The following is a 57,671-nucleotide window of genomic DNA, read 5'->3' on the forward strand; positions in this document are numbered from 1 at the left end:
AGTGATAATAAGGTTGGCATAGTATTTCCTCCCGACATAGCATTCCCATCATAACTCCATCCGCTTTGATTAAGTCCTGTACTTACAAATGCGGCAATCATCTTTTTATCATTACTTAAATACCCTTTATGTATATCAATTGGATAATGAAAAGGAGCTGTTACAGTAACTCCCCAATTAAAATCAGTTCTATTGCTCATATCTTCTTTTTTATTACAACAAATAAAAAAGAATAGAACATACAAACTTATAACACTGTACCTTAACATTATACTTTATTCTTCCACATTCTCACAGTTACTTTTTCCAACGAAATTTCTTCGCCCTCACATTTAACTGTAAATGTTACTGTTTTGTACATAAAAGCCACTCTTGCTTCAATCTCTATACTTTTATCAGGATGATTCTTGCTTATTTTTTTAAAAGCGGCCAATATTTCTTCTCCATCAAACTCAGCTTCTGCATTATACTGACTAAAATAAAATCTAGCATACTCAGGTAAAGCTCTGCTTTTATCTAATGCTATTTCTTCTACTTTTTCTTTTTCTTCTTCACCATTTACATACTTAGTATATCTTTCCAAGCATTCTTTATCAGCTTTATAAAAATGTAAGTTAAAATGATACTTGTATTTTATTCTATATTCCTCCCATAAATTTACAGGAACTCCTTTCTCTTTTATGTAAGCTTGGGTTTCTTTTGGAATGTATGCATTATAAAAATAATCGTAAAATTCTTGCTGCGTATCTTCATCAGGGTTTCTATAAAATTCATCTACACTTACAAAAGTTTCTTTAGCTTGATAATGAGCCACTTCTACCCTTCTATTTTTACCTGTAACCCATAATACTACTGTACCACCAGGAGCCAGACCAACAGTAATATTTTTATAAGTTATATGAGACCATATCCCTGCTCTATCCTTGTCCATATAACCTTCCTTAAACAATGTCAGTATTTTGTGTTGAGTAGCTTGATCTATTGAAGTTTCTATTTTCCAGAACTTTTTTTCAGCATAACTTATCCAGACTAGTGATAATAAGGTTGGCATAGTATTTCCTCCCGACATAGCATTCCCATCATAACTCCATCCGCTTTGATTAACTCCTGTACTTACAAATGCGGCAATCATCTTTTTATCATTACTTAAATACCCTTTATGTATATCAATTGGATAATGAAAAGGAGCTGTTACAGTAACAGCCCAACTAAAATCTTTTTTATCTTCCATTTTTTCTTTGTTTGATTTATTACAGGATAGTATTAATACTATTCCTAAATATAATAGTTGATGCGTTATTTTCATATTTTTTACTTTCCTTTTATGTCTCTTTTACGTGTCTTACCTTCAAAATTGGGCTTATTCGCTTGTGCTAATGTATTGGTAAGTCCTTCTCCATAATAAGCATTCCAATGCAAATAGTCATGACGTAATTTCTTTATATCAACATTAAGATTATCTTCCTCTATTTTTCTTCTTTCCTCTTCTTTCTGTACTGCCGTATGATCATCGGAGCTATACACAATTGTTCTCGTTGGTACAGTTTCATAATCAAATAGTTTTCCATCTTGAAAAGCATACTCCTGTAAGCGAGTTTTTATTTTTTGTAAAAAAGCTGCATCAGAAAATTTGGTATTTTTAAAATTATATCCTTTTTTAATCCCATCTATATTAATCCCAACTTCTTTATCTACGCAAAATTGAGTCATTAAATGTAATGGGATATAACTGTACTGGTTGCTGATTGCTTTTCTCTTGGACGATAACACTTTAGCAAAACCATTTATAAGTGTTCTTGTTGCATTGTCCCAATGAATATCTAATTCACCTTCTTTCTTGAACCAACCCTGCGTTATCAGTCGTTCTTTTTCTTTTTCTAGATCTAAACTTGAAAATAAGGGGCTTACCATTATTCTTCCATTTGTTTCGCTTCTGCCTTCTACATAACTTCCACCAACATCACAGTGTACTCCTGGTAAATACAGTTCGATACCTCTATCTGTTTTTCCGCCACCTGTTTTTCCTGTAATACAGGAAATATCTACCAAATCAAAATTGGCACGATGCTCGTCTGCAGCTACCATATGTACCGTATATTTGGCTTTACTTATCGAATTTAGACCTAAATCTTTAACATCATTCTTTTCAACAAACCCGTGATGTGGTACTGTATCATAGATGCCAGCAAAACGGATAATTAGTCTATCAAAAGTAATTTTGTTTTTCTCAGTAAGAATATACCCCAACATTCCGTTAGTAGGGAGTCTTTTATTATTATATTCATCACTTACCTCATAACCATTTGCATCTTCGTAAACAATTCCTCCCCACTTAGAAACAGCTGTAGCTTTATACGATTGTCTGGTTATTTCATGTACAAAACAACGTGCAGCTGCTGCCCCACGGCTAAAACCAAAAACATCTACCGTAATTGTACCAACTTCATCTGTATCACTTACATTAATTTTTTCTGCCATCAACTCGATTGCCCTTTTTACCCTGTCGAGGATTCCTGCACTACCTTGCCCAAAAGCAGGTCCTTCCATAAGATCATCTGAATCATAATTTTCTAAAGGTAAAGTTTCTGCCTTTTTTTCAATACTACCTTTATCTGCTAAAGTATTTGTTCCAATCCCTTCCGAATAAATTTTAAATACTGGATGCATTTTATCTTCATTATTTTCCAAATAATTTTTAAACAAAATAGCAGGATTACTTAAATCATTTTCATAACTATTATCCTCTTTATACTTATAGCTACTTTCATCTACATCACCTATTTGGTCTTGACTTGATGCAGCCACTTTTAATCGTTCTTGCGGGTTTTCTAAGTTAGCTAGCTGTTGCGCTTCTGAATGTTTAGGATGTTTTTTCTTAATCTGATCATCTTCCCAACTTTGTCTGGCAATAGTATTGTACATATTATTTAATGTCCCATCGATAAATACCCCAAAAGTAAAATCAATTTTCTTTTGTTCTTCGGGTGCACCTTCGCCTTTTTCGGCTTCGCCCTGCATTAATGGGTTATTCCCCGATAATTCCCCTTTTTTGAGCACTCCATTTTTAGAAACTTTTAGGATACAATCGTCTAAATCTATTTTTTTATCTTTTATTTTTGAATGATATACAATAGGGTTTATACTTAATTTTTCTCCACTATCAAAAGTTCCTGCTCCCTGTATTTGCCAAGCTTGCTCTACAAACACAGGAAACACACATTTTTGTACATTGGCGCTAGATACTTGCTCCTCTCCTTTGTCGGTAATCAAGGCATCGGTAATTGTTCCCGAAGGTGGTTTTGTAGTTGTATCATATTTATGTGCGCTTACAACACGAGTAAATCGTGTTAATGGTTTTGCTTCAAGTTTTTGTATAGGATCTCCGTCTTTATCACTTGGTGTTGGAGTTAAATCGGCATTTATAAATTTTGTATCTCTTAATTGTATCTCTATCTTCTCCTCATACAAAGCTTGGGTATAAATATGGAGGTATACTGTAGAGCCAAATGCAATTTCCTCGGTTATTAGTTTACCTGTATAGTCACGCCATTCGGCTGCAATAACCTCAGGTGTGCCTACAGCTCGTATGTACATACCATGCGGTGGTACACCTATTGCAGGATTTTTTGAGCTAAATATTTCGAGCCAAGTCAAGCCTACTCCCTCTAATAGTTTAGGAAAATTAATTCTTTTTTCGTTTGTACTAGAAACTCCTAAACTGAGCGTATTATTATGTGTGATTCTATCTGCCTGAATTCCTTTGCCTACTACCTGCCAAGCCCATTGTATATGTGCTCGTTCGGCAGCTATATTTTTCTCATAATCAGCTAAGGCTTTGTTATACTCCTTGAATTTATTTTCATAATTACGCTTACTATCCCGTGTCATATTATTATAAACTTCTTCTTTTACAGCTGCAAAAGGTTTGGGCTTAGCGTACATTGCATCTACATATTTATCTATCTCGGCAGTAACCGTAAATACTCCTGCCTTAGAAAGTGTTAAGCAATTTATTCCCGCATCCCATTTTTGACCTATTTCTAGAGGTTTTTTTGGGGTAATATGTAAATCCTTACTCATCTTGTGTATTATTAATCAGTAGAACATTATCTTCTAAATCGCTAAAATTTACTCCTGGTAGTATTTCATAGAGTATCTCTGGTGGGCAACTTTCAGTGTTTTTCTTAGATAAATCGGCTGTTTGTCCATGGTCTTTAATCGTTATACAATCGGGAGCTCCCATTGGGCAGGTGGCTTTGCTGTCTTCAAGCAATGGGTTTCCTTTGTTGGAATATGTTACTTTTTCGTAAAAACCACTCCACTTAGTAATCTGGGTTTGACAAGGCAGATAATCAGAACCTGAAGGTTGCTTTTTACACTTCCCAAAGGTGTTTTTCTTCATCGTTTGTCCAATATCTTTACTGGTAGCAATTAATTTTTCCTTCCCTTCACTGTCATTAGCATAATGTTTAGTCTGGGTCTTTACTTGCAATATATCTGTTTCGGGGGCAACACTAAACTTACATTGGCAAGTTGCTCCCTGTACTACAAAATGTTTTTCGGCCATAGGTACTTTATTACTAAGTTGACTTATTTATTTTTATTGAAAATAGATTTTATTTTACCTAGAAAACCAATTTCTTCTTTTGCTACTGGCTCTTCATGTATATAAAGTTGTATTTTCTCACGTGGTTCTCCCAATATTCTTTCAGGTTCTGGTTTTAGTGCCTGTTTTTCTCTTATCACTGCCATGACATCAATAATATCATTGTCTTCCTTTTGATAAGATTCAAATATTCTTTGATTTTCTTTACTGACTGCATCACTCCAAGGTCTGAAAGAACTGGTTTCAGGGAAATGATATAACTCAACTTGAATTTTTTGTTGTGTCTTTTCGTTTATTTTGGTTTCAAAAGTTCCTGTTGCCGAGAAAATACTTCGATCTTCAACATATAGTTTATAATCTACATTCATAGAAGATACTACTGCTTCTTGTTCTTCTCCTGATAACTTGCTTTTTGGAAATTTATAACCTGTTCTTATTTCATCAATCGTTCTTTCGTCTATAGCAATCCCATCAGCATTTATACTTATTTTATTATCTAATGAATAATGTTCTTTAATGGTATGTACTACGCCATATTTTATCGATTGGTCGCCAAATACTGGAGAATCCCAAATGAATTTGCATCTTAATTTTTCGGTATAATCTACATATAAAGGCTTAAAATACAACTGAAAAAACCAATTTTGACTAATAGATTGCTTTAGCAAATTTTCATTTAATAAAACTATTTCTATTTTATCTATGATTTTAAGAATGATCTCTTCCTTATAATATTTTAAAAGTCCTTCCTTTACTAAAAGCCAACGTTTTTTTATTGTTTCACAGCTAAGAATTTCTTCAATCTCTCCGTTTTTTTTCACTTTTATACAAAGAGGAAATATAGTTTGTGCAGCTTTATCTGCAATCTGTTCTATTTTGAAGTTTGGAATTTGATTGTTTATGAAAATTTGCTTTCTATTAATTTCGAGAATGTAGTTGTTACTATAATTATCATTCTTAAAATCAATTTCTATTTCATAATGCATTTGATTTTTTAGAATATTATTTTCGAAATTTTCATATGTAAACCCATAAACTCTTTTCTCCTCCGAGGCTCCAAAATCTAAGCTAAAACCTTTGTCAAATTCCACTTTTCTTAAATCCATACTAATCATTTAAATTATTCATGTTTTCTTGAATTTTTCAATAACGTTTAGATTATAGTTATTTAAGTATCAAAAACATAAAATTATTCTTCCAAAACTCAAATATAAATCATTCTCTTACAAATACATGAATAAAAAGACAAAAGATTTCCTAAAAAACACATTGTTTTTATGACTATTTAGCGTATAAAAAGACTTGGATAATAAGTGTTTGCAAAAATTAAAGACGCAGATGGAAATAGTTTTTTATACTGATTTAAAAAAAATCCGTTTGAGACTTTACAAGGAATTAGGGAAAATTTAAAAGTTTTTTATTTTTTAGCCCTGATGGGAACGGCATCCTTTTATGGCGGGGTTTGCCATAAAAGATAGAGTGTACAGCAGGAGAATGCTCCTTACTATAATTTAATTATTAATTTAAAAAAATAGAGATTGGGTGAGAAGAGATTTACAACTAAAATAGTGTATTTTATATACCTAAATTAAGTACAAAACTCAATTTAACGGCGATATTATCTTCAAATCTAGGTAACTGATTTGGTCCGTAGCGATAGAATCCACTTAATCCCAAACCATTAAATATCTGATTAATTTCTATACCCGATTCAAAAAATCCTTTATTTAACGTCTTGTAGTCAATCCCAACATGTTGTTCTGGATTTTTCATATTTCCCCACGCCATACGCGAGACTAACACTAATGACGGTCTTACTTTCTTGATAATTTTAAATCGGTTAAAACCATGCTTTACCTGAAAAATAGCATATTCGCTGGAGAAAAATTCATTAAAAAACATCGTTTCAAAACTGTTTCTACCTGCAAACGTTATTCTCTGAATCATTGTTTCTTTGGTAATATTATTCGGAGAGGTATTGTATAAGTGTGTAATTGGTACATCGCCCATTGCATATCCTGCTTGCAAGAGCAAACTTGTTTTTTGCCCATTCAGATATTTTTTCTCGTATTCGGTTTTAAAATCTATTTTAGAGAAATTAAAATCGTTTTCCATCACTTTAGGCAATGATTGAGTGTATTGTATGGTAAACTTCGGAAATCTTTTTTCAGTTTCAATTCGCCCGTTTGGGGTTTGCATATAATCACTAAACGGATTCCAAGCCAATGATAACATTGCCGTTGTCATAACATAGTTAGTATACAATCTTCCGTTTAAATTGTAAGCATAGTCAAACTTGGGTTCGATAAAAGAACGCGAAAGCTCAAAAATACTTTCTGTCTTCGGTACAATTCGAGTACCCACATAACTAGCCCAACTAACATAATTATAAAAAGTACTAATGTTTATGGGTCTTGGATCATAGAGTTTAAATACTCTTTTATCTACTGCAAAAACGGTACTTGCAATCTCTCTTACATCATTAGTATATGATGCTCCTACCCATGTATTCGAAAATCTTTCGACTCTTGTAGATAAATCCAGGTTGTATTTAAAGTTACCGTCTTTTGTCCCGTAACCAGTATATCCACCAATCTTATATTTTTTTGAAAACTGCTCATTGGTAACTCCTCCTAAACCAAATCGGAATCCTTCGTAATTATTATAACTAAATAGTTTTCTTAAGTCTAAATCGACAACACTTAACGGCAAGTAGCCATTAATAATTTTTCGCCCAAACCTAATTTTGCTTTCAACTCTTTTCTTTAACGAAATACTATCTAATAGCATGTACGTTTTCTGGGAACGAATATCTAAACTATCTTTTCGATATTTATTCCAAAAACTCTCTGGCTTTTTTATAGCATCGTCTGTAATCTCAATATAGATAGATGGATTTTTTATTTCTATTGGTCTATTATAATGAACATCAAAATTGTTGCTTTCGGACATTAGATATGTATAATCCGAAGCTCCTTTTTTTCTGTGTATATCTTCTTGTTCGGCATCTCCATCAAACTGAATTGTTCCGCCAAGAATCTTAATATCGTCGTCATTCTTTCCTTTTACGATTTTGAAAGTTGTATTCTTCGGAAACCATATTTTCTCCTCCGGAATATAATCAAACTCATGAATTCCGCTAATGTCAAGTACGCCTTTTATACGCATTACAGCTTTTGCAATAGCATAACTATCCTGATCAACATAAAGAACTCCTTCTAGACCTAATTCGGATTTCTTCATTCGGTTTTTAAAGTAAACCATATAGGTTTGTCTTCCTTGTATCATAACCGTATCTAGCAACTTATAGCTGTAGTCTTTTAAAGCATCTTTGGCAATTGGGCTATTATACTTGGTTTCGAAAAGTTCGTAATTAGAATCGTATATAGAAATCGATTGTAGATTAAATGCTATAATTTCATAAATAGGCTGCTTGAAACCTGCCATTTTTGTTCCCAGAATGGTTTCTTTTAGTTTTTTGTTGCCAAACTGATATTGAGATACTTTTTCGGTTTGAAACAAATGCTGCTTATTAGAAATTTCTTTGAATTTAAAATTAGCAGAATCTACTTTAATAAATCTTCGCCCTATAGCTTCTTGCACAAAAATAGAATCCAACCTTGAGTTTATAGAATCTGGATTGGCCGTTACTATTAATTTGTTATAAGTTTTATACTCAAAACTTGTTAATTTTTTTTGGGGGTTATTTTTATTCTTATTCGCAATTGTTTTTCTTATGATTTCAAGAGCGGGATTCTCGTTTGAGATTACAACTTCTTTTAAAGCATCTGTAGATTCAGCTAAGCTTATTTTATAAAACTTTTTATTGGGAGAAGTATAAATTGTAATGGAGTTATATCCTATATAAGAAATCGAAAAATATTCGATACTAGAAATCGATTGGAGCGTAAATTTCCCATCAACATCGGTAATGGTATTCATACCATCATCTGTAATTATTGTAGCAAAAGGAAGTGGTTTATTGGTAGCGTTTTCTGTTACAATTCCGTTTATCTGGAATTGCGCTTGTATAGAAAGCGTGAAAAACAATGTCAAGAAACACAATAACTTCATACAGAAAACAATATTATAAATTGGCTAGGATACACAAAAGTAAGAATAAAAAAATCCGTCTCGTATAAAATTAACAAGACGGATTTTTTAATCGTTATAAAAAGATTAAACCTTCATGATTTCAGCTTCTTTAGTAGCCAATAACTCATCAATAAGTTTAATATATTTGTTAGTCAAGTTTTGTACTTCTTCTTCTGCGCTTTTGCAAACATCTTCTGAAGTTCCTTCTTTTTCTAATTTTTTAATATCTGTGTTAGCGTCTTTACGAACGTTTCTCACACCAATCTTAGCATCTTCTGCTTCAGATTTTGCTTGTTTTGCCAAATCTCTACGACGCTCTTCAGTTAATGGCGGAACACTTATGATAATCACATCTCCATTATTCATAGGATTAAAACCAATGTTGGCTACCATGATTGCTTTTTCAATTGTTTGCAACATATTTTTTTCAAATGGTTGCAAAGTAATCGTTCTTGCATCTGGAACACTAATTTTAGCTACTTGCGAAAGTGGTGTTGCTGAACCATAATAATCTACAAAAACACTTCCTAGCATTGCTGGAGATGCTTTTCCTGCACGAATATTTAGAAATTCTTTTTCTAAATGTGCAATAGAATTTGCCATTGATTCTTTAGTGCTATCTAAGATAAATTCGATTTCTTCAGTCATATTTTTAAGTTTTCAGTTTTCAATCTCAGTTTTCAGTTCAAGTCGACAATTGCGACTGTAAACCGTAACTGAATACTATATATTTACTACAGTTCCAATATTTTCGCCTTCGCAAATTCTCAATAAATTTCCGATTTTGTTCATATCAAAAACCACAATTGGTAATTTATTTTCCTGACTTAATGTAAAAGCAGTAGTATCCATTACATTTAATCCTTTTTTAAGTACATCTTCAAAAGAGATAAAATCAAATTTTACAGCTGATGCATTTTTCTCTGGATCTGAGTCGTAAACACCGTCTACACGAGTTCCTTTTAAGATAACATCGGCATTAATTTCTATACCTCTTAAAACTGCTGCTGTATCTGTAGTAAAGTAAGGGTTTCCTGTACCTGCACCAAAAATCACAATTCTGTTTTTCTCAAGGTGGCGTACTGCTCTTCTTTTAATATAAGGTTCTGCAATTGATTCTATTTTTAGAGCCGTTTGCAAACGCGTTAACATTCCTTTATTTTCCAAAGCGCCTTGTAATGCCATTCCGTTAATTACAGTAGCAAGCATTCCCATATAATCACCTTGTACTCTATCCATTCCTGAACTTACCCCAGAAACTCCTCTAAAAATGTTTCCTCCTCCAATTACAATGGCAATTTCTACTCCCTTTGCATGAATTTGCTTAATTTCTTCGGCATATTCGTCCAATCTTTTTGGGTCGATTCCGTATTGTAAATCTCCCATTAAAGCTTCTCCACTTAATTTAAGAAGAATTCTTTTGTATTTCATTTCTATGTTGCGTTGGTTTGTGCAAATATAGACATATTCTGATTTTTAAAAATAGTGTTTTAAAAAAATTAATTTATCTTCTCTTTTTTGCATAAAACGTCCATTTTAATAATGTATTTAGGACACAACATGACAAAAATCAGCATCGGTTTCTATTAAAGCTGTAAATTTGTATTTCATAAAAAAATAAAATTTATGCAAAAATGTATTTCCAACGCCCTGTCCAATAGCTATTCATATATCGAATACCGAAAACTTGTTTCTGATTTATTAGCCGAAGGAAAATCGACAGGACTAGAACAATCCGAAGATTTAACAAATTATAGCAGCTTAAACGAAACTCGAATGAATCGGCTGGAAAAAACAATAAAAATTACCGAAACAACGATTTCTAAGCTACAAAATGTTCACAAAAATTATATTTGGCTCGTTATTTCTGAAGGTTGGTGTGGAGATGCCGCACAATTATTGCCCATTATTTATAAAATGGCAACAGAATCTGAAAACAAAATCGATCTGAAAATTGTACTTCGTGATGAAAATCCTGAGTTAATGAATCTGTTCTTGACAAATGGAGGAAAAGCAATTCCGAAATTAATTATAATCGATAAAGAAAAACTTGAAGTTCTTGCCGATTGGGGACCACGCCCAAAAGGAGCAATTGACTTGGTAAACAACTATAAAAAAGAATTTGGAGCTTTTGATGAAACTATCAAGGCCAATTTACAATTATGGTACCTTCATGATAAAGGAGTTTCTACACAGGATGAAATCATGGAAATCATGGAAAAACAGGAAGGATAACTAATTGTATTTTTTGCTACAAATCTTAAATATTTGCAAAATACAAACTAAAACACTGAAAACAAGGATTATAGATCAAAAAAAATATTTATTTTTAATTTATTTTTTGTAACTTGCTACTATAGTCCCAATTCTATTATTTACTTTTTTATTTGCTCTTTTTATTGGTGTCTATTTATTGTCTAACAATTAAAAAATGCACTATTATGAAAAAGTTATTTGAAAAGTTCTACGATTTTTTTTCGCGATTCTTGTTTGGAGGGAAAAACATATCTCATTATTAACCTCAAAAAACACAATTTATGAAATAGTGATACTTAAAAAATAGCACATTATAATATCTTATTTATAATGTGCTTTTTTATTATTTATCAATTTGACAGAAAGATTAAACTCTTTCATTCAATACGTTTTAATAAACTCAAATATTAAGTTTTAAAGGAAAACCGAGAAAATCATGAAGACAGGATTACTCCGAAATAATTTATTCTTTATTCAACCCTAAAGAAGCTTCAAACAAAGTAACATCTATAGCATTTTTCACATCGTAGTCACCAATTTTGGTTCTTCGCAAAGCAGTTAAATGAGACCCAGAATTCATTGCTTTTCCAAAATCAAAGGCTAATGAACGAATATAAGTTCCTTTGCTGCAAACTACTCTAAAATCGATTTCCGGAAGCGCGATTCTAGTAATTTCAAATTCGTGAATTGTAGTTTTTCTGCTTGCAATTTCGATAGTTTCTCCTGCACGAGCATGCTCATACAAACGAACTCCATCTTTTTTTATAGCCGAATAAATTGGTGGTTTTTGATCTATTTCGCCCAAAAACTGTTTTACCGTTTCATGAATCAAGACCTCATCGATATGTTCCGTTGGGAAAGTTTGGTCGATTTCGGTTTCTAAATCATATGAAGGCGTGGTAGCTCCAATAAAAAAAGTACCTGTATATTCTTTGGCTTGACCTTGCAACTCGGTAATTCTTTTGGTAAACTTGCCTGTACAAATAAGTAATAGCCCTGTTGCCAAAGGATCTAATGTACCTGCATGACCAATTTTAAATTTCTTTGGTAATCCAGCTTTATTTATCAGTGCATATTTTAACTTATTTACTGCCTGAAAAGAACTCCAATGTAAAGGTTTGTCTATTAGTAAAATTTGTCCGTTTAAAAAATCTTCGGGAGTATTCATTATATAATTGTAAGCGGATGAATAAAGAAATGAATTAGCAACAATACAATTCCTGCAATAATTCGGTAATATCCAAATACTTTGAATCCGTTTTTAGTCAAAAATCCTATGAAGGTTTTAATAGCCAAAAGTGCTACTATAAAAGCTACAATATTACCAATAATCAATAAATTAACCTGATCATGCGATAATTCGAATCCTGCTTTATAATAATCATAACACTTTTTAACCGTTGCTCCCAACATGGTAGGAACTGCCAAAAAGAATGAAAACTCTGCGGCTGTAGTTCTTGTCAATTTTTGCGACATACCTCCTACTATACTTGCTCCACTTCTAGAAACTCCAGGAATCATTGCCAAACACTGGAACATCCCTATTTTAAAAGCTTGCAAATAGGTAATTTCTTGGGATGTTTCAGCACCTTTTGGTGTACTAAACCATTCATCTACTTTTAATAAAATAATTCCTCCTAGTAAAAGTGAAATTGCAACTGTAACTGGATTTTCTAATAAACCATCTATAAAATCACTTAATAGTAATCCTAAAACAACTGCTGGTATAAAAGCAACCAATAATTTAAAGTAAAAATCTAGCGTTTGAAAGAAACGTTTGAAATACAAAACTACAACCGAAAGAATCGCTCCTAGTTGAATTACAATCGTAAAAAGTTTGGTAAAATCATCATGGGCAATCCCAAAAAATGATGAGGCAATAATCATGTGACCAGTTGAAGAAACAGGTAAAAATTCTGTGATTCCTTCAATGATGGCTAAAACAATAGCTTGTAAAGTATCCATTTATTAGATTGTTAGATTGTTTAGAATATTAGACTGTTTAGATTTTTCAGAAAAGATTAATCTAATAATCTAAAGATCTAAAATGTCTAAGAAGTCTAATTAGTCTGTTTTAGGGTTTTTAAGAATAGCATAAATTGTGATTCCAAAGCCTATCAAAACTGTAGTTGGAGCCAAACGAATACGTCTGAAATTAAAAATAGCTTCATTAAAAACATTTGGATCATCACTTCCTCCACCTGCCATTAAGATAAATCCTAATGCAATTACACCAATCCCAACCAATAAAATTTTATAATTTACTTTATCAAAAAGGAATTCCTGTTTTTTTTGTTCTTCTTTATTTTTCATTTCTAAAATTAAATTCTGTTATAATGTTTACTGAATACTGCGACTATGCACTTTTTAATAAAGATCGTCGGTTCTTAAATTCAAGAAACGTTGTGTAGCAAAGTGTGTACTTAACCAAGTAATTAAAACTCCGATTCCTAAAACAGCCAATAATACTAACCCAATAAGAGCTTTATCATCTAATATTCCTAGTCCTGGATAGTTTGTATCTACATATATTAAAAGTCCGATTAAAGCAACAATTGCTAAACCAGCACCAATTAATCCTAATTTAATGCTTCGCATTACAAATGGTTTACGAATAAACGATTTTGTAGCACCAACCATTTGCATTGTTTTAATAATAAATCGATTAGAATGTATTGATAAACGTAATGAACTATTAATAAGCAGTACTGCAATTACAGTTAAAAATCCGCTTATAATTAAAATCCACATACTTACTTTTTTGATATTATCATTAACCAGATTTACTAATTGTTTGTCATAAACAATATCCGAAACCATAGTGTTTTTGCGTAAGTTAGTTTCTATTTTAGTAATACTATCTCTAACAACATAATCGGCTTTTAAGTGAATATCGTAAGAATTCAATAATGGATTCTCTCCTAAAAACGTTAGGAAATCTTCACCAATAATATCGGTATGTTGTTTAGCAGCAGCTTCTTTAGTAACATAAACAAACGATCTTGCAAAAGGAGCTCTTTTCAATTCCGTATTAAATGCCTTTATTATACTATCATTAGCTTCGTTTTTAAAGAAAACCGTCATTGCGATTTTTTCTTTAAAATCATCTGCTAATTTTTTAGAATTAATAATGAACAATCCTAGTACTCCCAAAAGGAATAAAACCAGAAATACACTTAATACAACCGAAAAATAAGAGGAAATTAACCTGCGTTTTTGAAATTTATCAAAGTTAGAACTCATAGTTTGCTTAAATTATGTGGTAAAAATAATAAAGAATTTCATTATTTACAGCTAATAACGAACTTTTATACTATAATTATACATTTAGACATTGAATAAAAAGTTTATTTAACCGCAAAGTACGCCAAGTTTTTTTAATGCGCGACTTTATAAAAACGCAAAGTGCGCAAAGCTGAATCAACACAGAGCTTTGCGAACTTTGTCTTTTACGAGCTTACTTATTAAAAATCTTAGCACCTCAGAACCTTAAAAGCTGATTTAACCGCAAAGCGCGCAAAGGTTTTAAATGCATGGTTTTGTATAAACGCAAAGTTCGCAAAGCTTTATCAACACAGAGCTTTGTGAACTTTGAACCTCTGTAACTTTGAACCTTTGAACCTTAGTAACTCAGAACCTTTACTTAACTTTATAAACTTCTATACTTTTAAGCCAGGAAACATGGCGCGGACCCGTTTTTATGTCATTTTTACAAATCGTAATCATTTCTCCATTTTTTACCGGTTTACCATTTTCTTCAAAAAGAACATAGGCATTTTCTCCTGTTGGATTATTAAAAATCTCTGCCCAAGAAAATGTTGCCATATACCCATCTGAAGCTCTTGCTACAATATAAAAATTTCGGTCTTTATGACCGCTTTGCTTAATTTTAGCTTTCTCTAAAATGTCTCTTAGCAAAACTCCTTTACAAGTTTTATCATCTTTTTTAACTTCTCCGCTCTGGCAAACTACTTTAAAATCATTTATGGTTACCACTTTCATTTTACGCAATGAATCTACAGTTAATTGCAACGGAAACTCTACTTCGCCTTTTACTTCAATTTGATGATTTACCAGTTTTAAACTATCTTCTGGCGTAAGAACTGGATGTTTATCGTTATCCACTTTTGAAACTTTTTCACTTGCAACAGCATCTTCTTTTTCCTTTTTAGAAGAATTACACATCGTGCATGAAAATGCAATTAATAGAATAAGAATATAATTTTGAGTTTTCATATAAAATTATTTTTGATTTAGTTATTAAAAAAACGAAGCGTCACAAAAAAGTTGCGTCCTTCTTCGGGATATCCTTCTACAAGGCTGTAGTTCTTATCAAATATGTTATTTACTCCGGCATCGATACTAAAGTTTTTAGCAATTTTACCCGATCCATAAAGATTTAAAAGGGTGTAATCTGGAACTCTCGTTCCGTAACTAGTACTAATTCTAGACGAATTAAACTCAGAGTTAGCTATTAATCTCAGTAATTTTATTGGCTGATATTCTACCGTTCCCATAACTTTAGTATTAGGCACATCGGTAAAATGAATGGTCGGATCCGTCAGGTTATTTCTTTCGATATAAGTATAGTTAACATTAAAAGATAAATTCTGCAAAAGCACATAATTCACTTGTGCCTCAACTCCCATATATTCTGCTTTTCCGAAGTTTTGCATTTGCGATTTACCTGGCATAACATTACTTACATTTAAAATCGCATCAGTTAGCGAACTATAAAACACAGCCGTTTGAAATGTTATTTTGCTAAAAAGATTTGCTGTATAATTTATTTCATAGTTTACTGCTTTCTCAGGTTTTAGGTCTGGATTAGGAATCGCAGTTCCCATTCGGTATGAATATCGATCTTTAATAGTTGCAAATCGTGTTTTCTGAGAAACGGTTGCTCCTAGTTTTTGATTCTCATTTAGCTGATAAAAAAATCCTATTTGCGCATTAAAAGCATCGCTTGCACCTGCCGTTGGATAATCAGAAATTACTTTTGTAGTACTATTATAATCTTCAGCTTCTTTGTTTTTCCTGATATTATAACTCACTCCGGGAACCAAAGTAAATTTGTTCGAGATTTTATAAACATCTTCAATGCCAATCAAAACTGTATTGTCTACAAAATTACGCACAGGTTCGCCAAGATTATTTTCCCGATGCACATCTTCTTTAAAATGGAACGCAATCTTAAGGTTATTTTTCGGAATTATTTGTGTGTCATATTCTAGATTTCCTCCATACGTATAATCGTTATAATTACTCTGAAATGCATAGGGTTTAGTTTGGGTCGAATAGGTATTATCATCATAACTATCCAATGTATTTTTAAATCTATCGTAGTATATTCTCGTTTTAAAACTGTTCTTATCATCAAAATTTGAATTGGAGATAAAATAATAACTCTCTTTATCCCAATTAGGCCATTGCCAATAACGAGGTTTTGCATAAAGCGAATTCAGTACATCATCACCCGCATAAACAGGATTTCCTTTCTCGCCCTGCTGATTAATATAGCCTATTGCATATTCGCTTTTTTCGGTTGGAGTCCACCCTACTTTAAAGCTAATTTTCTGGTCCGTACGATAGGAATTGTCTCTTTCGCCTCCATCTTCGTTTTTAGAAGGAACATAATTAGACGACATTCTAAACGAGTTGCGATGCAAATACGAATATCCTCCCTGAACATAAAATTTCCCCAGATTAGAACCGATATTAATATTACCTTTATATCCATTGGAATTAATCATACCTAGCGAACCATCATATTCTAATATTCTCGAAGGTTTTCTTGAGATAAGATTAATTGCTCCTCCTAATGAATTCGGGCCATAAAGCACCGATGAAAATCCTTTAGAAACATCAATTGCAGCAAGGTCAAAAGTGGTAAATCGAGCCAAATCTACATAACCATCATAAGGAACATAAACTGGAATTCCGTCCATATAAACTGGAACTTGTCTTAAATCAAACCCACGAATCGAAACCATAGATTCATTTCTTGGTCCCGAAGCAGTTAAACTCACACCTGGAAGCATATTTAATGCCTGCGAAACATCCATTTTATTTTGCGATTCCATCTTTTTTGTCGTTACCCTATTTAGCGTATCCTTGGTTTTATTATTTTTTATAATAACTTCTCCAAGCATAAACATATTAGTAGGTTTTACCGAATCGACAGCAACTTGATTGTTTTGTTGGCATAATCCAATGAGCGGAAATAGTAAAAACATTATAATTTTTAACTTCATAATTTTAATTATTTTCAGTATGTTTTTAAAAGAACACTGATGATTGGCATTTTTATTTTTGATTATAATTAGTCAGTTAAGTATAACTCCCAAAAAAAAAAATTAACACATAGAAACATAGACTTTGTAAACTCAAAAGAAGGCGTTTCACTTATTTAAAATACACATAGCCATTCTATGTGAAAGAAATATATTTCTTTTTGTGTTCTTTTTTACACATAAAATCTATGTTTCTATGTGTTAAAAACCATTATGCTCAATCGACTATAATTAGTCAACACTTTTTTTCAATATGTTTTAAAATGAATACTGATTATTAAAAAATTTTAGAACCTTAAATTTTGAGCTTCTTTTTGAGCAAAATCTTTAATTCTTTTTTCGATTTCATAAAATACAGTAATTGCAGTTTCTCCAGCTTCAGTCAATCGTGCACCTCCACCACCTTTTCCTCCCAGAAGTTTCTCTACCAAAGGGGATTCAGCACGCTGATTCATCTCCTCAACCAATTGCCACGCTTGTCTGTACGCCATTTTCATTTCTTTGGCAGCATTGGTAATAGAACCCGTTTTTTTAATATTCTCCAATAACCAAATCTTGCCAATACCCAAAAAAGGCCCTTCGGCTTCTTCAATCCAAAGTCGAACTTCAATAGAATATTTTTTCTTATCTCCCATTTATCTTTTAAAAACGCATCTAAAATACTCAAATTTTAAGTAAAATTATTCTCTCAATTGCTTAAATATTTTAAAAAACAAAAAATTCATTCCTACCTGCAAACCACAAATTTATGTATTCCCGTTTTTTTAAATACTGATTTTTATCATTAATCCTATATCTTAAAAAATAACTTTGGTACAATGCACAATAAACGTAAATTTGCCAACTTATAATTCAGTGATAAAACCTTAGAATCTTTGTCACTCTGAACCTTTGAATCTTTTATAATGAAGTACAATCCGATTGAAATAGACGCCAAATGGCAAAAATATTGGGCAGACAATAAAACTTTTGCAGCCGAAAATAATTCCGAAAAGCCGAAACATTACGTACTCGATATGTTTCCTTATCCATCTGGAGCGGGATTACACGTTGGGCACCCGCTAGGTTATATTGCTTCTGATGTGTATTCTCGTTTTAAAAGACACCAAGGTTTTAATGTTTTACACCCGATGGGTTACGATAGTTTCGGATTACCTGCTGAGCAATATGCTATACAAACAGGTCAACGCCCGGAAGATACTACTCGTGTAAATATTGATGGTGGTGTAGATAAAGAAGGTAAACAAATTGCCGGATACAGAAAGCAATTAGATAAAATAGGATTCTCATTTGATTGGGACAGAGAAGTTCGTACTTCAAATCCTGATTATTACAAGCATACTCAATGGATTTTTATCCAATTGTTTAATTCTTGGTACAATAAAGATGCTGATAAAGCCGAAGATATTTCGACTTTGGTTTCTATTTTCGAAAAAGAAGGAAATTCAAACGTAAATGCAGTTTGCGATGATAATATAATAGGTTTTTCGTCAAGCGAATGGACATCATTTTCATCAGATGAACAACAAAAAATACTATTACAATACAGATTAACTTATTTGGCAGAAACAGAAGTAAACTGGTGTCCTGGTTTAGGAACTGTTTTGGCAAATGACGAAATCGTAAATGGTGTTTCTGAGCGTGGTGGTTATCCTGTAATCCGTAAAAAAATGACACAATGGAGCATGCGTATTTCTGCTTATGCAGAGCGTTTGTTGCAAGGTCTTAACGATATCGACTGGAGCGAAAGCATCAAAGAAAGTCAACGTAACTGGATTGGAAAATCGGTTGGAGCAATGGTTTCTTTCCGTGTAGTGCCCTCAGCCCAGAGCTCAGAGCCGCGAGCAATAGACGTGTTCACCACTCGTCCTGATACCATTTTTGGAGTAACGTTTATGACATTGGCTCCTGAGCATCCTTTGGTTGCTGAGATTACAACTCCAGAACAAAAAGCAGCGATTGAAGCCTATATCGAAAAAACTGCAAAACGTTCTGAGCGTGAGCGTATGGCCGATGTAAAAACTATTTCGGGAGTATTTACAGGTGCTTATGCTGAACATCCTTTTACCAAAGAACCTATTCCGGTTTGGATTGGTGATTATGTATTAGCAGGATACGGAACTGGTGCTGTAATGGCCGTTCCTTGTGGAGACGAAAGAGATTATGCTTTTGCAAATTTCTTTAAAGGAAAGCAAGGGATGCCTTCTATAAAAAATATTTTTGCTAATGTTGATATTTCTGAAGCCGCTTACGGCTCAAAAGACAATGTAGAAATTGCAAATTCTGATTTCTTAAACGGATTAAATTATAAAGAGGCAACTCAAAAAGTGATAGCCGAATTAGAAAAACTAAATCAAGGAACAGGAAAAATCAATTATCGTTTGCGTGATGCCGTATTTTCACGTCAGCGTTATTGGGGAGAACCTTTCCCAGTATATTATGTAAATGGATTGCCACAAATGATTGAGGCGCAACATTTACCAATTATTTTACCTGAAGTTGAGAAATATTTACCAACCGAAGACGGATTGCCTCCATTAGGAAATGCAAACGTTTGGGCTTGGGATACTAAAACCAATACTGTTGTAAATACTAACTTGGCTGATAACGTTACTATTTTTCCATTAGAATTGAACACTATGCCAGGTTGGGCAGGAAGTTCATGGTACTGGATGCGTTATATGGATGCTCATAACGAAAATGAATTTGCAAGTAAAGAAGCTTTGGCTTATTGGGAAAGTGTCGATTTATATATTGGTGGAAGCGAACACGCAACAGGACATTTATTGTATTCTCGTTTCTGGAATAAATTCTTAAAAGACAAAGGTTTTGCTCCAACTGAAGAACCATTCAAAAAACTGATTAATCAGGGAATGATTTTAGGAACTACTGCTTATGTTTATAGACTTGAAGGTACAAATACATTTATTTCTAAAAATAAGATTGGAGATCAAAATGTACAGCCAATTCGTGTTGATGTTCATTTCGTAAACTCTTCGGATGAATTGGATATTGAAAAATTCAAAGCTTGGAGAGAAGATTTTAATAGTGCCGAATTTATTTTTGATGAAAACGGTAAATATATTGTAGGTCGTGAGGTCGAAAAAATGTCGAAATCATATTATAACGTGGTAACTCCGGATGATATTTGTAATGAATACGGTGCTGATACATTACGTTTGTACGAAATGTTCTTAGGACCATTAGAGCAAGCTAAACCTTGGAATACTGCTGGAATTTCGGGAGTATTTGGTTTCTTGAAAAAATTATGTCGTTTGTATTTTGATGATAATGGTTTGATTATTACCAATGACGAACCAACAAAAGACAACTTAAAATCATTACATAAAACCATTAAAAAAGTGGTAGAAGATGTGGAGAGTTTCTCTTTTAATACTTCTGTTTCTCAGTTTATGATTTGTGTAAACGAATTATCTACACAAAACTGTCATTCTCGTGCTATACTTGAGCCTTTGGCAATTGTAATTTCGCCTTATGCACCACATATTGCGGAAGAATTATGGTCGTTATTAGGTCATACAACATCTATTGCAGCTGTTGCTTTCCCTACTTTTGAACCTAAGTATTTAGTAGAAAGCAGTAAAGAATACCCAGTTTCGTTTAACGGAAAAATGCGTTTCACTATCGAATTGCCTTTGGATTTAACCAAAGAACAAATCGAAGAAATCATTATGAAAGACGAAAGAACATTAAAACAATTGGATGGTAAAACACCAAACAAAGTAATTATTGTTCCTGGAAAAATCATTAATTTGGTTGGATAATAAATTCAATTTACAATATTTTATAAATTCCAAATTCCAACTTTTGTTGGGGTTTGGAATTTTTTTTGTGCAAAGTTTTTTTATTAAATTAAAATTCCCATTCTTAAAATCCCCACCAACATTGGAATTTTAATTTTTTTATTGAAATTTTTATTTTTGTTGTAACATTTTAACAACTCCTGTATCTAAAAAGCAAATTCTATCATTTAACAACTAAAAACTATTAAAATGAAAAAGTATATCTTCTTAGTTATCGCCCTTTTATTTTCAGCATTATGTTTAAATGTATTCGGACAAACAAAATCGTATCCGTTTGAAATTACCAAAACTGGAAAAGGAAAACAATCTATAATCTTCTTACCTGGATTTGCTAGTTCTGGAGATGTGTGGAACGATACAAAACCTAACTTCGAAAAAGATTTTACCTGTTATGTTTTTACAATGGCGGGTTTTGCAGGAGTAAAACCGCAACCAAATGCTTCTTTTATAAATTGGGAAACAGAAATAGCTAATTACATAAAAGCTAACAAAATAGAAAAACCAATTTTAGTAGGTCATAGTATGGGTGGCGGACTGACTCTAGCTCTCGCCGCAGATTATCCGGAATTGATAGGTAAAATTGTAATAGTTGATGCTCTTCCTTGTTTGTCGGCTTTGATGGATCCTTCCTTTAAAGCAAAAGAAAATAATGATTGTACGCCAATAATCAATAAAATGACAGCAATGTCTGAGGAGCAATTTTCTGAAAATCAAAAAAAATACCTTCCAAGACTTTTAGAAGATGCTACAAAACAAGATTTATTACTTAGCTGGAGTATTAAATCCGACAGAAAAACATTTGCCGAAATGTTTTGTGATTTTTCAAACACTGATTTAAGAGATAAAATCGCAACCATAAAATGTCCTTCACTCATATTACTGGAAGCTTATTTTGTAAACATGAAACCTGCAATCGAAGCTCAATATAAAAACTTAAAAAATGCTAATCTTCAATATGCAAACAAAGGATTACATTTTATCATGTATGATGACAAAGATTGGTATTTAGCCCAACTAACCAACTTTATAAAATCGAAATAATGGAGTTTGAACAGCTATATAAATCCTATTGGGAAAAGGTCTTTAGGTTGTGCATGGGTTACGTAAATGATTACAACATTGCACAGGATATTGCTCAGGAAACATTTATTATTATTTGGGAAAAACTCCACACTTTTAGAAACGAAGCCAATATCGGAAGCTGGATTTTTAGGATTGCATCTAATAATTGCCTTAGACAAATAGAAAAAGGAAAACGTTTTCCAAAATCAGAACTTCCGGCACATATTACCGAGGAAAAAGAATATTCGCTAGAACCACAAATTCAATTTTTGTACAAATGCATCGCCGAATTACCAGAAACGGACCGTATTATTATTTCGCTCGAACTAGAAGATGTAAAACAAGCCGAAATAGCTAAAATCGTAGGTCTCTCGGAAGCGAATATAAGAGTGAAAATTCATAGAATTAAAGAAAAACTAACTCTAAAATTTAAAGAAAATGGACAATAATATAGACTTTAAAGATTTATGGAAAAAACAAACCGTAAGTCAGCCCAATATAGAAGATTTACTAGCAAGATTAAAACAATTTAAAAAAGCTGGAGTATGTACTTTATGGATCACCAATATTTTGCTTTTTGCAACTTGTGCCTTCATTATTTTTGTTTGGTACACTTATCAACCGGAATTTATTTCGACAAAAATTGGAATCGTTTTAACGATTTTAGCAATGGTTATTTATTTGTTTTTTTATAATCAATTAGTATCAACGTATAAAAATATTGTTACCGCTCAAACCAATCAGGAATATTTACAGAAACTGATTTTAATTAAAAAGAAGCAACAATTTATGCAATCTAAAATGTTGAGTTTGTATTTTCTTTTACTTGGAGTTGGAATTTGTTTTTATCTCTATGAATATACATCGAGAATGGCGACTTTATGGGGCGTTTTTACTTACGGAGTAACCTTGCTTTGGATGGGCTTTAATTGGTTTTATATTCGTCCAAAACAAATTAAAAAACAACAATCAAAGTTGAATGATCTAATTGCAAAATTTGAAGAAGTTAATAATCAATTAGAATCATAAAAAAAAGCTTTGTATCATTACAAAGCTTTTTTTTACCTTAATGTTTTTATATAAATTATTGTGGAAAAAGATAAGGTGCAAGAGTTACAACAATGATTCCGTCATTATTTGCTTTTGCAGTAGATTCTTTTACTACTTCTCCGCCAACATAGATTTTAGCAGTTAATGTTTGGTCCTTAACGCCACCATGACCGCTTGCGCTGAATGTTATTCCTGGAACACCTGCATCTGCAGTAATTTGTTTAGTCCAAGGAAAACTGGTAACATCTTCATTTAGTGGACTTCCGCCTTTATCAAAATAAATTGCGCTAAGTTCTCCAGTAAAATTTCCTGTTATTTCATATTTTACATCTCTTGATTTGGTTACTTGTCCTGGCTCATTATCGTCGTCGCTACTACTACAAGATGCAGCTACAAAAACCAAGGTTAGCAAGAACATAATTTTTTTTAAAGTCGTTTTCATGATTGAATTCTTTGGGTTTATTTATATTTAATAATCATTTTAACAAATATAAACCTGAAGAAAAAAGATGACAATACCTGATAAAGTGTAATTTATTCTACCTGATATCAGGTAAAAAATTGAAAAAGATTTTGAGAAAAATTTAATTTTAATAAATTTGATAAAACACAATTTATGACCAAAATCGGCTTTTATTTATTCCTTATATTCTTCTCAACTACCACTTACTCACAAGTTATACTTTCTTTAGATGATGATACAGTTTATATAGATAGTATTGCCCGAGTTACTAAAAATGCTCAGTCTGATAGTCTAAAAAGTCTTTACAGCTTTAGATTATCTAAATTGTACCTGATGGTTCAGGATATGAAAAAATCTAAAGAATATTTGCAAGAAGCTAATAAACTAAAAACTAAATTCCCTTTCTTAAATGACGCTTCTATATATTATAATGCTTTTAGTTTTCTAGAAAAAGGAGATGCTGATGGTTTTGAAAAAACATTAGTTGAAGCCAACAACAAATTAAAAAAATACAACAATCCCGAAGCCTATAAATTGCGTGCCATAATACTCCAAAATTATGGTCTCATGCAGCAACGAAAAAACAATGAAAAAGGCTACATGAAAATATTGGTTTATGAAGCCATTCCTCTTGCAAAGAAAAGTGGCGATTACGAATTGATAAGTAATTTATACAAAGCCATTGCTATTATCTTCATGAATACAAATGAACGTGAAAAAGCAAGTGAATATTTAAGTGAAGCTCAAAATTACATCGAAAAAGCAACCAAAAAATCTCCTACACTAGCAGAGTCTAAAATGGAGACATATATTATCAATGCTGAAAATCTAGTAGAATTGAAGCGTTTTTATGATGCAAAAAAAACATTAGACAAAGCATATTCTAAATTATCAAAATATCCGGAATCTAATCTTAATGACTCTTACTTTTATGCAGAAGGAATATATTATGCTAAACAAAACCAACATCCAAAAGCTTTAAAAAGCTATGAAAAGGGAATTAAATCTGCTCAAAAGCATCAAAATCTAATTGCTTTAAACCGATTAAAATTTGCAGAATACGAGGTTCTTTTTAAATTAAAAGATTACGAAAAAGCCAAAAAAAATCTAGAATATCTTTTAGAAAATACTCCGTTTATTGTAGATAAAAAAAACTACTACAATGAATTGGCAAAAGTTTACAATGCAACCAAAAATCATGAGAAAGCTTATTTCTATTCCAATAAATACAATACTGTAAATGACAGCCTAAACAAATCTAAGTTTCAGAATGAAATCGTAGAACTTGAAGCTAAATATAAAAAAGCCGAAAGCGAGAAGAAAATAACACTATTACAAGCGCAAAACGATAAAGCTGCTTTATTAGCAAATAACAATCGTTTAAACTCTATACTTTTTGGTGTGCTATCATTCGTTTTATTTATTACGGTTTTATTTTTATGGATATTAAACAAAAATCAAAAAAAATTAAGTTTCCAGAAAGAAGTTAATCACGAACAAGAATTAGCTGCCCTCGAGAACCAGAAAAAACTATCCGTTTCAAATGCCTTGATAGAAGGTGAAGAGGTGGAGAGAAAAAGAATTGCAAGAGATTTACATGATGGTCTTGGTAGTATGCTTTCGGGACTAAAAATGCATCTGAATCTGGCAGAGAAAGATAATGCTACCAATAAAATAGAAATAGGAACTTTATTAGACAGCTCAATTAAAGAGCTAAGAAATATTTCTCAAAATTTAATGCCCGAAAGTTTATTAAAATTAAATTTAGAAAATGCTTTAAGAGATTTATGCATAGCCAACTCTAATTCAAAAACCAGAATTGAGTTTCAGTATTTAGTACAAAACCAGAATTTATCTAAGAATTATGAAATCATGATTTATAGGATTATTCAGGAGTTATTAAACAATACTTTAAAGTATGCCAATGCAACACAAATTCTAGTTTCTTGTTCTCAAAACCAAGATGTTTTTTTCATTACAGTCGAAGATAACGGAGTTGGTTTTAATGTATCTGAAATAAAAAACAATATAGGAATGGGTTTAAGAAATATTAAAAACCGCGTAGAATTCTTAAACGGAAAATTAGAAATTGATAGTAAGGAAAACAAAGGAACTTCTACCTACATCGAATTAAAAGTGAAACATGAAGACTTATAAAACTATTATTGTAGATGATCATCCGATTGTAATCTCAGGAGTTTCGGGATTACTCTCCGATTTAGATAAGATAGAACTTGTTCAGACATTAGAATCTGGGGTTACACTTCTTGATTATATTGGAGCCAACAAGGTCGATTTAATTTTAATGGATATTTTTTTACCTCTAATAAATGGTGTCGATCTATGTAAAACAATTAAGCAAAAACATCCAAAAGTAATAATAATTGGGATGAGCAGCCAGTCTGAAAGAAGCTTAGTTATGCAATTTATCCAGAACGGAGGAAATGGCTATATTCTTAAAAATGCCTCTTTCGAAGAGTTTAAACGTTGTATTTATAAAGCTATCGATGGCGAGATCGTATTTAGTGATGAAGTAAAAACAATTATTAGTCAGCCATTATCCGAAGATTTAGAATCTGTTCCTAGTCTTAGTCGCAGAGAAAAAGATATTGTTGTATTACTCTCCAAAGGAAAATCGACTCAGGAAATTGCAGATGAATTATTTTTAAGTTTCTTGACTGTGCAAACGCATAGACGAAATATTCTGCAGAAGTATAAGATGAAAAATGTTGCCGAATTAATGACGCATCTTCTTAAAAACAACCTTTTAAACTAAATATGGTTTAAAATGACAAAATGACATTTTTTTAATTTGGTTCAGAAATTGCTATTTATCTCATAACTTTAAACAATAAACTAAAAAACAAAAGATATGGGAATGAGTTATTTAATTCTTGCTGGAGCGATTATGTTATTTAGCTGGTTAGTTAGTTCAAGACTAAAGAGTAAATTCGAACAATATTCGAAATTGCAATTACAAAATGGAATGACCGGTGCTGAAATTGCCGAAAAAATGCTTGCCGATAATGGTATCCGTGATGTTAGAGTAATTTCGACTCCAGGTCAGTTAACAGACCACTATAATCCAGTAGATAAAACAGTAAATTTAAGTGAGGCCGTTTACAACCAACGTAATGCCGCTGCAGCTGCTGTTGCCGCACACGAATGTGGACACGCTGTACAACATGCAGTAGGTTATCAATGGTTAACGATGCGTTCTAAATTAGTGCCAATCGTAAGTGTAGCTTCGACTTATATGCAATGGATCTTGCTTGCAGGTATCCTAATGCTTCGTAGCTTTCCGCAATTATTACTAATTGGGATTATCATTTTTGCAGCAACTACAATCTTTTCGATTGTGACTTTGCCTGTAGAATATGATGCTAGTAATCGTGCTCTTGCTTGGTTAGAAAGTAAACGAATGCTTACACAACAAGAACAAGCTGGTGCAAAAGATGCTTTAAAATGGGCTGCAAGAACATATGTAGTAGCTGCTATTGGTTCGATTGCTACTTTATTATATTATGTCTCTATTTATATGGGAGGAAGAAGAAATTAATTAGTTCTAAGGTTCTAAGGTTCTAAGGTTCTAAGGTTCTAAGGTTCTAAGGTTCTAAGGTTCTAAGGTTCTAAGGTTCTAAGGTTCTAAGGTTCTAAGGTTCTAAGGTTCTAAGGTTCTAAGGTTCTAAGGTTCTATAAAAAAATCCGTTTTTTACAAAACGGATTTTTTTATTTATACGATTTTGTTTTGTAATCCTGCAAGGTTAAAAGAAACCTTACAGGATTCGTGCATTAACTAATTTCAAAGGAAAAAACCAATAAATAAGACTTATTAAGAGGATAAAAAGTGCTTTTTCATAAAACAAGAAAACAAATTATTCTTACATTTGATTTCTAAATTAATTAGATTTAAAATGGGGATATTTGATAGGTTAAAAAATGAGTTTCTAGATATTATCGAATTTATAGATAATAGCAATAACACTCTTGTTTACAGATTTGAAAGATTTCAGAACGAAATAAAGAACAATAGTAAACTTATTGTTAGAGAAGGCCAACAAGCCATCTTTATGAATGAAGGTAAGATTGCCGATATTTTTAACGCAGGAACTTACAATTTAAATACCCAAAACTTACCTATTTTATCTACTTTAAAAGGCTGGAAATACGATTTTAACAGTCCATTTAAAGCAGAGGTTTATTTTATAAACACTCGAAATTTCATCGACCAAAAATGGGGAACAAAAAACCCTTTAATTTTAAATGATGACCGTTTTGGAATGCTTGAAATTAGAGCCTTTGGAACTTATACTTTTAAAATTGTCGATGCTCAAAAATTCATATTAGAAATTGTTGGTACTGACGGGCATTTTACTACCGAAGAAATTAACGAACAATTAAAAAGCATAATAGTATCTCGTTTTACCGATGCTATAGGCGAAGCCAACTTACCTATAGAATCTTATGTAGGTAACACTAGTGAGCTTTCGGCTACCGTCTTTACTATCATGAAAGATGATTTTGCTGCTTACGGAATTGAGCTTAGCAAATTCTTACTTGAAAACACTTCTATGCCAGAGGATGTTAAGAAAGAGATTTTTGAATTAAGTCGCCTTAACAAGATTGACATGAAAAAGTTTACGCAGTATAAAACAGCTCAATCTATTGAAAAAGCTGCCGAAAATCCATCTGGAATAGCTGGAACTGCCTTTAGTTTTGGAACTGGTATGAATATGGCGAGACAAATGATGCAATCTTTTGAAGAGCCTTTTCAAACAAGCTCTTTCTCCTCTTTTTCGAGTCATCAGATGCCTCCTCAAGCACCACCGCCTTTACCAACAACGGGAATAACATATTTTGTAGCTATAAATAATGCGCAAGCTGGACCTTTTAACGAAAGTCAGATTTCGCTTTTAATTGAAAAAGGACAACTATTAGCAGATACTTTGGTATGGAATCAAGGTATGACGGGATGGGAAAAAGCATCGAGTGTTCCTGGATTGCAAAACTTATTTTCTCAAACTCCTCCTCCTCTACCTAACATCTAATTTATAAAATGGAAAACGCCGAAATTAAAAACGAAACATTAAAAGCTTTCGACTGTAATAATTGTGGAGCTGGATTAAAATATAAGCCAGGAACAACTACCTTAATATGCGAATATTGTAATACCAAAAATAACATCCCACAGGGACAAACGATTATTGAAGAAAATGATTTTGTAGCTTATCTTGAAAAATTAGAGTCCGAAAATTCAGTTGTTGAAGAAACATTGCAGTGCAAAAGTTGTGGTGCTGCTTCGACTATAAATATAAATTCAAAATCTTCGGATTGTCCGTATTGCAACACTCCATTAATGGATGGCAATAAAAAAGAAGATAAAACTATAAAGCCTCAATACTTATTGCCTTTTAAAATAGACAAACAAAAGGCATCTCTATTGGCTTATAATTGGGCAAAAGACACTTGGTTTACAAAAAAAATCCAACCGTCTTCTATCGATTTATCTGGAGTTTATGTTCCTCATTGGACATATGACATGCAAACCAGCACAAATTATGCACTGGAAAGAAAACAAGTAAACGGTAACAATACTTATACGCAATCTACTTCGGGGAATCTTTCTCTCTCTTTTGATGATGTTGTGGTTCCTGCTTCTGGAACTGTAGATGCGAGTTTGCTAACAAAAGTAGGTCCTTGGATTACCAAGAATCTTGTTAATACAAACGACCAATATCTGAGTGATTATATTGTAGAGAAATATAAAATAAGTTTAAAACAAGGTTTTTACGTAGGTAAAAGAGCTGTTGACGAAGCTATTCGTCAAAAAGTAAGCTCTCAATTTGGAATAGGCGGTAGTACAACAATTAAGTCTATCCAGAGTCAATATCATAATATAAAATTCAAACATATTTTATTACCACTTTATGTTGTTACTTATGATTATAATGGCAAAAAAAATATTCTTTACATTAATGGTAATACCGGAGTTGTAGCTGGCATAAGACCTAAGAGCCCTATTCATAATTTTTTTAAGAAAGTTGCAATAGTTCTTTTTATAATTACAGGTGCTCTTGTATTACTACTTATTTTATTGACTTGGTTCGGCGCTGCTTAATGGGATAATGTCTCAATGAGAAAATGAGAAAATTAGATAATTATAAACCCGATAGATCTAAAAGCCTATCGGGTTTGTTTTTTTTATAATCCTGCAAGGTTTTAGAAACCTTGTAGGTATTATTCTAATTTTGTTGATGCTAATAAATTCTGTATTGTTATTCTAACAATCCCCAAGCTTCGGGATAAAACTTGTTAGGTATTTTTTTATTGATTCTTATACCTACAAGGTTAAAAAAACCTTGCAGGATTTGTACATTATCTAATTTTCACATTAACACATTATCTAATTACCTTATTTTACTCCCACTTCTAGCCCTGATAGTAGCGGCATCCTTTATGTTTTTTCTTTAAAAACATAAAGATATAGCGGATAGCAGGAAATAGCTCCTTACTTCGCAACTCCTTATGGCAATTACAAACATTTCGATTATATTTGCATTTCGATTGAAAGACAATTTTTAATATCAATTCTAAAATTAAAATGAGACACACAAAAGTTAAAGACTTATTAAACAGTACTACGACGCTTCAGGAGGTTAATGCAAAAGGATGGGTAAGAACTTTTAGAAATAATCAGTTCATCGCTCTTAATGACGGTTCTACCATTAATAATATACAATGTGTTGTTGATTTTGAAAATACACCAGACGAAACTTTAAAGAGAATTACTACTGGTGCTGCGATTTCTGTAACAGGAAATTTAATTGAAAGTAAAGGTGCTGGTCAGAGTGTTGAAATTCAGGTTACAAAACTGGAAATCTTAGGAGATTCAGACGCTGAGAAATTCCCAATACAACCAAAAAATAAACCAAGTTTAGATTTCTTACGTGAAAATGCGCATTTACGTGTACGTACGAATATGTTTGGTGCAATTATGCGTGTACGTTCGGTATTATCATTTGCTGTACATAGCTATTTTCAACAAAAAGGTTTTGTGTATGTAAATACGCCAATCATTACTGGATCTGATGCTGAAGGTGCTGGAGAAATGTTTAAAGTTACGGCTTTACCATTTGATAATACTCCAAGAACTCAAGATGGAAAAGTAAATTATAAAGAAGATTTCTTTGAAAAAGAAACAAACTTAACCGTTTCGGGACAATTAGAAGGAGAAACGTATGCAATGGCTTTGGGTCAGATTTATACTTTTGGACCAACTTTTAGAGCAGAAAATTCTAATACTTCTCGTCACTTGGCAGAATTTTGGATGATTGAGCCTGAAGTTGCTTTCAATAATCTTGATGACAACATGGATTTGGCTGAAGATTTTATTCAGTACGTAATTAAATACGCTTTAGACAATTGTAAGGATGATTTAAAATTCCTAGAAGCTAGACTTCTAGATGAAGAAAAATCTAAACCTCAGGCAGACAGAAGCGAAATGGCTTTGTTAGAGAAATTAAACTTCGTTTTAGAGAACAACTTTAAACGTGTTTCTTATACGGAAGCTATTGATATCTTAAGAGATTCTACTCCAAATAAAAAGAAAAAATTCAACTATATCATTAACGAATGGGGAGCTGATTTACAATCGGAGCACGAGCGTTACTTGGTAGAAAAACACTTTAAATGTCCGGTAATTTTATTTGATTACCCAGCCAACATAAAAGCGTTTTATATGCGTTTAAATGATAACACTGAACCAGGAAAAGAAACAGTTCGCGCAATGGATATCCTTTTCCCTGGAATTGGAGAAATCGTAGGAGGTTCAGAAAGAGAAGAACGTTACGACGTTTTAATCGAAAAGATGAAAGCCTTAGAAATAGACGAAGAAGAATTATCATGGTATTTAGACACCAGAAGATTTGGATCGGCTACACACGCAGGTTTCGGACTTGGATTTGAAAGACTTGTTCTTTTTGTAACTGGAATGACAAACATTAGAGACGTAATTCCTTTCCCGAGAACTCCTGGAAATGCAGAGTTTTAATAAAAAGTTCCTAAGATGCTAAGGCACTAAGGTTCTAAGTTTTTAAAACAAGAAAAATATTTTAAACGAATTTTAATTCAACACTATAATGATACTTAGTGCCTCAGAGCCTTAGTAACTTAGTCACTTTTTTATGCTAAAGCAATTTTTAAATTTAAAATTATCTCAGAAATTATCTCCTCAGCAAATTCAGTTGATGAAGTTAATTCAATTGCCTACGCAAGCTTTTGAGCAACGTTTATTAGAAGAAATGAACGAAAATCCGGCTCTTGAAGCTGGAAAAGAAGAAGAGTACGAAGCTGACGAATTTGCTAATGAAGAATACGATGATTATGATGATGCTGAATCGGACAGAATCGAAGCAGACGACATTAACATCGACGAATATTTAAGCGACGACGATACTCCGGATTATAAAACGCAAGCCAATAATTATAGTGATGACGACCAGGAACGCGAAACTCCATTTGCATCGCCTGTTAGTTTTCATCAGGATTTAATTAATCAGTTAAATACTTTTATCTTAAATGATGAAGAGCGTGAAATAGCCGAATTCCTTGTAGGAAGCATCGATGATATGGGTTACATACGAAGAAGTATTCCCGATATTGTAGATGATATGGCATTTACGCAAGGTATTTATACCGATGAGGCAATGGTCGAAAAAATGCTGAATGTAATTCACGAACTAGAACCTTCGGGCGTTGGTGCACGTGATTTGCAGGAATGTTTATTGCTACAATTAAAACATAGAACTCCAACAGAATACGTAGAATTGGCAATTGATATTATCGAAAACCAATTTGATGCTTTTACCAAAAAGCACTACGATAAACTGTTACAAAAATATAATGTTTCGAATGAGCAACTTAAAAAAGCAGTTCATGAAATAGAAAAATTAAATCCTAAACCAGGTGGTGCATTTACAGGAAACAATAAAGTTACCGAGAATGTAGTTCCCGATTTTGCGATACGTATTGTTGACGGCGAGCTTGAATTGACCTTAAACGGAAGAAATGCTCCATCGTTACACGTTTCTAAAGATTATCAGGAAATGATGCAAACGTATAAGGATTCCAGAGATAAATCGACAGCTCAAAAAGATGCTGTACAGTTTATAAAACAAAAACTGGATTCGGCTAAATGGTTTATCGACGCAATCAGACAACGTCAGGAAACATTATTTGTAACCATGAATGCGATTATGCATTATCAGGAAGAATACTTCCTGGATGGTGACGAAACCAAACTAAAACCGATGATTCTTAAAGATATCGCCGATATGGTTGGGTTGGATATTTCGACAATTTCGCGTGTTGCAAACAGTAAATATGTTGAAACTCCTTATGGAACAAAACTGATAAAAGAATTCTTCTCGGAAGCAATGAAGAATGATCAGGGCGAAGATGTGTCAACTCTAGAAATCAAGAAGATTTTACAAAATACAATCGAAGAAGAAGACAAAAGAAAACCTCTTCCTGATGATCAGCTTGCCGAAATTCTAAAAGAAAAAGGATATCCTATTGCTCGAAGAACTATTGCAAAATATCGTGAGCAACTTGATATTCCTGTAGCAAGAATGCGTAAAAAAATGTAATTATTTTTTTTACCATTAAGAAATTAAGAAAATTAAAGTTTTAATTCTTCTATTAATTAAACATAAAAAGAAACCCGACAATTAATTAATAATTGTCGGGTTTCTTTTTTGTAATTTCTTTATTTATACTGCTCAGGAATTATTTTTATCTTGAATAAAAACTCATTCTTTTTATCGTTATAACTATAAATCAGAGTAAAATTATTATCTCTAAAATCCTTAAGTCCCGGATTTGCCTTGGCAGTACTTAGCAAACTTTCTTCGATGTTCTTGCTTAAAGCACCAACATCTGTAGTTTCTTTGTCGTTATTTACTAAGGTTAAATTATATTGAGCAACTCTTTCCTGAATTAAACTAACGCTATCTAAACGGATTCCTTCCTGAATCGTTAATGGACAATTTTTATTGTACTTATTAACCAATTCTGTCATATGTTTATCGACAGCAGATGGTCCTTTAAAAAAATAATACTGAATTAAATTTGCACAAATTGCCAGAATCGCCACAATTACAACTGCTATTATTACTTGCGTAATTACTTTTCTTTTCTTGCTTTTTTCCTGCATTATTATTTATTTAGTTATTGTTTCCAGAAAAATAGTAAGTCTATTTTTCCTGATTCTTTTTCATCGCATTATAATAAGCTGCACGGCTTAACGGCTCATATTCTTCGGTTTCGCCTAACATAACCAATTTATCATTGTCGGTTTTACGGAAACTATAATTAGCCAGATTTCCTGTTCTTGTACAAACAGCGTGAACTTTAGTTACATATTCGGCTGTAGCCATAAGTCCCGGCATTGGCCCAAACGGATTTCCTTTAAAATCCATGTCCAATCCTGCTACAATTACACGAATTCCCTGATTAGCAAGGTCGTTACAAACGGTAATAATTTCGTCGTCAAAAAACTGAGCTTCATCAATCCCGATAACATCACAGCCTTGTGCAAGAATAGCAATATTTGCTGCTGCAGGAACTGGTGTTGAACGAATTTCGTTTGCATCATGCGACACAACCATTTCGTCATGATAACGGGTATCAATAGCTGGTTTAAAAATTTCGACCTTTTGCTTGGCGAATTGAGCTCGTTTTAATCTGCGGATTAATTCTTCGGTTTTACCCGAAAACATTGACCCACAAATAACTTCAATCCATCCAAATTGTTCTTTGTGATTTACTGTATTTTCGAGAAACATTTTGTATTTTTCTACCTTTAAAGATGAATAGTTTTTATTACTTTGTACTGGTAATAAATCAACATAAAAATTCGATACTTTTACGTTTTTTCAAAAGTAGAAAATTTTTATCAAATCAAAGATTCGGGAGCATTAATTTAAAGAAATAAAAAAAATATTGCACAATGTTTCTTTCATTTTTTGATTTTCATCAAAAAGAATACGCATTAATAAACAAGCCTAACACATTATAATTTTCAAACGTTATGAAAAAAAAATTGGAAGCCGATTTAATCAGCATTGCACATCGAATTTTAAAACTTAAAAACAAGTCCGATATCAATCAATTATATCTTGAAACGCAGAAATTATATGAAAAATTGGCCGTTTTGAAATTTATTGATGAAAATTTTGAAGATACCAAACCAACTATTGGTCGTAGCCAAATAGATGCTACCATTGCAACTGCATTTGAAAAAGAAGAAGCAATACAACCAGAAAAAACTATTGTAATCGAAGAACCGATTGCAAAAAAAGAAATCATTGTAAATGAAGTTATAGAAACTCCTATCGAAGAGGTTACTGAACCAGTTGTAGAAGCTGTAATCGAAACCAAAACAGAAGAGGTTATAGAAGACGTTGTTGCAGAAACTGAAGAAGCTATCGAAGAGATTCCTGAACCAGTTGCAGAAGAAGTAATTGAAACCAAAACGGAAGAGATTATAGAAGAAGTTATTGCAGAAACCGAAGAATCTATCGAAGATATTCCTGAGCCATTTTTAAAAGAAGTAATCGAAACTGAAGAGATTACAGAAGAAGTTGTTGCAGAAGTTCCTGAACCAATAAAAGCCGAAGAGGAAAAAGTTGAAGAAGTAGTAGAAACTCCAACTCTGGATTTTGCTCCTGCTTTTGAGCTAACTCCTGAAACAGAAGAAGAAACTCCAAAAAAATCAGACGTTGTACATATCTCATTTGAGGATTTAGGTATTGATTATAGTAATGCCCAATTTGTAAAAGTTGATAGTTTTGAAGCCGTATCTCCTACTCCATCAGCTCCAATAGAGTTTAAAGAGAAAAAGAAAGAAGTAGTTGCAAAAGAAACAACTACAACTGCAGTTTTAGAAGAATCCAGACCAGTTTCTTTAAACGAAAAACTTTCAAAAGGATTTCATGTTGATCTTAACGACCGTATTGCATTTACAAAAAATCTTTTCGGGAATAGCCCAGAAGATTACAATCGCGTTTTAAACCAATTAATCACATTTGATAGTTTTGGCGAAGCCAATGAATTTCTTGAAAACATGGTGAAACCAGATTATAACAACTGGGAAGGAAAAGACGAATATGCAGAACGTTTCGTAAGCATTATCGAGAAAAAATTCTCATAAAAAATAAAACACAAATTTCAAGAAAGTATTTTAGGACTTTGACACTCGAGCGATAGCGAAGGACGGATGAAGTAAAGAGTTACTAACTTAAATTGTCTATAAAGGGACGCGGATGATACGGATTTACAAAAGTAAAGCCGCGGATTAAAACTGATTTAAAAACAATCAAAAATAAAATCCGTTTTAATCCGTGTTTTCGCGATAGCGAATCCGCATAATCCGCGTCCTTTCGCAAAGAGTTCGATAGAATCATTTGTTAGTGTGTTTTTTAAAGCACTTGCAATCTATTTTAATTTGTGTTAACTAAAAATTGATTAAACAGAATTCAGAAAAAATTATGTCTAAATTATATATTGTTCCCACGCCTATTGGCAATCTTGAAGACATGACTTTTCGAGCCATTCGCATTCTTAAAGAAGTAGATTTAATTTTAGCCGAAGATACCCGTACAAGTGGCAAACTCTTAAAACATTTTGAGATTGGCACACATATGTACAGCCATCATATGCATAACGAACACAAAACTACCGAGAGTTTAATTGCAAGATTAAAAGCCGGAGAAACTATCGCCTTGATTTCGGATGCGGGAACTCCTGCAATATCCGATCCTGGTTTTTTGCTTACTCGTGCTTGTGTCGAAAATAAAATCGAAGTAGAATGTTTACCTGGCGCAACCGCTTTTGTTCCTGCATTGGTAAATAGCGGATTACCAAATGATAAATTTGTTTTTGAAGGCTTCTTGCCTGATAAAAAAGGAAGACAAACTCGTTATTTGGCTCTTGCCGAAGAAACCCGAACCATGATTTTGTATGTTTCTCCACATAAATTAGTAAAAACTTTAGCTGAATTTATCACTTATTTTGGTGAAGACAGACAAGTTTGTGTATGCAGAGAATTATCAAAACTACACGAAGAAAATGTTCGCGGAACTGCTCAGGAAGTATTGGCACACTTTGAAAAAACAGCTCCACGCGGAGAAATTGTCGTAGTTGTTGCTGGAAAAACAATAATAAAAGAACCTAAGAAAAGTAAATTTTCTAAGGATGACAAAGAAGACGAAGAAGAAGAGAACTAAAAAATAATTTATGCCACAGATTAAAAGATTCTCACAGATTAAAAATTGAACAATTTATATTTTTCAAAAAAAATCCTTTAAATACTTTAATCTGTGGCAAAAAAAATTATCTGCAAAACTGAGCAGATGCCAATAAAGCTTAAAACTATGACAATCCAAGCCTTTTTAGAAAAACTAAAACAAACTCCAAACGAAATAACTTTCCCTGAAACTATTGCTGTAATCGAAGAAAATTATACGTTTACACCAACTGCTTTCCAGAACGGAACTCAACACAATGCTGCTGGCGAAAACTCAGGTTCTTGTAAATTATTTGCTTTTGCAAAAGCACAAAACCTTTCTAAGGAAGAAACCTTGGCTTGTTTTGGAGCTTTTTATTTTGAAGAAGTTTTAGGAGATCCAAACGGAACCAATCATCAAAACATTAGAAACTTCATCAACTTAGGTTGGGACGGAATTCAGTTTGAAGGTGAAGCTTTGAAACAAAAATAACCCTGAAACCTTTGTCAAAGTTTTAAACTTTGACAAAGGTAAAACCAAATATTTTGCCGCAGATTTCACAGATTAGCACAGATTAAAAAAATCCTTTATCCCGATCCCGAAACGTCGGGACGGGAGTGGCAAAAAAAACATATCAGATTAAACGATTTTTGATTTCTAAAATCTAGAATCTACACTCTAAAATCTAAAATCAACCATGCGTTGGACATTAAAACCAAAACCTTCCGAAGATAAAATCAAACATTTAGCTCAAGTTCTAAATGTAGAAGATTTTGTTGCAACTTTATTAATCCAACGTGGTATTGAAACTTTTGATGATGCTAAGAATTTCTTTCGTCCATCATTAGAACATCTCCATGATCCATATCTTATGAAGGATATGGACAAAGCTGTTTCCCGAATCGAACTTGCAATTGCCAATCAGGAAAACATTCTTGTTTTTGGCGATTATGATGTCGACGGAACAACGGCTGTTTCTTTAGTTTCTTCTTACTTAAAATCATACTACCCGAATGTAGCAACCTATATTCCGGATCGTTATGCCGAAGGTTATGGGGTTTCTTTCATGGGAATTGACTTTGCTGATGACAATGATTTTTCATTAATTATCGCTTTAGATTGTGGTATAAAATCTATCGATCATGTCGCTTACGCAAAAGAACGAAACATAGACTTCATTATTTGTGATCACCACCGTCCTGGAGAATTTCTTCCCGATGCGGTTGCAGTTTTAGATCCAAAAAGAGAAGATTGTTTTTATCCTTATGATGAATTATGTGGTTGTGGTGTAGGTTTTAAATTAATTCAGGCTTTAGGAACAAATCGTAATCAAACTATTGATGATTTATTTCCTTACTTAGATTTGGTTGCAACTGCAATTGCTGCAGATATTGTACCAATGACAGGAGAAAACAGAGTTTTGGCTTATTACGGTTTGCAAGTTATTAATAGCGATCCAAGACCCGGAATAAAAGCTTTGGTTCATCAAGTAAAGAAAAAAGTACTCGACATTACCGATGTTGTTTTTATCATAGCTCCACGAATTAATGCAGCTGGACGAATTAAACACGGTAATCATGCTGTCGAGTTGTTAACTGAATTCAACTTTGAGCAAGCGCAACAATTTGCATCCGAAATAGAAAAATACAATGCCGACCGTAAGGATCTGGACAAGCAAATTACCAAAGAAGCTTTTCAGCAAATAGAAAAAAATCAAGAACAGAATCGCTTTTCGACAGTTGTTTTTCAGGAAGACTGGCACAAAGGCGTAATTGGTATTGTAGCTTCCAGATTAATAGAAACGTATTATCGCCCCACGCTTGTTTTTACAAAAAGCGGTGATAAATATGCTGCTTCGGCAAGATCTGTAAAAGGCTTTGATGTATATAATGCTCTCGATGCTTGTTCCTCTCATTTAGAACAATTTGGAGGACATATGTATGCAGCCGGAATGACTTTAAAAGAAGAAAATTATCCTGCTTTTAAAGAAGCTTTTGAAAGACAAGTAGAGAAAACTATTCTACCCGAAATGCTAACTCCCGAAATTGAGATCGATGCCGAAATCAATTTTACAGATATTACTCCAAAATTAATTCGAATTTTAAAACAGTTTGAACCTTTTGGACCTCTTAATATGACTCCTGTTTTTATGACCAAAAACATAAAGGATACAGGTTATGCAAAAGCAATGGGTGCAGGTGAAGATCATCTTAAACTTTTTGTAAAGCAATCCCGAAGTCTCGGGACCGAAGGAATTTCGGCAATAGGATTTGGTTTAGGTAAAAAATTAGACCTAGCAACTAATCAAAAAACATTTCAAGCTGCTTATTGCATCTCAGAAAACGAATGGAATGGTAACGTTTCTATCCAATTAATGTTAAAAGATATCCAGTAACATGAAAGATAAAGCCAAGAAAAATGACCCATACGCAGCATTGCGTATTAGAGAATTCAATGTCTTTTTATTATTGCGTTTTGCCATGGTTTTTGCCTGGTCTATGCAATTTATTGTAATTGAATGGGAAGTTTATAGTTTAACCAAAAATCCTCTTTCGCTAGGAATTATAGGCTTGATGGAAGTAATTCCTGCAGTTTCTATGGCTCTGTTTGCTGGTCATATTGTAGATCAAAAGGAAAAAAAGGGATTATTAGTAAAATGTATTTTAGGCTTTTCGGTTATTAGTTTTGGCTTATTTTTATTAACATGGCCAAAAGTAGTAAGTGGTTTCTCTAAAGAAGCTATTTTATATTCTATTTACTTTTTGGTTTTTCTAGGCGGATTAGTAAGAGCTTTTCTAGGCCCAACTATTTTCTCTCTTATATCTTTAATTGTACCCAAAAAATTATACCCAAATGCTGCAACCTGGAGTAGTTCAGTTTGGCAAGTAGGTTCTGTTTTAGGCCCTGCAATTGCTGGTTTCTCTATTAACTGGATTGGTGTACATTGGTCTATGTGTTCCGTTTTTGCCTGTTCACTTTTTGCCTTAATTGCCTTATCACAAATAAGTACCAAACCTATTTTGAATCCAAAAATTGGTGAACCAATCATGGAAAGTTTAAAAGAAGGAATCAAGTTTGTGTTTAACAACAAAACCATCTTAGGTGTATTATCTCTGGATATGGTCGCAGTTCTGTTTGGTGGAGCTGTTGCTTTGTTACCTATATTTGCTCAAGATATTTTAAAAGTTGGGCCAGAAGGATTTGGTATATTAAGAGCCGCTCCAGCAATTGGAGCTTTTATTACGATGCTAATCTCTGCCTACGTTCCTTTGTATAAAAAAGCGGGAATGAAACTTTTAGGTGCTATTTTTGTTTTTGGACTATGTATTATTCTCTTTGGTGTTTCTACCATATTCTGGCTTTCGGTTGCCGCTTTATTTTTAAGTGGTATTGCTGATGGAATTTCGGTTGTTATCCGACAAACCATTTTACAACTAAAAACCCCGGATCATATGCGTGGTCGTGTTGCTGCTGTAAACTCCATGTTTGTAGGTTCTTCTAACGAATTGGGAGCTTTTGAAAGTGGTTTAACTGCTAGATTAATGACACCTGTAATTTCAGTAGTTTTTGGCGGAAGCATGACACTATTAACTGTTTTAGGTTTTGGAATATCGTCTCCAACTTTTAGAAAACTAGATTTACAAAAAGACATGGAAGACCATCAAAACATGTAGTAAATGAAAATAACATTCTTATTCTCGTTTCTTTTTTTGACATTCTTAGCGAATGCTCAAGCATTATATATAAAAACATACGGAAACAAAACTGATACACCAATTATATTCATCCACGGTGGACCAAGTGGTAACGCTACTCTTTTTGAAGGCACTAATACTGCCGAAGCACTTTCTAAAAGAGGATTTTATGTAATTGCATATGACCGTAGAGGTGAAGGAAGATCTACAGATCCAAATGCCACATTTACCTATAATGAAGCCTTTAAGGATTTAAACGCCATTTATAAAACTTATAATCTAAAAAAAGCAACATTACTCGCTCATAGTTTTGGTGGCTTGGTTGCTTCACTTTATTCTGAAAAATATCCTGAAAAAATTAATTCTCTAATTCTTATCGGAGCTTTATTTTCACAACAAAAAACATATCATCATATTCTGGATTCTGTCAAAAAAATCTATACTAAAAATAATGATTTAGCTATGCTTGATAAAGTTTCTCATATAGAAAAACTTGACAAAAATTCTGCTGAATATAGAAAAGGTTGCTTCGAACTGGCTGGAGAGAATAATTTCTTTAAAATGCCAAAACCTACAACTGAATCTAAAGCATTATATCATCAATATGAAATAAGTGATTTTTATAAAACGAATATTCGAAATAAAAATGCTCCTCTGTTGTTTTATAAAAATGAAAAGCAAAACAATATTGATACAAAGCCTATTCTTCAGAAATTAAAAATAAAAGGAATGCCTATTTATGCTATATATGGAAAGCAGGATGGTATTTTTTCAGTTTCTGAAATCACTGCTTTAAAGAATATTGTCGGCAAACAAAATTTCGTATCTATCGAAAACTGCTCTCATTATTTATTTGTAGACCAACAAAAAGAATTTCTAGATAGCATTTATAAGTGGCTTAAATAAATCAGGCAATTTTTAAATCATTTAGTTCAGTTATATAAAACCATATAAGTTATATAAGTTCATTTAAGCTTTACGCAAATAAGCTTCGTCTTATATTTTCTTATATAACTTATATGGTTCATTCCCCCTTTTTAATGCAATTATTAAGAATGTTGATCAAAACTCACCTAATCTAATTTTAGACTATTTATTTCGTTAACAAAAATTAACCTATTTTATGATTTTTTTATTTAGAATTGATATAAATAATAATTATATTTGTTTCTATAATTGAAGAACATGAGAGAAATAGAACAAATATATCATAACGACTTTGGAATTTCCTTTTATTGGAAAAACCATAATGAGACCCTTTTTGACAAAATACAACTGATTTTTAAAGAAACAGGGTTCTACTTTTCAGTATCTGAACTAAAAGATTTTGATGATTTAATCGAAGATAGTTTGCTTACAAATGCATGTTGTGATGAATGTGCTTTAAAAAACAAATGCCATAAGTTTTTGCTAAAAACTCCTTGTACCCAAATAGATTTGGCTGTTTCGATGGACGAACTAAAAGCGATTGAAGATTTGGTAAAAGGTTCTTTATTTAAAATTGAACTTGAAGAATATGTTTACGGAGTTGGCTTAAATTAAGACAAATTCTCTAATTTTTAACATCAATGTTCTCATAATTAAATATATTTTGATTTTATTCAAAAAAAAGTATATTTACATTAATGAAAAATACCAGTACGCTTTTTATCCTTTTATTTTTAGTTGTTTTATTATCTAACTGCAGCAATAAATCCGATGAATATATTGATCCACGCGGAACTGATTATGCAGGCTCCGAAAGCTGCATACAATGTCATCAAGCCGTATATCAAAAAGCAATACAAAGTTCACACTATAAAGCAACCGCAGCAGCTATAAAGGGGAATGTTTTAGGTAATTTTAGTTCTGGAGACCATGTTTTTGTTTACGGTAAAAACACCAAGATGGTCATGGAAGAACGAAATGATAGTCTTTATCAGGTTTTATACAAAAACGGAAAAGAAGTTGAAGCCCGCAAACTCGAAATAGTTTTTGGAACCAAACACGCTCAAACTTCCGTATTCTGGCGCAATAACAATACATACGAATTGCCTCTTTCCTATTATACATCTGTTCATAGTTGGGCTACAAGTCCAGGGTTTTCGGCTGAAAAACCTTATTTTGACCGAAAGGTGGTCAAAGATTGTTACGCATGCCATAGCTCTAATATAAGCAGCAGAAATGTAGACCAAAACTCTAAAGACAAGAACTTTATGTCTATGGATGTAGAAGATGTTATTAACAAAAAAACAATCGTTTATGGTATTGATTGTGAGCGTTGCCACGGACCTGCCAAAGAACACGTTAACCAACACTTAAAATTCCCTGACTTAAAAGTTGCAAAAAATATTGTTACTTATAAATCATTAACCAGGCAACAAAAATTAGATGCTTGTGCATTATGCCATTCTGGAAATGACGGAATGAAAATAAAATCTAGATTTGACTTTAAACCCGGAGATAATCTTTCGGAGTATTTTAGAAGTTCGCATAGCCCAACCGACACAACCGATTTTGATGTGCACGGGAACCAATTTAAGTTATTACTACAAAGCAAATGTTTTACAAAAAGCGAAACCATGGATTGTATTTCTTGTCATAATCCACATGAAAATGCAACTAAAAACTTAGCTACATACTCCAAAATATGCATGAGTTGTCATAACACTGTTAAACACAATGCGTCAACAATTAAAACAATCTCCGATAACTTACTAAAAGATAATTGCATAGAATGCCATATGCCGAAAAAACCATCGGGAGTAATTAGTTTCCGACTTTCTAAAGCATCCAAAGACTCCAATTATATGTTAAGAACACATAAAATTGCTATTTACCCGACTAAGAAAAAGTAATTATTAGGTAGCTTAAAACATATAAGTCATTTAAGAAAATATAGTTTTAGAGTATTCGGCTTAAATGAACTTATATCATTAACTATCTAAGTTTTTCTAAAACTTCAACATAATTCAATAAAATTATTCCAACCATATAAGTCATTTAAGAAAATATAAGATTTAGAATACTTGCATTAAATGAACTTACATAACTTAAATGGTTCACTCTTACCCAATCTACTTAAACAATTTAAGAGAATATAAACTTTTGAATACTTGTTATAATCAAACTTAAGTAGTTAAACGAACAAGGCAATTATTTCCCGAATTCTTTTAGTTCAAAAGTTTCACCGTCGAAAACGCCATAGGTAAAATATCCTATCCAATCCCCTAGGTTTACATAATTAGAATCCTCACCTACAGAAATAATCATAGGCAAATGACGGTGACCAAAAACAAAGTAATTATAATGCTTGGTTTCTAGTTTGCGTTTAGCATACAATACCAACCATTCGTTTTCTTCACCTAAGAATTTCACGTCTTCGTCGCCAGAAATCAATTTATTTTTTACAGATAAATATTGGGCTAATTTTACACCAACATCTGGGTGGAGCCAACGAAAAATCCATTTTGAGAACGGATTTGTAAAGACTTTTTTCATTCTTTTATATCCTTTATCTCCAGGACCTTTTCCGTCGCCATGACCAATCAGGAATGTTTTACCTCCAAAAGTAAATTCTGCATTATCATGATAAACAGGAATATTAAGTTCAGTCTGAAAATAGTCACTCATCCATAAATCATGGTTCCCTACAAAGAAATATACTGGGATTCCGCTATCACGTATTTCTGCCAATTTACCCAAAACACGAATAAATCCTTTTGGCACAACAGTTTTATACTCGAACCAAAAATCGAATAAATCACCTAATAAAAAAATTGCTTCAGCATCTTTTTTTACCTCATCAAGCCACGCAACAAATTTTTGTTCGCGAGGAAAACTTAACTCAGGTGTTGGTGCTCCAAAATGTTGATCGGAAGCAAAATATACTTTTTTATTATTGGGTAATTGCATGAAAATAGATTTCGATTACAAATTATCGCTTGCGTACCATTCAGCAAATGATGATTCAGTTTCTTGAAGTTTTAAAGAGAAAAGAGAGATATTTGTTGGCAATCTTTTGATAATTCTTTCAGAAAAATCAACAACCATATTTTCACTTGTTGGCTGATAATCAACTAAAATCACGTGATGTCCACGGTTTTTTAATTCCTTTGCTAATTCTATATGTGGTGTCGTTTCATTAAAAACGGTAGCATGATCAAACTGATCTACGATTTCTTCTTTTACAATTTTCTTTAGATCCGAGAAATCAATAACCATTCCATGCTTTACATTATCACGGTCTGTAATTGGAGAACCAATAACTGTTACAGACAGTTTATAACTATGTCCGTGGACATTTTTACATTTTCCATCATATCCGTAAAGCGCATGTCCTGTTTCGAAACTAAATTGTTTTGTAATTCTGATATTACTCATCGAGTTGTATTTTAGATTGCAAATTTACAAAATTAAAAACCGTTTTTTTCTCTTTTTTTGGCTCTACTATACATCCAATAGGCAACTCCTACTAAAATCACAAACGGAATAAAGGAACCTATAACTACTCCTATTTGATAACTTGCATCGGGAGCAGACTTCATTTTCTCTGCAACATCCACTTTAAGAGCGAATAAAACAATATTCATATTTATTAATTTTTAAATTGTGCCAAGGCTTTTTTTGTAAAATCAGACAAAACTAATTTTCCTGAAATACGAGCGCGTTCAGAAAGTAATGAATCCCAATTTTCTGTTCCTTCCCAAATAACTTTCTTCATCTCTGCCAATGCATCGGGATTATAACTTGCTAATTTTAAAGCAAAATGAGATAATTCTTCATCCAACTCTAGTTCATTTTCAAGTACTTTGGCAAAAAGACCTTTATGGTTTGCCCAAATTGCCGATTTCCATTCGTGAGCAGCAAGAGTCATCTCAGTCATTGCCGTTTTCCCTATTTTTCTAGAAACAGCTGGTTCTATAACAAAAGGTCCAATCCCGATAGCAAGTTCCGAAAGTTTAGTAGAACTGTCTTGAGTTGCAAAAGCATAATCGCAAGCAGCAGCAATACCAACTCCTCCTCCAACAACTTTGCCCTGAATACGCCCTATAATTATTTTAGAACAATTGCGCATAGCATTGATAAGATGTGCAAATCCTAAGAAAAACTCGATTCCTTCCTCCTCATTAGTAACCGCAAGAAAATCATCAAAAGATCCCCCAGCACAAAAAACACCATTTCCCTCACTTCTTAAAATGATAACTGTAATAGCTTTATTTTTACTTAAACTATCAATTTCGGCAATCAATTTATTAAGTAATGTTCTTGTAAGTGAATTACTGGCCGGATGACCAAATTCTACAGTAGCTATATTATTTTGGATTATGGTATGAAGTGAACCATTTTGATTTTCTGAACTCATATAGTTGTTTTTATTGTAAAGTTACGGTTTTGAAGAATATTTTCAGTCGATACTATTTGAAATTTGTTTTTTGATAATTAATTGACTTTATTTGCAATCACTTTGGGGGATTAGCTCATTTGGCTAGAGTGCTTGCCTGGCAGGCAAGAGGTGACGAGTTCGAATCTCGTATTCTCCACCAGTAAAATCAAGCCTTACAGAAATGTAAGGCTTTTTTATTTTATCTAAGTGTTCTTTTAGAGTGTAGTTTTGGAAAATTATATAAAGTAATTCTAGTGTGTTTTTTTAGCTAAATGAAATTATGATTAAAAATGGTAATCTCACTAACTTTGCTAATTGCTATAGGCATGTGTTGGCGGTATTGCCTTATTTTTTAATTATTTTTCTTTTTGTTAAAACTTTTGCTTCAAATGTTTTTGTTCCCTGGTCAACTACCGCTGTTCCCGAGAAAAACTCCTCATTATACCATCGTCTTTGTTTTGTGACACTATCCATTGCAAATCTTAAAGAAAGTTGCCTATCCATATTTTCAATTCCTTCTCCAAACATATCCAATGTTGGCATCCAATCAAAAATGTATCTACATTCATCATAAGTAATTAAATCCATATACATTTCAGTTTCTTTAGCTCTATAAGTCCATCTTCTTGTGTAGTCAACATTATAAAAATAAGGGCCCGTTAATTGTCCAACTAGAATATCTTTAAGTTGGTGGAACATAAATACATCACAAAAAATATGTTTATCCGTAATTTTCCATTTTTTTCTAATAGAGTCTAATTTTTCACTATGTAAATCATCTTGAAAGCGTTCTGTCATAAAATAACAAACAAGTTCTATTTGCTCCAATAATTTACTTTCATTATTTGAAATAGAAAGTTGATTTTTAAAACGATTAAAAAATTTAATAAACGAAGGTTTGTCGATGAAAAAGTTTGATAATCCCCAAACCATTGAATTATCATTAGGAAAACACAATTTATCTTCTTCATAATTTTCATCAAATGAATCTTTATTGAAATTTTTAAAAAATAGATTAATTAAGGTTTCATTATCTGCCAGTCTCTGAAATGGAATTATCACACTAGGTAAATCGAAAAGTATTCTTGTAATTAACTGGCTATAAAAAGTTTTCTCATTTCGTTTAGCTATTTTAATAAATTCTGCATGGTCGATTCCATGACATTCAGGAGTTTCTGTATAATTACCTCCCAATCCAGTATAATGTTCAGTAAAAGGTTTCGGATATAGATAATTTGCTCCTAGCAGAGTTAAATTTTCTCGATAATCTAAGTTAGCTGGATTCTGTTTGTTAGGGAAAGAAAAATTAGTAATTAAAACTCCTAGGGTTTCAAGTTTTTGATAGAAAAATATGTCTCTTACAACTGATAATGTATTTCCACTTGCAAGTGTTGCGCAAAAATCAAGATAAATTATATCAAACTTGAAGGGAAGTATTTTTAAATAGGTTTCAATTTTTCCACGATAAATTTTAACAAATGGAAATTTAGATTCAAGTGCAGAAATTACAGCTTTTGAATAGGTTTTGTTATCTGATTCAAATGCCCAAATATTTTCAGGTAAAACACCATTTGCGACAAGAACTTCAATATCATTTTCAGGATTGGGACCGCTCAAGTATGCAACCCTTAATTCACTTGGTTTCTTTTTTTTTATTATTGATTCGTAAAAAGCTTCCCATCTTTTAATCTCTTCGTTAGTAAGCAACGAAGAAATTTTTTTATCGTGAAAAGATTCATTATTTTGAATGTGATTTTTTATATCTCTGACGTATGATTTTCTTGCAATAGAACTTTTATGTCTGTTTTTTGTAAGAGTAGAAATAGCAAATTTCAAAGCTTTGTCTCGTGCAATCTGTTTTTCATCTTCTTGGTATTCTTTTTTCATATTTTAGGTTATTGATACTACGGACACATTACCGCATGTTTATTTACTTCTTTAAGTTGTCGTTTAATTTTCGTTGTAACCATACGGTCTACTTTGTAAGACTTCTTTCCACCAACATTCTTTGTCAATTATTATTTGGTCATTTGTGGATGATTTGTAAATGTCTAAAATTGAATATCTAAAATTCTTTTTTATGTGGTCGAATGGCAAGCTTTTTAGTCCAACATTCCCTCCGTGACCTGTCTTTATGTAAGATTTCCAACGTCCAAAAATCATACATTCTCCATACGCCGAACCAATATACTTTTTCCCGTTAGAAATGTCAGTTATAAGGTAAATTCCTTTTTGGTTTTCTAATGCGATTTTCCAAGTATCTTTTTCTAATACTCGTTTCATAGTCTCCCAAGATATGCTCACTTTGTCATAACCAGGAAACAAATCTTTATCTAAAGAACTTGGTAATATTTCTTTTAAAATAAAATCACCTAATCTTTTCCCTGTTAAAGTAACATAAGCATTTTCTTTGTGAAATTGCACTATCATTCTACCAAAATACTTTTCAAACTCGGGCAATTTCTCGTGTTCGTAAAATGTATTTACATTTGAATGCGTTTTGCCATCCCAAAAAATGTTGTAACTCTTTATTATTTTAGAAATATCAATAAGTAACCAATCGTCGTTCTTAATCTGAGCCAACCCAATGACAATTTGATTTTCTTTAAACCATTTTTTTTTTGTGCTATTGTGAAAGTGTCCAATCAACATTTGATTTGGATTATTATGATAGTGTTCCAAAGCATTCCAAGAAGCATTAGAAAGATTTAGTCTAATTTTCACATTATCTAAATTCTCAAGTTTCAAAATGTCATTTAGTAGAATTTTATCTCTCATTTTTTGGTGTTTTGGATACTTTTGGGGTTCTGTTTTTTAGACATTAACTTATTTATTGGCGTCATTTAACGGCTTCAATCACCCAAATATAGTTGGTATTATATTATAAAAGGTACGGTTGTTTATTGAGCTAATATAAACAAACAATACAAATATCTATTGAATACTTTTTGAGCTTTAGGAAAGCAAAATCTTTGAGGCTTTGCATCTTAAAAACCTTATTCATTAAAATAACCAAACCCAATTTTGTTAATTTCCTTTACAACCTGAACCTTATCAATATAATTGTTCAACGTTACTTTTGCAGACCTTTGATATCCCAAAGACTCAATGAAACCAGTCTTAGTATGCAATTTTGTTAAAAACGTTTTTCTCAAATGCTTAATACTAAAATCATCACTGAGTCCAGCTTTATTATGTAATACACTAAAAATCACTCACATATATTCAAACTTATTCTTTTACTTTAAAACCTTATTGTGGTCCTTGCCAATTTAAACTAGCTCTACTTTTGCAAAAAATTTATAGCAAATACAAAAGGCTATCTATTTATAAAGAAGCGAAAGGCTTTTTTAGCTAAAAAGAATCACAATTATGGAAATGTTAGAGAACGTAGACCCTTTGCTCCGCGCCTTTTGGTTTGTTGCTATACCTACAAGTGTAATTTTTATTATTCAAACTATTCTATCATTTATTGGTGCTGACTCCTTTCATGGGCTTGATGCCGATTTTGATACTGATTTAGGAGAAGCAGATGCACCATTTCAACTATTCTCTTTGAGGAATTTAATTAATTTTCTCTTAGGTTTTAGCTGGACAGGAATTTCCTTTTATGCAACCGTTCCTAATAAAACTTTAATTGTCATTTTAGCTCTGTTGGTCGGAATTGTGTTTGTCTTTTTGTTTTTCATAATTATTAAACAACTACAAAAATTAGCCGAAGACAATTCTTTTAAAATCATAAATACATTAAACAAAACTGCCGAAGTTTATCTAACTATTCCCGAAAGTAAGAAAGGAAAAGGTAAAATTATGATTAGTGTAAATGGTGCATTTCACGAATTAGAAGCAATGACCGAAAAGAATACAATTGCATCTGGTGCAGTCGTAAAAGTCGTAAAAATAGAAAACGATAATATTCTAATAGTAGAAACAATTTAATTTAATAAACATGATGACACCAATGATAATCATAGTCGTTGCAGCTGTAGTTTTATTTGCAACAATCTCAGCATTAGTATCGAGATACAAACGTTGCCCATCTGACAAAATATTAGTCATTTACGGGCGTACTGGAGGTACATCAGCAAAATGTGTTCACGGTGGAGGTGCTTTTATCTGGCCAGTAATCCAAGACTATGCATTCTTAGATTTAAAGCCTTTATCAATCGAGGCAAACTTAACAAATGCTTTAAGCCGCCAGAACATTAGAGTAGATGTTCCTTGTCGTTTTACAATTGCTATTTCTACTGAATCTGATAGTATGAATACTGCTGCAGAAAGACTTTTAGGATTATCATCTGAACAAATTCAGGAATTAGCCAAAGATATTTTATTTGGTCAATTACGTTTGGTAATTGCAACAATGACTATTGAAGAAATTAACTCTGACCGTGATAAATTCCTTGACAACATTTCTAAAAACGTTGATAGTGAACTGAAGAAAATCGGTTTAAAATTAATCAACGTAAACGTTACCGACATTAAAGATGAATCGGGTTATATTGAAGCATTAGGAAAAGAAGCTGCCGCAAAAGCAATTAACGAAGCCAAAATTAGTGTCGCTGAACAAGAAAAAATAGGAGAAACAGGGAAAGCACTAGCCGATAGAGAAAAAGACACTCAAATAGCCGAAACTCACAGAGATAGAGATGTAAAGATTGCTATTACCCAAAAAGACAGAGAAATTAGTATTGCAACTGCTGCAAAAGATGAAACCATCGGAAAAGCAGAAGCAGACAGAGATACCAGAGTTAAAACATCAGAGGCTAATGCGATTGCCATAGAGGGAGAAAACCAAGCAAGAATTGCTATTGCAAATTCAGAAGCACTTCGTAGAGAAAAAGAAGCGGAATCACTACGTATTGCAATTACTGCCGAAAAAGTACAACAAGCAAAAGCTCTGGAAGAATCTTATGTAGCAGAACAAATAGCCGAATTAGCACGTTCAGAAAGAGAACGCTCTACACAAATTGCAAACATTGTAATTCCTGCTGAAATTGCTAAACAAAGAGCCATTATAGAAGCACAAGCTGCTGCAGAAACGATAAGAGAAAATGCAAAAGGAGAAGCAGATGCAATTTTTGCTAAAATGGAAGCTGAAGCAAAAGGACTTTTTGAGATTTTAACGAAACAAGCAGAAGGTTACAAAGAAGTTGTAGCTGCTGCTGGTGGAGATCCAAGTAAAGCATTCCAATTGTTGTTATTAGAAAAACTACCAGAACTAGTAAGAATACAAGTTGAGGCTGTTAAAAACATTAAAATTGATAAAATTACTGTTTGGGATTCTGGCAGTGGACAAAATGAAAATGGTAATTCATCTACCGCGAACTTTGTTTCAGGGATGATGAAAACTGTTCCTCCTTTAAACGACTTGTTTAATATGGCAGGATTAAATTTACCAACATATTTAAAAGGAATAGACAGTCCTGAAGAACATTTAGACAAAAAGAACGAAGACTAAAATCGTGTATATTTAAAATAATAGGGTTCCGCTTTTTAAGTAAAACTGAACCCTATTTAATTTTATCATTGTTCTTAAACAACAAGTCTATCTATATTTTTAATAATTGTCGATTTATCTGCTGTAGTGTTCGCTAGTTTTAATGCAGTTCTAAAATGCTGTAAAGCTTTCTCATTATCGATATCTGTATATAGATTACCTAATAATGAATAGTAAAAATGATTATCTAAGAGATTTAATTTTTCTGCTTCTTGTATAGCTACTGCTTTTCCATAAGTTTTTGCCAAAGCATAAGTTCTGTTTAAAGCTGCAATTGGCGAATATTCCAGAATCAATAAACTATTATATAATTGTAAAATGTTCTCCCATTTTTCGGCTGTATCTACTTTATGAGTATGCCAATACCCTATTCCTGCTTCGAGATGGTATTTTGAGATTTTATTTCCTGTTGAAGATTTACTTAAATATTCTTTTCCTTTATTTATTAATTCTATATTCCAAAGCGTTTCATCCTGATCTTCATATAAAATCGTTTCTCCATTTTCATTCATTCTAGCTTCAAATCTTGAAGAATGAAAACACATTAACGCAAATAAAGCATTAACCGATGGTTTATTAGTTCCTTCGTTCTCAATAAGCAAATAACACAATCGCATTGCCTCTACACAAAGGTCTTTACGCAAAATTGTATTCTGGGAAGTCGAATAATATCCTTCAGAAAACAATAAATATATAGTTGTTAAAACAGTATCTAATCTTTTATCAATCTCATTTAAAGAGGGTGGTTCAATTTTTATTTGCTCTGTTTTTAGCTTGTCTTTCGCTCGATTTATACGTTTGTATATAACTTCTTTATTAGTCAAAAACGCATCGGCAATCTCTTGGATTCCAAAACCACAAAGCAAGTTTAGCGCAAGCGCAACCTGCGATTCAGACGAAATACAAGGATCACAAACCGTAAAAATCATAGCAAGCTGACTATCTATAATATTTTTGCTAGATAAATCTATCTCGATTTCTTCGGCTTTAGGAGCATTATGTTTTATTTCTACCGAAAGTTTTTGCTCAAAAAGAGCATCACGTTTTAAATAATTTTTCGTCTTATTTTTGGCAACCGTATAAAGCCAAGCAGTCGGATTTTCGGGAATCCCTTTTAAACTCCACAATTCGGTAGCCGAAAGAAATGTATCACTCACAATATCTTCCGCAATTTCGATATGATTAATCCCAAATAAATAACAGAGTACCGAAACTATTTTTCGATACTCTGTTCTAAATAAATGTGGCAAAAGCTGATTGTCTTCCATAAAATCAAATCCTGAAGCTTTTATAAAACACAAAAGCATTTTTAATTTTTAATTAATGGCCTTCAAAAACAACAGCCATTCGTATTTCTACATTTCCGCCCCATAAAAGGATTGGGCAACCTTTGGCAACTTCTACTGCCTCGTCATAATTAGCTACTTTAATCATAATTAAACCACCTATTGCTTCTTTAATTTCTACAAAAGGTCCATTAGTTACATTATTATTTTGCTTCACAACTCTACCTTCACCATCCCAGCGTTGTAGTGGTCTAGCCAATTTATCCTGAGCAGCGATTCCGCCTAACCAATCTTGCCATAATTTAATAGATGATTGCATTTCTTCTGGCGAAGGCTGAATTTCTTTGGTTATGCTATCTCTTCTAAATATCAATACAAATTCTTCCATTTCTTATTATTTTACTATTATTGAATCGTTTAATTAACCTCCAAATTGTCCAACCTGATAGGTACCTACTCCATATGGAAATGCAAGATTAATACGATTCCAAGTATTGATTGTTGTAATTGCCATCGTTAAATCGATTAAATCTTCATCTGAAAATTGACTTTTCACTTCGTTGTAAACTGAATCTGGCACTTCACATTTTGTTAATGCTTCAGCCCAGGCCAGTGCTGCTCTTTCTCTCTCAGTATAATACGGAGTCTCACGCCAAGCACTCAAACCATATATACGTTGCTCTGTTTCTCCTTTGGCACGCAAATCTTTAGAATGCATATCCAGACAATAAGCACAACCATTAATTTGTGATACTCTAAAGTAAACTAATTCTAATAGCATTTCTTCTACTGCCGATTTTTTTAAATATGCTCCAATTCCAAAAAGTGGTTTTAATGCGCTTTGTCCTTTTTCCTGAATGTTAATTCTTGATTCCATTTTGTTTAAATTTTTAATTGTTATACCCTAATAACAATCGAACTTTCAGAATTGGACATATTAAATAAAATATTTTTCATTTATTTTTAAAATAAAAACCAATCAACTGAAATACAATTATTTATATCTTAAAATTATTTTAATATTTCTGTTAAAAAAACTAAGTTAAGAAAATAAATACTCTGTTTTCTAATTATTGCAAACAAAGCTTCTTGTTCTAAATCTTGATAAAACAAGAGTTAAAACGTAGTTAATGCTTAATAAATGGTACGTTTTTTGAATTTAAGGAGCAATATAACAAAACATAGCCTCTTGTTATATTTCCATTATTTAATCTTTTAATTATTATACATGAAAAAAATTATTCTATTATTTAGTTTAATGCTTATTATTACTTCTTGCTCATCTAACGATGAAGATACTTATGGCATTTTTAATCCCCCTAACTGGATTCAAGGAACTTGGAAAGAGGAAACTTCTGGAGCAATATTAACTTTTACTGCACGTGATATAAAATATACCACAACAGGTGATTCTTTTTCTTTTAGCAAACAAACAAGTTCTCTAATACATTACCACAAGAAATATCTTCTAGCCCAAATTTATATGTATCTGATTTTTCTCAAGGTAAAGAAGGTTCTATAATCCGATTTAACTTTGTAAAAACATCCGATACAAAAATGGAATCAAAAGGACATCTGCCTGGAAATTACATAAAACAATAAGTATCTAGAAATTCTTGCTCAAATAAAAGTGAGTTCAAAACCGTAAATTATTTTTAAATTAAATGATTTACGGTTTTTTATGTCCACTAGTACAAATTCACAAACAACTCCTTGTGATTTTTATTACAAAAACGCAATTTCCTTACAGTAAGTTGTGTTTTTTAAGTAAAAAGATAAAAATAATACTTTAACACTGTAACAATTAGTTTCTATAGTAGTCTTATGAAATATAGTTACACAAAACACAAACTACTCAATATAAATCGACTGAGTATTGATATAAAAAATTATTTGTTTTTTTATGATATAACATTTTTAAATATTTCTGAATTAGTACGTAGAAATTAAATACAAATTAAAAATGTTCCAGAAAAGACAGATATAAAGCCGTAATCGCTCTTATGTGATTGCGGCTTATTTTTTTTAGAAGCAGAAGGTTTCATTTTTAAAACACCTTTCCTCCCGCTGTACACTATATCTTTTTATCCGCAAAAAGACGGATAAAAAGGATGCCGTTTCCATCGGGGCTAGATTAGAGGTTTTAGATTTTACAAGAACCTTTTTTGATATTGATGGTGCATACAAATTGCAAATCTGGACTTTCTAATTTAACTTTACTTAAAAATAGCTGTATGAAAATTCATTTCTGGCTTTATAGTTCTAATCTCGAAGTGTCATTTAATTTTTATCAAAAAGTTTTTGATCTCAAAACCGAAGTCTTTACAAACAAAGCAAAAACCTTTTTTGCACCGATTAACAATCATGTCGAATTAAAAATAAGCACCTTACAAAAACCTATTAATGAAGGAAATATAGAAATATATGAAGCATCGGTAGACCAATTATACGATACACTTATAAAAAACCAACTCCCTCAAAGCAATGAATCTGATATCGAAAAATTACCTGCAGGTACATTTTCAGGTCCATGGGATTTTCCTGGTGGAAAAGTGCTTTTCCTAAAAGATCCTGATAATCATTTTATTGTTTTTATGGAATGGTAAATAAACAATATGATTTATTTAATCCGCTGTACGAAGTCTCCTGACTTCGTACTCACTCTAATTTATTTTTCTTTTACTTTCTAGCAAATCTATATTTACCTATCGTAGTCGCTATGAAGTCGGGAGACATCGCAGAGCAAGGGACACTCGCGCTAGCCAAAGCTATATTGGATAAAAAAACTTTGCGCCTTCGCGACTTTGCGAGTTATAAAAACCTCAGAATCTTAACAACTAAAAAAGCTACTTCAACAAATACCCAAATCGAATAGAACCAAAGAAATACCCCGTATTAGTATTATAAGGGTCTCCCTTTAATTCTTTGCCACGGTAAATAAAAGAATAAGACATATTAAAATTATTGTGGCGGTATTTTAAACCAAACTCAGCATTAAAACGAAGCGGTTCTAAATCAAAAGTTATTGGGCTATTATTGTTAAACATACTACCCTGAATCGTAGCATCATAAAATTGATAATTAACGCTTGGCATTGCGTAAAAGTAAAACTCTCTAATATTAAATTGCGGTTCGAAACTTACTGAAGCATCATGCAAATTAGAGTCATAAATTGGGAGTAATCTCTTAAAACCTATTCGAGTTAATAATCCCGTAGAAACTCCCGTAAAAATAGTCCCAAGATTTGCTTCAGACTGAAAATGAAGATCAATAAAATCATTGTGTTTCGTTGGGAATAATTTCTTTGAATACATAACATGCGCCTGCACGGCAAAAGCATTACTAAGCTGATTTTCCCAACCATATACATTTTTATACCCTACTAAGTGGTGGAAACTTTCCTGGGTTTCTTTCCCTAAAGCATTTGGTCCCATAAAACCAATCTGAAAATCTGTCTTTAAAACCGATTCGCTTTGATAAAAAAAACTTCGGCCTGCTTCGACAAAAAGATATCCTGTAAAAGGACGGTCATTTTTATCAACAGCCGATTGATTAATAAATCTTGGATTATAGATATATTGTCCAAGACGAAATTCTGTAATTTTCTTGTTTATTTTTTCATTCTCATTCTTTGATAAAAAACGATAAAAAAGCTCTAAACCATTTGTATAATACATGTCATTTTTAGACGATGTATATAAATCATTATCAGTAATCAATCCAATCTCACTGGTTCTGCTTTGGGCAAAAACAAAAGTGGTTGCTAAAATAAACAGAATACTAAGTCCCTTTTTTGGTACCATCATAATTAATTTTACCAACGCTACGCATTACTTTAACAATCTTATTTTTTCTTTTATTAATATAACTAGATGACCCAGTTGCTTTAAATTTTCGTGGATTTGGCAAGATAGCTGCAATTCCCGCAGCTTGTATAGGTGTAAGACTCTTTGCGCTCTTACGGTACCAATGTTGCGCTGCAGCCTCGGCTCCATAAACACCATCGCCCATTTCGATACTATTAAGATATACCTCCATAATACGTTCTTTTCCCCAAACCAACTCGATTAAAACTGTAAAATAAGCTTCTAGTCCTTTACGGAAATAGCTTTTCCCTTGCCATAAAAAGACATTTTTGGCTGTTTGTTGCGATATCGTACTTCCTCCTCTTATTCTTCTGCCGCGTTCGTTACTTTTATATGCTTTTTGCAATGCCTTAAAGTCAAAACCATTGTGTGTTAAGAAAGTTCCATCTTCACTTGCAATAACTGCTTTTTGCAAGTTCATCGATAAGTTTTCTATTGGTTCCCAATCGTGACTAAAATAGTTCTCTTTACCAGCCAACTTATTTTCAATACCACGAATTACCATTAAAGGTGTAAAAGGTACAGGAACATATTTAAAGAAAACTACAAAAAATATTGAAAGCCCAAAGAACCATAAAAGTAGCTTAAAAAAGAAACGAGCGATTTTGCTCCCAAACGAGCGATTTTTCTTTTTCGCTGCTGGTTTTGCTTTACTTGGTGTTGTTTTTTTTGGTGCCGGTTTTTTTGGTGCCGGTTTTTTGGTTACTGCCATTATATTAAATCTGCTAATTCTGTTCCTATTAAACTTCCTATTGCTACTCCCATTCCTCCTAATCGAACGCCGCAATATACATTTTCGGATAATTGGGTTACAATAGGATTTTTACTATTTCCTACTCCCATTATCCCGCTCCATCTATGAGCGATATCTATTTTTTGATTTGGTAAAATTACATTTTTCAACAAATCTTCCAATTTATTTTGTATTATTTCTGTGTTCCCAAATTCAGTGGTAGTTTCTGTCTCAAAATCCAGGTTTCGTCCTCCTCCCAATAAAATCCTATTACCCACATTTCTAAAATAA

At 32.4% G+C, this 57,671-nt stretch carries 54 protein-coding genes and 1 tRNA gene (1 of these 55 running past the window's edge); 25 read left to right on the top strand and 30 right to left on the bottom strand.

All coding sequences use genetic code 11. The annotated features are described in order from the left end of the window. From OA93_RS19035 to pyrH, 8 genes are all read right to left on the bottom strand, one after another. Window positions 1–200 (bottom strand): DUF2931 family protein (locus OA93_RS19035; RefSeq protein WP_039115397.1); only part of this gene is annotated, 200 nt, incomplete at its 3' end. A 68-nt stretch (window positions 201–268) separates the two neighbouring features. Beyond that, window positions 269–1,306 carry a DUF2931 family protein gene (locus OA93_RS19040; protein WP_082001848.1) on the bottom strand — a complete coding sequence of 346 codons (1,038 nt, stop codon included), beginning with the start codon at window positions 1,304–1,306 and terminating at the stop codon, window positions 269–271. Between the two features lie 5 nt (window positions 1,307–1,311). After that, window positions 1,312–4,080, bottom strand: a complete 2,769-nt coding sequence (locus OA93_RS19045; protein ID WP_039115402.1) for a DUF2235 domain-containing protein — start codon at window positions 4,078–4,080, stop codon at window positions 1,312–1,314. Beyond that, window positions 4,073–4,567, bottom strand: coding sequence for a DUF4280 domain-containing protein (locus OA93_RS19050; RefSeq protein WP_039115404.1), 495 nt, complete (start codon window positions 4,565–4,567; stop codon window positions 4,073–4,075). The genes OA93_RS19045 and OA93_RS19050 overlap by 8 nt, the downstream gene beginning before the upstream one ends. A 23-nt stretch (window positions 4,568–4,590) precedes the next feature. Continuing rightward, a complete protein-coding gene (locus OA93_RS19055; RefSeq protein WP_131474512.1) occupies window positions 4,591–5,712 on the bottom strand; it encodes a hypothetical protein in 1,122 nt (373 codons plus the stop codon). A gap of 469 nt (window positions 5,713–6,181) precedes the next feature. After that, window positions 6,182–8,680, bottom strand: a complete 2,499-nt coding sequence (locus OA93_RS19060; RefSeq protein ID WP_039115407.1) for a DUF5686 family protein — start codon at window positions 8,678–8,680, stop codon at window positions 6,182–6,184. Between the two features lie 105 nt (window positions 8,681–8,785). After that, window positions 8,786–9,349 (bottom strand): ribosome recycling factor, encoded by a 564-nt coding sequence (gene frr, locus OA93_RS19065; RefSeq protein WP_039115408.1) that lies wholly within the window; start codon window positions 9,347–9,349, stop codon window positions 8,786–8,788. A gap of 75 nt (window positions 9,350–9,424) precedes the next feature. Next, window positions 9,425–10,132: a UMP kinase gene (gene pyrH / locus OA93_RS19070; RefSeq protein ID WP_035617376.1), complete on the bottom strand. Its 708-nt coding sequence runs from the start codon at window positions 10,130–10,132 to the stop codon at window positions 9,425–9,427. Window positions 10,133–10,327: 195 nt separating this feature from the next. Here pyrH and OA93_RS19075 point away from each other — a divergent pair, with 195 nt between their 5' ends. Further along, a complete protein-coding gene (locus tag OA93_RS19075; protein WP_039115410.1) occupies window positions 10,328–10,936 on the top strand; it encodes a thioredoxin family protein in 609 nt (202 codons plus the stop codon). Between the two features lie 484 nt (window positions 10,937–11,420). Here OA93_RS19075 and truB read toward each other — a convergent pair whose 3' ends face one another. The 7 genes from truB to OA93_RS19110 all read right to left on the bottom strand — a co-directional run bounded on the left by truB (window position 11,421) and on the right by OA93_RS19110 (window position 17,885). After that, the gene (truB, locus tag OA93_RS19080; protein WP_039115412.1) at window positions 11,421–12,125 is read right to left on the bottom strand and encodes a tRNA pseudouridine(55) synthase TruB; all 705 of its coding nucleotides are present in this window, start codon (window positions 12,123–12,125) and stop codon (window positions 11,421–11,423) included. Then, window positions 12,125–12,922, bottom strand: a complete 798-nt coding sequence (locus OA93_RS19085; protein WP_039115413.1) for an undecaprenyl-diphosphate phosphatase — start codon at window positions 12,920–12,922, stop codon at window positions 12,125–12,127. Before OA93_RS19085 ends, truB begins: the two co-directional genes overlap by 1 nt. Window positions 12,923–13,021: 99 nt before the next feature. Further along, window positions 13,022–13,270 (bottom strand): DUF3098 domain-containing protein, encoded by a 249-nt coding sequence (locus OA93_RS19090; RefSeq protein ID WP_035617389.1) that lies wholly within the window; start codon window positions 13,268–13,270, stop codon window positions 13,022–13,024. A gap of 54 nt (window positions 13,271–13,324) precedes the next feature. Continuing rightward, on the bottom strand, window positions 13,325–14,200 hold the full coding sequence (locus OA93_RS19095; protein ID WP_039115415.1) for a permease-like cell division protein FtsX: 876 nt from the start codon (window positions 14,198–14,200) through the stop codon (window positions 13,325–13,327). 396 nt (window positions 14,201–14,596) lie between these two features. Next, the gene (locus tag OA93_RS19100) at window positions 14,597–15,193 is read right to left on the bottom strand and encodes a molybdopterin-dependent oxidoreductase (RefSeq protein WP_039115416.1); all 597 of its coding nucleotides are present in this window, start codon (window positions 15,191–15,193) and stop codon (window positions 14,597–14,599) included. A gap of 17 nt (window positions 15,194–15,210) precedes the next feature. Continuing rightward, a complete protein-coding gene (locus OA93_RS19105) occupies window positions 15,211–17,211 on the bottom strand; it encodes a TonB-dependent receptor (RefSeq protein WP_039115418.1) in 2,001 nt (666 codons plus the stop codon). Between the two features lie 326 nt (window positions 17,212–17,537). Then, window positions 17,538–17,885 (bottom strand): LysR family transcriptional regulator, encoded by a 348-nt coding sequence (locus OA93_RS19110; protein ID WP_039115420.1) that lies wholly within the window; start codon window positions 17,883–17,885, stop codon window positions 17,538–17,540. Between the two features lie 270 nt (window positions 17,886–18,155). On the opposite strand from OA93_RS19110, the gene leuS reads away from it, so the two are divergent. From leuS to OA93_RS19130, 4 genes are all read left to right on the top strand, one after another. Further along, window positions 18,156–21,035, top strand: a complete 2,880-nt coding sequence (gene leuS / locus OA93_RS19115) for a leucine--tRNA ligase (RefSeq protein WP_039115421.1) — start codon at window positions 18,156–18,158, stop codon at window positions 21,033–21,035. Window positions 21,036–21,263: 228 nt separating this feature from the next. After that, a complete protein-coding gene (locus OA93_RS19120; RefSeq protein ID WP_082001850.1) occupies window positions 21,264–22,115 on the top strand; it encodes an alpha/beta hydrolase in 852 nt (283 codons plus the stop codon). After that, window positions 22,115–22,585: an RNA polymerase sigma factor gene (locus tag OA93_RS19125; protein ID WP_039115423.1), complete on the top strand. Its 471-nt coding sequence runs from the start codon at window positions 22,115–22,117 to the stop codon at window positions 22,583–22,585. The genes OA93_RS19120 and OA93_RS19125 overlap by 1 nt, the downstream gene beginning before the upstream one ends. Further along, window positions 22,575–23,165: a hypothetical protein gene (locus OA93_RS19130; RefSeq protein ID WP_039115424.1), complete on the top strand. Its 591-nt coding sequence runs from the start codon at window positions 22,575–22,577 to the stop codon at window positions 23,163–23,165. The genes OA93_RS19125 and OA93_RS19130 overlap by 11 nt, the downstream gene beginning before the upstream one ends. A gap of 55 nt (window positions 23,166–23,220) precedes the next feature. Here OA93_RS19130 and OA93_RS19135 read toward each other — a convergent pair whose 3' ends face one another. Beyond that, complete coding sequence (locus tag OA93_RS19135; protein ID WP_039115426.1) at window positions 23,221–23,628, bottom strand: MmpS family transport accessory protein; 408 nt, start codon at window positions 23,626–23,628, stop codon at window positions 23,221–23,223. 174 nt (window positions 23,629–23,802) lie between these two features. Here OA93_RS19135 and OA93_RS19140 point away from each other — a divergent pair, with 174 nt between their 5' ends. From OA93_RS19140 to rpoN, 7 genes are all read left to right on the top strand, one after another. After that, window positions 23,803–25,806: an ATP-binding protein gene (locus OA93_RS19140; protein WP_039115428.1), complete on the top strand. Its 2,004-nt coding sequence runs from the start codon at window positions 23,803–23,805 to the stop codon at window positions 25,804–25,806. Next, on the top strand, window positions 25,793–26,425 hold the full coding sequence (locus tag OA93_RS19145) for a response regulator transcription factor (RefSeq protein WP_039115429.1): 633 nt from the start codon (window positions 25,793–25,795) through the stop codon (window positions 26,423–26,425). Before OA93_RS19140 ends, OA93_RS19145 begins: the two co-directional genes overlap by 14 nt. 96 nt (window positions 26,426–26,521) lie before the next feature. After that, the gene (locus tag OA93_RS19150) at window positions 26,522–27,208 is read left to right on the top strand and encodes a zinc metallopeptidase (RefSeq protein ID WP_117590101.1); all 687 of its coding nucleotides are present in this window, start codon (window positions 26,522–26,524) and stop codon (window positions 27,206–27,208) included. Between the two features lie 355 nt (window positions 27,209–27,563). After that, complete coding sequence (locus OA93_RS19155; protein WP_039115431.1) at window positions 27,564–28,697, top strand: SPFH domain-containing protein; 1,134 nt, start codon at window positions 27,564–27,566, stop codon at window positions 28,695–28,697. A gap of 8 nt (window positions 28,698–28,705) precedes the next feature. Further along, window positions 28,706–29,767, top strand: coding sequence for a hypothetical protein (locus OA93_RS19160; RefSeq protein ID WP_039115433.1), 1,062 nt, complete (start codon window positions 28,706–28,708; stop codon window positions 29,765–29,767). Window positions 29,768–30,250: 483 nt separating this feature from the next. Continuing rightward, complete coding sequence (gene asnS, locus OA93_RS19165; protein ID WP_039115434.1) at window positions 30,251–31,699, top strand: asparagine--tRNA ligase; 1,449 nt, start codon at window positions 30,251–30,253, stop codon at window positions 31,697–31,699. Window positions 31,700–31,832: 133 nt separating this feature from the next. After that, window positions 31,833–33,296: an RNA polymerase factor sigma-54 gene (gene rpoN, locus OA93_RS19170; protein WP_039115436.1), complete on the top strand. Its 1,464-nt coding sequence runs from the start codon at window positions 31,833–31,835 to the stop codon at window positions 33,294–33,296. Between the two features lie 119 nt (window positions 33,297–33,415). Here rpoN and OA93_RS19175 read toward each other — a convergent pair whose 3' ends face one another. Beyond that, the gene (locus tag OA93_RS19175; protein WP_039115438.1) at window positions 33,416–33,862 is read right to left on the bottom strand and encodes a hypothetical protein; all 447 of its coding nucleotides are present in this window, start codon (window positions 33,860–33,862) and stop codon (window positions 33,416–33,418) included. Between the two features lie 40 nt (window positions 33,863–33,902). Next, window positions 33,903–34,493, bottom strand: coding sequence for a thymidine kinase (locus OA93_RS19180; RefSeq protein ID WP_039115440.1), 591 nt, complete (start codon window positions 34,491–34,493; stop codon window positions 33,903–33,905). Window positions 34,494–34,738: 245 nt separating this feature from the next. Between OA93_RS19180 and OA93_RS19185 the strand changes: the two genes are divergently transcribed. From OA93_RS19185 to OA93_RS19220, 8 genes are all read left to right on the top strand, one after another. After that, on the top strand, window positions 34,739–35,860 hold the full coding sequence (locus OA93_RS19185; protein ID WP_039115441.1) for a hypothetical protein: 1,122 nt from the start codon (window positions 34,739–34,741) through the stop codon (window positions 35,858–35,860). Between the two features lie 337 nt (window positions 35,861–36,197). Further along, window positions 36,198–36,935: a 16S rRNA (cytidine(1402)-2'-O)-methyltransferase gene (gene rsmI / locus OA93_RS19190; protein WP_039115477.1), complete on the top strand. Its 738-nt coding sequence runs from the start codon at window positions 36,198–36,200 to the stop codon at window positions 36,933–36,935. 147 nt (window positions 36,936–37,082) lie between these two features. After that, entirely contained in the window at window positions 37,083–37,427 is a 345-nt protein-coding gene (locus OA93_RS19195) for a HopJ type III effector protein (RefSeq protein WP_039115478.1), read from the top strand. Window positions 37,428–37,632: 205 nt separating this feature from the next. Then, window positions 37,633–39,330, top strand: a complete 1,698-nt coding sequence (gene recJ / locus OA93_RS19200; RefSeq protein WP_039115443.1) for a single-stranded-DNA-specific exonuclease RecJ — start codon at window positions 37,633–37,635, stop codon at window positions 39,328–39,330. A gap of 1 nt (window position 39,331) precedes the next feature. Continuing rightward, window positions 39,332–40,609 carry an MFS transporter gene (locus OA93_RS19205; RefSeq protein ID WP_039115445.1) on the top strand — a complete coding sequence of 426 codons (1,278 nt, stop codon included), beginning with the start codon at window positions 39,332–39,334 and terminating at the stop codon, window positions 40,607–40,609. Between the two features lie 3 nt (window positions 40,610–40,612). Further along, window positions 40,613–41,536, top strand: a complete 924-nt coding sequence (locus OA93_RS19210) for an alpha/beta hydrolase (protein WP_039115448.1) — start codon at window positions 40,613–40,615, stop codon at window positions 41,534–41,536. 279 nt (window positions 41,537–41,815) lie between these two features. Beyond that, window positions 41,816–42,172: a hypothetical protein gene (locus OA93_RS19215; protein WP_039115449.1), complete on the top strand. Its 357-nt coding sequence runs from the start codon at window positions 41,816–41,818 to the stop codon at window positions 42,170–42,172. Between the two features lie 83 nt (window positions 42,173–42,255). Further along, complete coding sequence (locus OA93_RS19220) at window positions 42,256–43,467, top strand: cytochrome c3 family protein (protein WP_039115450.1); 1,212 nt, start codon at window positions 42,256–42,258, stop codon at window positions 43,465–43,467. Window positions 43,468–43,765: 298 nt separating this feature from the next. Here the strand turns inward: OA93_RS19220 and OA93_RS19225 are convergent, their stop codons facing one another. Genes OA93_RS19225 through OA93_RS19235 form a run of 4 tightly spaced genes read right to left on the bottom strand, consistent with a single transcriptional unit; the run spans window position 43,766 to window position 45,974 of the window. After that, window positions 43,766–44,524, bottom strand: a complete 759-nt coding sequence (locus OA93_RS19225; RefSeq protein WP_039115452.1) for a UDP-2,3-diacylglucosamine diphosphatase — start codon at window positions 44,522–44,524, stop codon at window positions 43,766–43,768. Between the two features lie 15 nt (window positions 44,525–44,539). Then, window positions 44,540–44,992, bottom strand: a complete 453-nt coding sequence (locus tag OA93_RS19230) for a 6-carboxytetrahydropterin synthase (protein ID WP_039115454.1) — start codon at window positions 44,990–44,992, stop codon at window positions 44,540–44,542. Window positions 44,993–45,024: 32 nt separating this feature from the next. Next, window positions 45,025–45,201, bottom strand: coding sequence for a hypothetical protein (locus tag OA93_RS25150; protein WP_165572123.1), 177 nt, complete (start codon window positions 45,199–45,201; stop codon window positions 45,025–45,027). Between the two features lie 5 nt (window positions 45,202–45,206). Next, window positions 45,207–45,974: an enoyl-CoA hydratase/isomerase family protein gene (locus OA93_RS19235; protein ID WP_039115455.1), complete on the bottom strand. Its 768-nt coding sequence runs from the start codon at window positions 45,972–45,974 to the stop codon at window positions 45,207–45,209. Between the two features lie 104 nt (window positions 45,975–46,078). Here OA93_RS19235 and OA93_RS19240 point away from each other — a divergent pair. Further along, window positions 46,079–46,155 (top strand) — tRNA-Ala (locus OA93_RS19240). Between the two features lie 185 nt (window positions 46,156–46,340). On the opposite strand, the gene OA93_RS25280 is transcribed toward OA93_RS19240, so the two are convergent. After that, window positions 46,341–47,882, bottom strand: a complete 1,542-nt coding sequence (locus OA93_RS25280) for a hypothetical protein (RefSeq protein ID WP_039115456.1) — start codon at window positions 47,880–47,882, stop codon at window positions 46,341–46,343. Window positions 47,883–47,945: 63 nt separating this feature from the next. Then, window positions 47,946–48,773 (bottom strand): GIY-YIG nuclease family protein, encoded by an 828-nt coding sequence (locus OA93_RS19250; protein WP_039115458.1) that lies wholly within the window; start codon window positions 48,771–48,773, stop codon window positions 47,946–47,948. 594 nt (window positions 48,774–49,367) lie between these two features. On the opposite strand from OA93_RS19250, the gene OA93_RS19260 reads away from it, so the two are divergent. Further along, window positions 49,368–49,934: an NfeD family protein gene (locus OA93_RS19260; protein WP_205625789.1), complete on the top strand. Its 567-nt coding sequence runs from the start codon at window positions 49,368–49,370 to the stop codon at window positions 49,932–49,934. A gap of 13 nt (window positions 49,935–49,947) precedes the next feature. Further along, window positions 49,948–51,456 carry a flotillin family protein gene (locus tag OA93_RS19265; protein ID WP_205625790.1) on the top strand — a complete coding sequence of 503 codons (1,509 nt, stop codon included), beginning with the start codon at window positions 49,948–49,950 and terminating at the stop codon, window positions 51,454–51,456. A 74-nt stretch (window positions 51,457–51,530) separates the two neighbouring features. Here OA93_RS19265 and OA93_RS19270 read toward each other — a convergent pair whose 3' ends face one another. From OA93_RS19270 to OA93_RS19280, 3 genes are read right to left on the bottom strand one after another with little or no spacing between them, the layout of a single operon-like run. Further along, on the bottom strand, window positions 51,531–52,763 hold the full coding sequence (locus OA93_RS19270; protein ID WP_039115480.1) for a sigma-70 family RNA polymerase sigma factor: 1,233 nt from the start codon (window positions 52,761–52,763) through the stop codon (window positions 51,531–51,533). A 52-nt stretch (window positions 52,764–52,815) separates the two neighbouring features. Next, window positions 52,816–53,169: a YciI family protein gene (locus OA93_RS19275; protein WP_035617460.1), complete on the bottom strand. Its 354-nt coding sequence runs from the start codon at window positions 53,167–53,169 to the stop codon at window positions 52,816–52,818. Between the two features lie 33 nt (window positions 53,170–53,202). After that, entirely contained in the window at window positions 53,203–53,658 is a 456-nt protein-coding gene (locus OA93_RS19280; protein ID WP_039115462.1) for a carboxymuconolactone decarboxylase family protein, read from the bottom strand. A 351-nt stretch (window positions 53,659–54,009) separates the two neighbouring features. On the opposite strand from OA93_RS19280, the gene OA93_RS19285 reads away from it, so the two are divergent. Both OA93_RS19285 and OA93_RS19290 read left to right on the top strand, forming a co-directional pair. Beyond that, entirely contained in the window at window positions 54,010–54,303 is a 294-nt protein-coding gene (locus OA93_RS19285; RefSeq protein WP_039115463.1) for a hypothetical protein, read from the top strand. 712 nt (window positions 54,304–55,015) lie between these two features. Then, the gene (locus OA93_RS19290; protein WP_131474513.1) at window positions 55,016–55,387 is read left to right on the top strand and encodes a hypothetical protein; all 372 of its coding nucleotides are present in this window, start codon (window positions 55,016–55,018) and stop codon (window positions 55,385–55,387) included. 240 nt (window positions 55,388–55,627) lie between these two features. Here the strand turns inward: OA93_RS19290 and OA93_RS19295 are convergent, their stop codons facing one another. The 3 genes in view from OA93_RS19295 to OA93_RS19305 are tightly spaced (each overlapping or abutting the next) and all read right to left on the bottom strand, a layout consistent with a single transcriptional unit that may run on beyond the window. Further along, window positions 55,628–56,587, bottom strand: coding sequence for a lipid A deacylase LpxR family protein (locus OA93_RS19295; RefSeq protein ID WP_346425752.1), 960 nt, complete (start codon window positions 56,585–56,587; stop codon window positions 55,628–55,630). Next, window positions 56,562–57,359, bottom strand: coding sequence for a monofunctional biosynthetic peptidoglycan transglycosylase (gene mtgA / locus OA93_RS19300; protein WP_039115465.1), 798 nt, complete (start codon window positions 57,357–57,359; stop codon window positions 56,562–56,564). Before mtgA ends, OA93_RS19295 begins: the two co-directional genes overlap by 26 nt. Continuing rightward, window positions 57,359–57,671, bottom strand: the final stretch of a protein-coding gene (locus OA93_RS19305) for an FAD-dependent oxidoreductase (RefSeq protein ID WP_039115466.1). 800 nt of this gene lie beyond the right edge of the window; only the last 313 of its 1,113 coding nucleotides appear in the window; its start codon lies off the right edge, out of view — the gene reads right to left on this strand; its stop codon occupies window positions 57,359–57,361. Before OA93_RS19305 ends, mtgA begins: the two co-directional genes overlap by 1 nt.

It is taken from the genome of Flavobacterium sp. KMS, assembly GCF_000813005.1.
In the GTDB taxonomy this organism is placed as follows: Bacteria; Bacteroidota; Bacteroidia; order Flavobacteriales; family Flavobacteriaceae; genus Flavobacterium.

Bases quoted from the DNA above. Each gene is read 5' to 3' on its own strand.
- OA93_RS19290 (WP_131474513.1), top strand. From the start codon at position 55,016: ATGAAAATTCATTTCTGGCTTTATAGTTCTAATCTCGAAGTGTCATTT.
- leuS (WP_039115421.1), top strand. From the start codon at position 18,156: ATGAAGTACAATCCGATTGAAATAGACGCCAAATGGCAAAAATATTGG.
- OA93_RS19105 (WP_039115418.1), bottom strand. From the start codon at position 17,211: ATGAAGTTAAAAATTATAATGTTTTTACTATTTCCGCTCATTGGATTA.
- OA93_RS19085 (WP_039115413.1), bottom strand. From the start codon at position 12,922: ATGGATACTTTACAAGCTATTGTTTTAGCCATCATTGAAGGAATCACA.
- recJ (WP_039115443.1), top strand. From the start codon at position 37,633: ATGCGTTGGACATTAAAACCAAAACCTTCCGAAGATAAAATCAAACAT.
- OA93_RS25280 (WP_039115456.1), bottom strand. From the start codon at position 47,882: ATGAAAAAAGAATACCAAGAAGATGAAAAACAGATTGCACGAGACAAA.
- frr (WP_039115408.1), bottom strand. From the start codon at position 9,349: ATGACTGAAGAAATCGAATTTATCTTAGATAGCACTAAAGAATCAATG.
- OA93_RS19280 (WP_039115462.1), bottom strand. From the start codon at position 53,658: ATGGAATCAAGAATTAACATTCAGGAAAAAGGACAAAGCGCATTAAAA.
- OA93_RS19180 (WP_039115440.1), bottom strand. From the start codon at position 34,493: ATGTTTCTCGAAAATACAGTAAATCACAAAGAACAATTTGGATGGATT.
- OA93_RS25150 (WP_165572123.1), bottom strand. From the start codon at position 45,201: ATGAATATTGTTTTATTCGCTCTTAAAGTGGATGTTGCAGAGAAAATG.
- OA93_RS19275 (WP_035617460.1), bottom strand. From the start codon at position 53,169: ATGGAAGAATTTGTATTGATATTTAGAAGAGATAGCATAACCAAAGAA.
- OA93_RS19185 (WP_039115441.1), top strand. From the start codon at position 34,739: ATGAAAAAAAAATTGGAAGCCGATTTAATCAGCATTGCACATCGAATT.
- OA93_RS19110 (WP_039115420.1), bottom strand. From the start codon at position 17,885: ATGGGAGATAAGAAAAAATATTCTATTGAAGTTCGACTTTGGATTGAA.
- OA93_RS19235 (WP_039115455.1), bottom strand. From the start codon at position 45,974: ATGAGTTCAGAAAATCAAAATGGTTCACTTCATACCATAATCCAAAAT.
- OA93_RS19125 (WP_039115423.1), top strand. From the start codon at position 22,115: ATGGAGTTTGAACAGCTATATAAATCCTATTGGGAAAAGGTCTTTAGG.
- OA93_RS19045 (WP_039115402.1), bottom strand. From the start codon at position 4,080: ATGAGTAAGGATTTACATATTACCCCAAAAAAACCTCTAGAAATAGGT.
- OA93_RS19220 (WP_039115450.1), top strand. From the start codon at position 42,256: ATGAAAAATACCAGTACGCTTTTTATCCTTTTATTTTTAGTTGTTTTA.
- OA93_RS19135 (WP_039115426.1), bottom strand. From the start codon at position 23,628: ATGAAAACGACTTTAAAAAAAATTATGTTCTTGCTAACCTTGGTTTTT.
- OA93_RS19095 (WP_039115415.1), bottom strand. From the start codon at position 14,200: ATGAGTTCTAACTTTGATAAATTTCAAAAACGCAGGTTAATTTCCTCT.
- OA93_RS19055 (WP_131474512.1), bottom strand. From the start codon at position 5,712: ATGGATTTAAGAAAAGTGGAATTTGACAAAGGTTTTAGCTTAGATTTT.
- OA93_RS19195 (WP_039115478.1), top strand. From the start codon at position 37,083: ATGACAATCCAAGCCTTTTTAGAAAAACTAAAACAAACTCCAAACGAA.
- pyrH (WP_035617376.1), bottom strand. From the start codon at position 10,132: ATGAAATACAAAAGAATTCTTCTTAAATTAAGTGGAGAAGCTTTAATG.
- rsmI (WP_039115477.1), top strand. From the start codon at position 36,198: ATGTCTAAATTATATATTGTTCCCACGCCTATTGGCAATCTTGAAGAC.
- OA93_RS19140 (WP_039115428.1), top strand. From the start codon at position 23,803: ATGACCAAAATCGGCTTTTATTTATTCCTTATATTCTTCTCAACTACC.
- OA93_RS19230 (WP_039115454.1), bottom strand. From the start codon at position 44,992: ATGAGTAATATCAGAATTACAAAACAATTTAGTTTCGAAACAGGACAT.
- OA93_RS19040 (WP_082001848.1), bottom strand. From the start codon at position 1,306: ATGAAAATAACGCATCAACTATTATATTTAGGAATAGTATTAATACTA.
- asnS (WP_039115434.1), top strand. From the start codon at position 30,251: ATGAGACACACAAAAGTTAAAGACTTATTAAACAGTACTACGACGCTT.
- rpoN (WP_039115436.1), top strand. From the start codon at position 31,833: ATGCTAAAGCAATTTTTAAATTTAAAATTATCTCAGAAATTATCTCCT.
- OA93_RS19215 (WP_039115449.1), top strand. From the start codon at position 41,816: ATGAGAGAAATAGAACAAATATATCATAACGACTTTGGAATTTCCTTT.
- OA93_RS19160 (WP_039115433.1), top strand. From the start codon at position 28,706: ATGGAAAACGCCGAAATTAAAAACGAAACATTAAAAGCTTTCGACTGT.
- OA93_RS19210 (WP_039115448.1), top strand. From the start codon at position 40,613: ATGAAAATAACATTCTTATTCTCGTTTCTTTTTTTGACATTCTTAGCG.
- OA93_RS19205 (WP_039115445.1), top strand. From the start codon at position 39,332: ATGAAAGATAAAGCCAAGAAAAATGACCCATACGCAGCATTGCGTATT.
- OA93_RS19295 (WP_346425752.1), bottom strand. From the start codon at position 56,587: ATGATGGTACCAAAAAAGGGACTTAGTATTCTGTTTATTTTAGCAACC.
- OA93_RS19130 (WP_039115424.1), top strand. From the start codon at position 22,575: ATGGACAATAATATAGACTTTAAAGATTTATGGAAAAAACAAACCGTA.
- OA93_RS19150 (WP_117590101.1), top strand. From the start codon at position 26,522: ATGGGAATGAGTTATTTAATTCTTGCTGGAGCGATTATGTTATTTAGC.
- OA93_RS19285 (WP_039115463.1), top strand. From the start codon at position 54,010: ATGAAAAAAATTATTCTATTATTTAGTTTAATGCTTATTATTACTTCT.
- OA93_RS19120 (WP_082001850.1), top strand. From the start codon at position 21,264: ATGAAAAAGTATATCTTCTTAGTTATCGCCCTTTTATTTTCAGCATTA.
- OA93_RS19050 (WP_039115404.1), bottom strand. From the start codon at position 4,567: ATGGCCGAAAAACATTTTGTAGTACAGGGAGCAACTTGCCAATGTAAG.
- OA93_RS19265 (WP_205625790.1), top strand. From the start codon at position 49,948: ATGACACCAATGATAATCATAGTCGTTGCAGCTGTAGTTTTATTTGCA.
- OA93_RS19145 (WP_039115429.1), top strand. From the start codon at position 25,793: ATGAAGACTTATAAAACTATTATTGTAGATGATCATCCGATTGTAATC.
- OA93_RS19100 (WP_039115416.1), bottom strand. From the start codon at position 15,193: ATGAAAACTCAAAATTATATTCTTATTCTATTAATTGCATTTTCATGC.
- OA93_RS19250 (WP_039115458.1), bottom strand. From the start codon at position 48,773: ATGAGAGATAAAATTCTACTAAATGACATTTTGAAACTTGAGAATTTA.
- truB (WP_039115412.1), bottom strand. From the start codon at position 12,125: ATGAATACTCCCGAAGATTTTTTAAACGGACAAATTTTACTAATAGAC.
- mtgA (WP_039115465.1), bottom strand. From the start codon at position 57,359: ATGGCAGTAACCAAAAAACCGGCACCAAAAAAACCGGCACCAAAAAAA.
- OA93_RS19270 (WP_039115480.1), bottom strand. From the start codon at position 52,763: ATGGAAGACAATCAGCTTTTGCCACATTTATTTAGAACAGAGTATCGA.
- OA93_RS19075 (WP_039115410.1), top strand. From the start codon at position 10,328: ATGCAAAAATGTATTTCCAACGCCCTGTCCAATAGCTATTCATATATC.
- OA93_RS19260 (WP_205625789.1), top strand. From the start codon at position 49,368: ATGGAAATGTTAGAGAACGTAGACCCTTTGCTCCGCGCCTTTTGGTTT.
- OA93_RS19090 (WP_035617389.1), bottom strand. From the start codon at position 13,270: ATGAAAAATAAAGAAGAACAAAAAAAACAGGAATTCCTTTTTGATAAA.
- OA93_RS19225 (WP_039115452.1), bottom strand. From the start codon at position 44,524: ATGCAATTACCCAATAATAAAAAAGTATATTTTGCTTCCGATCAACAT.
- OA93_RS19155 (WP_039115431.1), top strand. From the start codon at position 27,564: ATGGGGATATTTGATAGGTTAAAAAATGAGTTTCTAGATATTATCGAA.
- OA93_RS19175 (WP_039115438.1), bottom strand. From the start codon at position 33,862: ATGCAGGAAAAAAGCAAGAAAAGAAAAGTAATTACGCAAGTAATAATA.
- OA93_RS19060 (WP_039115407.1), bottom strand. From the start codon at position 8,680: ATGAAGTTATTGTGTTTCTTGACATTGTTTTTCACGCTTTCTATACAA.